The 55489-nt window shown below is 62.3% G+C and carries 57 protein-coding genes and 1 tRNA gene (1 of these 58 cut by a window edge); 37 read left to right on the forward strand and 21 right to left on the reverse strand.

Going from position 1 to position 55489, the window contains the following annotated elements; genetic code table 11:
- From VFB05_RS01135 to VFB05_RS01145, 3 genes are all read left to right on the forward strand, one after another.
- Positions 1 to 821 (forward strand): acyl-CoA dehydrogenase C-terminal domain-containing protein (locus tag VFB05_RS01135; RefSeq protein WP_325007863.1); only part of this gene is annotated, 821 nt, incomplete at its 5' end.
- A 64-nt stretch (positions 822 to 885) separates the two neighbouring features.
- Entirely contained in the window at positions 886 to 2094 is a 1209-nt protein-coding gene (locus VFB05_RS01140) for an acetyl-CoA C-acetyltransferase (protein WP_325007865.1), read from the forward strand.
- Between the two features lie 11 nt (positions 2095 to 2105).
- Positions 2106 to 4331: a 3-hydroxyacyl-CoA dehydrogenase NAD-binding domain-containing protein gene (locus tag VFB05_RS01145; protein ID WP_325007867.1), complete on the forward strand. Its 2226-nt coding sequence runs from the start codon at positions 2106 to 2108 to the stop codon at positions 4329 to 4331.
- 130 nt (positions 4332 to 4461) lie between these two features.
- On the opposite strand, the gene gstA is transcribed toward VFB05_RS01145, so the two are convergent.
- The gene (gstA, locus tag VFB05_RS01150) at positions 4462 to 5076 is read right to left on the reverse strand and encodes a glutathione transferase GstA (RefSeq protein WP_325007869.1); all 615 of its coding nucleotides are present in this window, start codon (positions 5074 to 5076) and stop codon (positions 4462 to 4464) included.
- Between the two features lie 132 nt (positions 5077 to 5208).
- Here gstA and VFB05_RS01155 point away from each other — a divergent pair, with 132 nt between their 5' ends.
- The 5 genes from VFB05_RS01155 to VFB05_RS01175 all read left to right on the forward strand — a co-directional run bounded on the left by VFB05_RS01155 (position 5209) and on the right by VFB05_RS01175 (position 9258).
- Positions 5209 to 5697, forward strand: a complete 489-nt coding sequence (locus VFB05_RS01155) for a helix-turn-helix domain-containing protein (RefSeq protein WP_325007871.1) — start codon at positions 5209 to 5211, stop codon at positions 5695 to 5697.
- A gap of 96 nt (positions 5698 to 5793) precedes the next feature.
- The gene (locus tag VFB05_RS01160) at positions 5794 to 7164 is read left to right on the forward strand and encodes a glutamate--cysteine ligase (protein WP_325007873.1); all 1371 of its coding nucleotides are present in this window, start codon (positions 5794 to 5796) and stop codon (positions 7162 to 7164) included.
- A 382-nt stretch (positions 7165 to 7546) separates the two neighbouring features.
- Positions 7547 to 8023, forward strand: a complete 477-nt coding sequence (locus tag VFB05_RS01165) for a PAN domain-containing protein (RefSeq protein WP_325008016.1) — start codon at positions 7547 to 7549, stop codon at positions 8021 to 8023.
- An 89-nt stretch (positions 8024 to 8112) separates the two neighbouring features.
- A complete protein-coding gene (locus VFB05_RS01170; protein WP_414643130.1) occupies positions 8113 to 8517 on the forward strand; it encodes a thioredoxin family protein in 405 nt (134 codons plus the stop codon).
- A gap of 24 nt (positions 8518 to 8541) precedes the next feature.
- Positions 8542 to 9258 (forward strand): cytochrome c biogenesis CcdA family protein, encoded by a 717-nt coding sequence (locus VFB05_RS01175; protein WP_325007878.1) that lies wholly within the window; start codon positions 8542 to 8544, stop codon positions 9256 to 9258.
- On the opposite strand, the gene VFB05_RS01180 is transcribed toward VFB05_RS01175, so the two are convergent.
- Positions 9255 to 9830 (reverse strand): nucleotidyltransferase family protein, encoded by a 576-nt coding sequence (locus VFB05_RS01180; protein ID WP_325007880.1) that lies wholly within the window; start codon positions 9828 to 9830, stop codon positions 9255 to 9257. The two genes, VFB05_RS01175 and VFB05_RS01180, sit on opposite strands and share 4 nt — an antisense overlap.
- A 49-nt stretch (positions 9831 to 9879) precedes the next feature.
- Between VFB05_RS01180 and VFB05_RS01185 the strand changes: the two genes are divergently transcribed.
- Complete coding sequence (locus VFB05_RS01185) at positions 9880 to 10089, forward strand: GDCCVxC domain-containing (seleno)protein (protein ID WP_325007882.1); 210 nt, start codon at positions 9880 to 9882, stop codon at positions 10087 to 10089.
- 63 nt (positions 10090 to 10152) lie between these two features.
- Here VFB05_RS01185 and VFB05_RS01190 read toward each other — a convergent pair whose 3' ends face one another.
- The 4 genes from VFB05_RS01190 to VFB05_RS01205 form a co-directional block, all read right to left on the reverse strand.
- Positions 10153 to 10482: an MmcQ/YjbR family DNA-binding protein gene (locus VFB05_RS01190; RefSeq protein ID WP_325007884.1), complete on the reverse strand. Its 330-nt coding sequence runs from the start codon at positions 10480 to 10482 to the stop codon at positions 10153 to 10155.
- An 8-nt stretch (positions 10483 to 10490) separates the two neighbouring features.
- Positions 10491 to 11261, reverse strand: coding sequence for a signal peptidase I (gene lepB, locus VFB05_RS01195; RefSeq protein ID WP_325007886.1), 771 nt, complete (start codon positions 11259 to 11261; stop codon positions 10491 to 10493).
- A complete protein-coding gene (tldD, locus tag VFB05_RS01200; RefSeq protein ID WP_325007888.1) occupies positions 11258 to 12679 on the reverse strand; it encodes a metalloprotease TldD in 1422 nt (473 codons plus the stop codon). The genes lepB and tldD overlap by 4 nt, the downstream gene beginning before the upstream one ends.
- A 175-nt stretch (positions 12680 to 12854) precedes the next feature.
- A complete protein-coding gene (locus VFB05_RS01205) occupies positions 12855 to 13394 on the reverse strand; it encodes an invasion associated locus B family protein (protein ID WP_414643126.1) in 540 nt (179 codons plus the stop codon).
- 464 nt (positions 13395 to 13858) lie between these two features.
- Between VFB05_RS01205 and coxB the strand changes: the two genes are divergently transcribed.
- The 8 genes from coxB (at position 13859) to VFB05_RS01245 (ending at position 20441) form a co-directional block, all read left to right on the forward strand.
- Positions 13859 to 14698 (forward strand): cytochrome c oxidase subunit II, encoded by an 840-nt coding sequence (coxB, locus tag VFB05_RS01210; protein WP_325007892.1) that lies wholly within the window; start codon positions 13859 to 13861, stop codon positions 14696 to 14698.
- A gap of 38 nt (positions 14699 to 14736) precedes the next feature.
- Positions 14737 to 16353 (forward strand): cytochrome c oxidase subunit I, encoded by a 1617-nt coding sequence (gene ctaD / locus VFB05_RS01215; protein ID WP_325007894.1) that lies wholly within the window; start codon positions 14737 to 14739, stop codon positions 16351 to 16353.
- Between the two features lie 55 nt (positions 16354 to 16408).
- Positions 16409 to 17347: a heme o synthase gene (locus VFB05_RS01220; RefSeq protein ID WP_325007896.1), complete on the forward strand. Its 939-nt coding sequence runs from the start codon at positions 16409 to 16411 to the stop codon at positions 17345 to 17347.
- A gap of 5 nt (positions 17348 to 17352) precedes the next feature.
- Positions 17353 to 17529, forward strand: a complete 177-nt coding sequence (locus VFB05_RS01225) for a CoxF protein (protein WP_325007898.1) — start codon at positions 17353 to 17355, stop codon at positions 17527 to 17529.
- A 5-nt stretch (positions 17530 to 17534) separates the two neighbouring features.
- Positions 17535 to 18191, forward strand: a complete 657-nt coding sequence (locus VFB05_RS01230) for a cytochrome c oxidase assembly protein (protein WP_325007900.1) — start codon at positions 17535 to 17537, stop codon at positions 18189 to 18191.
- Positions 18192 to 18293: 102 nt separating this feature from the next.
- Positions 18294 to 19187 (forward strand): cytochrome c oxidase subunit 3, encoded by an 894-nt coding sequence (locus tag VFB05_RS01235; protein ID WP_325007902.1) that lies wholly within the window; start codon positions 18294 to 18296, stop codon positions 19185 to 19187.
- A gap of 112 nt (positions 19188 to 19299) precedes the next feature.
- Positions 19300 to 19692 (forward strand): DUF983 domain-containing protein, encoded by a 393-nt coding sequence (locus VFB05_RS01240; RefSeq protein ID WP_325007904.1) that lies wholly within the window; start codon positions 19300 to 19302, stop codon positions 19690 to 19692.
- Positions 19689 to 20441: an SURF1 family protein gene (locus VFB05_RS01245; RefSeq protein WP_325007906.1), complete on the forward strand. Its 753-nt coding sequence runs from the start codon at positions 19689 to 19691 to the stop codon at positions 20439 to 20441. Before VFB05_RS01240 ends, VFB05_RS01245 begins: the two co-directional genes overlap by 4 nt.
- A gap of 22 nt (positions 20442 to 20463) precedes the next feature.
- Here VFB05_RS01245 and VFB05_RS01250 read toward each other — a convergent pair whose 3' ends face one another.
- From VFB05_RS01250 to VFB05_RS01260, 3 genes are all read right to left on the reverse strand, one after another.
- Positions 20464 to 20637 (reverse strand): hypothetical protein, encoded by a 174-nt coding sequence (locus VFB05_RS01250; protein WP_325007907.1) that lies wholly within the window; start codon positions 20635 to 20637, stop codon positions 20464 to 20466.
- Positions 20638 to 20686: 49 nt separating this feature from the next.
- Positions 20687 to 21343: an acyl-homoserine-lactone synthase gene (locus VFB05_RS01255; protein ID WP_325007909.1), complete on the reverse strand. Its 657-nt coding sequence runs from the start codon at positions 21341 to 21343 to the stop codon at positions 20687 to 20689.
- Between the two features lie 321 nt (positions 21344 to 21664).
- Complete coding sequence (locus VFB05_RS01260; protein ID WP_325007911.1) at positions 21665 to 22393, reverse strand: LuxR family transcriptional regulator; 729 nt, start codon at positions 22391 to 22393, stop codon at positions 21665 to 21667.
- Between the two features lie 322 nt (positions 22394 to 22715).
- Here VFB05_RS01260 and thrC point away from each other — a divergent pair, with 322 nt between their 5' ends.
- The 4 genes from thrC to VFB05_RS01280 all read left to right on the forward strand — a co-directional run bounded on the left by thrC (position 22716) and on the right by VFB05_RS01280 (position 26940).
- A complete protein-coding gene (gene thrC, locus VFB05_RS01265) occupies positions 22716 to 24128 on the forward strand; it encodes a threonine synthase (RefSeq protein WP_325008018.1) in 1413 nt (470 codons plus the stop codon).
- Positions 24129 to 24162: 34 nt separating this feature from the next.
- On the forward strand, positions 24163 to 25452 hold the full coding sequence (locus VFB05_RS01270) for a pitrilysin family protein (protein ID WP_325007913.1): 1290 nt from the start codon (positions 24163 to 24165) through the stop codon (positions 25450 to 25452).
- 65 nt (positions 25453 to 25517) lie between these two features.
- Entirely contained in the window at positions 25518 to 26102 is a 585-nt protein-coding gene (locus VFB05_RS01275; RefSeq protein ID WP_325007915.1) for a GNAT family protein, read from the forward strand.
- Positions 26103 to 26286: 184 nt separating this feature from the next.
- Positions 26287 to 26940: a hypothetical protein gene (locus VFB05_RS01280; protein ID WP_325007917.1), complete on the forward strand. Its 654-nt coding sequence runs from the start codon at positions 26287 to 26289 to the stop codon at positions 26938 to 26940.
- Positions 26941 to 27010: 70 nt separating this feature from the next.
- Here the strand turns inward: VFB05_RS01280 and VFB05_RS01285 are convergent, their stop codons facing one another.
- From VFB05_RS01285 to VFB05_RS01305, 5 genes are all read right to left on the reverse strand, one after another.
- A complete protein-coding gene (locus VFB05_RS01285) occupies positions 27011 to 27496 on the reverse strand; it encodes an ATP F0F1 synthase subunit B (RefSeq protein ID WP_325007919.1) in 486 nt (161 codons plus the stop codon).
- 5 nt (positions 27497 to 27501) lie between these two features.
- Positions 27502 to 28056, reverse strand: coding sequence for a F0F1 ATP synthase subunit B' (locus VFB05_RS01290; RefSeq protein WP_325007921.1), 555 nt, complete (start codon positions 28054 to 28056; stop codon positions 27502 to 27504).
- Between the two features lie 69 nt (positions 28057 to 28125).
- Positions 28126 to 28353, reverse strand: a complete 228-nt coding sequence (locus VFB05_RS01295; protein WP_009796340.1) for a F0F1 ATP synthase subunit C — start codon at positions 28351 to 28353, stop codon at positions 28126 to 28128.
- A 40-nt stretch (positions 28354 to 28393) separates the two neighbouring features.
- The gene (locus VFB05_RS01300; protein WP_325007942.1) at positions 28394 to 29137 is read right to left on the reverse strand and encodes a F0F1 ATP synthase subunit A; all 744 of its coding nucleotides are present in this window, start codon (positions 29135 to 29137) and stop codon (positions 28394 to 28396) included.
- Between the two features lie 66 nt (positions 29138 to 29203).
- Positions 29204 to 29572, reverse strand: coding sequence for an AtpZ/AtpI family protein (locus VFB05_RS01305; RefSeq protein WP_325007945.1), 369 nt, complete (start codon positions 29570 to 29572; stop codon positions 29204 to 29206).
- A gap of 286 nt (positions 29573 to 29858) precedes the next feature.
- Here VFB05_RS01305 and VFB05_RS01310 point away from each other — a divergent pair, with 286 nt between their 5' ends.
- The 3 genes from VFB05_RS01310 (at position 29859) to VFB05_RS01320 (ending at position 31754) form a co-directional block, all read left to right on the forward strand.
- Positions 29859 to 30482, forward strand: coding sequence for a 2-hydroxychromene-2-carboxylate isomerase (locus tag VFB05_RS01310; RefSeq protein ID WP_325007947.1), 624 nt, complete (start codon positions 29859 to 29861; stop codon positions 30480 to 30482).
- Positions 30483 to 30526: 44 nt separating this feature from the next.
- Entirely contained in the window at positions 30527 to 31057 is a 531-nt protein-coding gene (locus VFB05_RS01315) for a hypothetical protein (RefSeq protein ID WP_414643127.1), read from the forward strand.
- A 220-nt stretch (positions 31058 to 31277) separates the two neighbouring features.
- Positions 31278 to 31754, forward strand: a complete 477-nt coding sequence (locus tag VFB05_RS01320; protein ID WP_325007949.1) for a secondary thiamine-phosphate synthase enzyme YjbQ — start codon at positions 31278 to 31280, stop codon at positions 31752 to 31754.
- Positions 31755 to 31815: 61 nt separating this feature from the next.
- Here the strand turns inward: VFB05_RS01320 and VFB05_RS01325 are convergent, their stop codons facing one another.
- Positions 31816 to 33453: an MFS transporter gene (locus VFB05_RS01325; protein WP_325007951.1), complete on the reverse strand. Its 1638-nt coding sequence runs from the start codon at positions 33451 to 33453 to the stop codon at positions 31816 to 31818.
- 317 nt (positions 33454 to 33770) lie between these two features.
- On the opposite strand from VFB05_RS01325, the gene VFB05_RS01330 reads away from it, so the two are divergent.
- Positions 33771 to 34439 (forward strand): response regulator transcription factor, encoded by a 669-nt coding sequence (locus VFB05_RS01330; protein WP_325007953.1) that lies wholly within the window; start codon positions 33771 to 33773, stop codon positions 34437 to 34439.
- Positions 34440 to 34526: 87 nt separating this feature from the next.
- Here the strand turns inward: VFB05_RS01330 and VFB05_RS01335 are convergent, their stop codons facing one another.
- Both VFB05_RS01335 and hemA read right to left on the reverse strand, forming a co-directional pair.
- Positions 34527 to 38036, reverse strand: coding sequence for a PAS domain-containing hybrid sensor histidine kinase/response regulator (locus VFB05_RS01335; protein WP_325007955.1), 3510 nt, complete (start codon positions 38034 to 38036; stop codon positions 34527 to 34529).
- A 135-nt stretch (positions 38037 to 38171) separates the two neighbouring features.
- Entirely contained in the window at positions 38172 to 39401 is a 1230-nt protein-coding gene (hemA, locus tag VFB05_RS01340; RefSeq protein WP_325007957.1) for a 5-aminolevulinate synthase, read from the reverse strand.
- A gap of 303 nt (positions 39402 to 39704) precedes the next feature.
- On the opposite strand from hemA, the gene VFB05_RS01345 reads away from it, so the two are divergent.
- The 7 genes from VFB05_RS01345 to VFB05_RS01375 all read left to right on the forward strand — a co-directional run bounded on the left by VFB05_RS01345 (position 39705) and on the right by VFB05_RS01375 (position 46297).
- Entirely contained in the window at positions 39705 to 40595 is an 891-nt protein-coding gene (locus VFB05_RS01345; RefSeq protein ID WP_325007959.1) for a MurR/RpiR family transcriptional regulator, read from the forward strand.
- Positions 40592 to 41923 (forward strand): aspartate aminotransferase family protein, encoded by a 1332-nt coding sequence (locus VFB05_RS01350; protein ID WP_325007961.1) that lies wholly within the window; start codon positions 40592 to 40594, stop codon positions 41921 to 41923. The genes VFB05_RS01345 and VFB05_RS01350 overlap by 4 nt, the downstream gene beginning before the upstream one ends.
- Positions 41924 to 41955: 32 nt before the next feature.
- On the forward strand, positions 41956 to 42858 hold the full coding sequence (locus VFB05_RS01355; protein WP_325007963.1) for a transporter substrate-binding domain-containing protein: 903 nt from the start codon (positions 41956 to 41958) through the stop codon (positions 42856 to 42858).
- Positions 42859 to 42903: 45 nt separating this feature from the next.
- Positions 42904 to 43632 carry an amino acid ABC transporter permease gene (locus VFB05_RS01360; protein ID WP_325007965.1) on the forward strand — a complete coding sequence of 243 codons (729 nt, stop codon included), beginning with the start codon at positions 42904 to 42906 and terminating at the stop codon, positions 43630 to 43632.
- Entirely contained in the window at positions 43629 to 44315 is a 687-nt protein-coding gene (locus tag VFB05_RS01365; RefSeq protein ID WP_325007967.1) for an amino acid ABC transporter permease, read from the forward strand. Before VFB05_RS01360 ends, VFB05_RS01365 begins: the two co-directional genes overlap by 4 nt.
- Positions 44315 to 45043: an amino acid ABC transporter ATP-binding protein gene (locus VFB05_RS01370; protein ID WP_325007970.1), complete on the forward strand. Its 729-nt coding sequence runs from the start codon at positions 44315 to 44317 to the stop codon at positions 45041 to 45043. Before VFB05_RS01365 ends, VFB05_RS01370 begins: the two co-directional genes overlap by 1 nt.
- A gap of 153 nt (positions 45044 to 45196) precedes the next feature.
- Complete coding sequence (locus VFB05_RS01375) at positions 45197 to 46297, forward strand: amidohydrolase family protein (RefSeq protein ID WP_325007973.1); 1101 nt, start codon at positions 45197 to 45199, stop codon at positions 46295 to 46297.
- On the opposite strand, the gene VFB05_RS01380 is transcribed toward VFB05_RS01375, so the two are convergent.
- The 4 genes from VFB05_RS01380 to VFB05_RS01395 all read right to left on the reverse strand — a co-directional run bounded on the left by VFB05_RS01380 (position 46281) and on the right by VFB05_RS01395 (position 49787).
- A complete protein-coding gene (locus VFB05_RS01380) occupies positions 46281 to 47264 on the reverse strand; it encodes a TAXI family TRAP transporter solute-binding subunit (protein WP_325007975.1) in 984 nt (327 codons plus the stop codon). The two genes, VFB05_RS01375 and VFB05_RS01380, sit on opposite strands and share 17 nt — an antisense overlap.
- Positions 47261 to 48322 carry an MBL fold metallo-hydrolase gene (locus VFB05_RS01385; RefSeq protein WP_325007978.1) on the reverse strand — a complete coding sequence of 354 codons (1062 nt, stop codon included), beginning with the start codon at positions 48320 to 48322 and terminating at the stop codon, positions 47261 to 47263. Before VFB05_RS01385 ends, VFB05_RS01380 begins: the two co-directional genes overlap by 4 nt.
- A gap of 309 nt (positions 48323 to 48631) precedes the next feature.
- Positions 48632 to 49366, reverse strand: coding sequence for an outer membrane beta-barrel protein (locus VFB05_RS01390; RefSeq protein WP_325007980.1), 735 nt, complete (start codon positions 49364 to 49366; stop codon positions 48632 to 48634).
- 346 nt (positions 49367 to 49712) lie between these two features.
- A tRNA-Thr gene (locus tag VFB05_RS01395) sits at positions 49713 to 49787 on the reverse strand.
- A gap of 272 nt (positions 49788 to 50059) precedes the next feature.
- Here VFB05_RS01395 and VFB05_RS01400 point away from each other — a divergent pair.
- The 5 genes from VFB05_RS01400 to hisD all read left to right on the forward strand — a co-directional run.
- Positions 50060 to 50257 carry a hypothetical protein gene (locus VFB05_RS01400; RefSeq protein ID WP_325007982.1) on the forward strand — a complete coding sequence of 66 codons (198 nt, stop codon included), beginning with the start codon at positions 50060 to 50062 and terminating at the stop codon, positions 50255 to 50257.
- A 65-nt stretch (positions 50258 to 50322) separates the two neighbouring features.
- Positions 50323 to 52032, forward strand: a complete 1710-nt coding sequence (locus tag VFB05_RS01405; RefSeq protein WP_414643128.1) for an FAD-dependent oxidoreductase — start codon at positions 50323 to 50325, stop codon at positions 52030 to 52032.
- A 161-nt stretch (positions 52033 to 52193) separates the two neighbouring features.
- The gene (locus VFB05_RS01410) at positions 52194 to 52685 is read left to right on the forward strand and encodes a hypothetical protein (protein ID WP_325007984.1); all 492 of its coding nucleotides are present in this window, start codon (positions 52194 to 52196) and stop codon (positions 52683 to 52685) included.
- A 231-nt stretch (positions 52686 to 52916) separates the two neighbouring features.
- The gene (murA, locus tag VFB05_RS01415) at positions 52917 to 54206 is read left to right on the forward strand and encodes a UDP-N-acetylglucosamine 1-carboxyvinyltransferase (protein WP_325007986.1); all 1290 of its coding nucleotides are present in this window, start codon (positions 52917 to 52919) and stop codon (positions 54204 to 54206) included.
- Positions 54207 to 54349: 143 nt separating this feature from the next.
- Positions 54350 to 55489 carry the 5' portion of a histidinol dehydrogenase gene (hisD, locus tag VFB05_RS01420; RefSeq protein WP_325007988.1) on the forward strand. 156 nt of this gene lie beyond the right edge of the window, so only the first 1140 of its 1296 coding nucleotides appear in the window; its start codon is at positions 54350 to 54352; its stop codon lies off the right edge, out of view.

Raw genomic sequence — 55489 nt, forward strand, 5'->3', positions numbered from 1 at the left:
GCCGCGCGCTGTCCGGAGTGCAGGAAAAGGACAAGCCGGCCGATCCGATCATCGTGCACCCCGACGTGCGCCGCACGTTGCTCACCATCCGCGCCTTCAACGAAGCGGCGCGCGCCATGGTCGTGTGGACGTCGCTGAAGAGCGATGTCGCCCACCGCTCCAATGACGCGAAAGACCGCCAGGAAGCGGACGACCACATGGGGCTGATGACGCCGGTCCTCAAGGGCTATCTCACCGAGATCGGCTTTGCCAACGCGGTTCAGGCGCAGCAGATGTATGGTGGCCACGGCTATATCGCCGAGCAGGGCATGGAGCAGTTCGTGCGCGATGCGCGCATTGCCATGATCTACGAAGGCGCGAACGGTATTCAGGCGCTTGATCTCGTCGGGCGCAAATTGCCGCGCGACGGCGGCCGCGCGGTGATGGCGTTCTTCGGTGAAGTCGGCGCGTTTGCCAAGGAACATGGCGGCGACGAAGCGATGAAGCCCTTTGTCGCGCCGCTCTCGACCGCGCTCGGCCACCTTCAGCAGGCGACGACCTGGCTGATGCAGAACGCGATGATGAAGCCCGACAATGCCGGCGCCGCCGCGACCGACTACATGCATTTGTTCGGCCTCGTGACGCTCGGCTATATGTGGGCCAAAATGGCGAAAGTCGCTCAAACCAAGATTGCGGCTGACGGCACGACCGCCTATCTCTCGACCAAGCTTGTGACCGGCCGCTTCTTCATGGAACGGGTGTTGCCGGCTACCGCTACGCATCTGGCGCGCATCCAGAGCGGCAGCGCAACGATCATGGAACTGGCGGCGGAAGCATTCTGATTGACGGTGTTTCGCCAACCATCAATCCGAGATAAAATGACGATCATCATTTCGGGAGGGCATCATGCCTGAGGCTTATATCTACGATCACGTTCGCACGCCGCGCGGCCGCGGCAAGGCCGATGGCGCGCTGCATGAGGTGACGGCGCTCGCGCTCGCCACTGTGCCGCTGAAGGCTCTGAAGGAGCGCAACAACCTGCCGGAAGATGTTGTCGACGACGTCATCCTCGGCGTGGTCGATCCGGTCGGTGAGGCTGGCTCCGATATCGCGCGCTTTGCCTCGCTGCAAGCCGGCCTCGGCGAAGCCGTGCCGGGCATGCAGATCAGCCGCTTCTGCGCCTCGGGCCTCGATGCAGTGAATTTTGCGGCCGCCCAGATCATGAGCGGCCAGAATCAGTTGACGATCGGCGGTGGCGCGGAATCGATGAGCCGCGTCGGCATCGGCGCCTCCGGCGGCGCCTGGCCGATGGATCCTTCGATCGCGGTGCCTTCCTATTTCATGCCGCAAGGCATTTCGGCCGATCTGATCGCGACGAAGTACGGCTTCTCGCGCGATGACGTCGATGCCTATGCGGTGCAGAGCCAGCAACGCGCGGCGCAAGCCTGGGACGAGGGCCGCTTCAAAAAGTCGGTCGTGCCGGTCAAGGACGTCAACGGCCTTACCATTCTCGCCAAGGATGAACACATGCGCCCGACGACGACCATGCAGTCGCTGGCGCAACTCAAGCCGTCATTTGCTGATGTGGCCGCGATGGGCGGTTTCGACGGCGTCGCGATCCAGTCCCACCCTGAAGTCGAGCGTGTCAATTACGTGCATCATGCCGGCAATTCGTCGGGCATCGTCGACGGCGCCGGCGCGGTGCTGCTTGGCAGCAAGGAAGCCGGTAGCAAATACGGCCTGAAAGCGCGCGCGAAAATCCGTGCCTTCGCCAATATCGGCTCGGAGCCGGCGATGATGTTGACCGGCCCGGTCGACGTCACCGAAAAGCTGTTCGAACGCTCCGGCATGAACAAGTCCGACATCGACCTGTTCGAGCTGAACGAGGCGTTCGCGTCCGTGGTGTTGCGCTACATCCAGGCCTTCGACATCGACAATGCCAAGATCAACGTCAACGGCGGGGCGATTGCGCTCGGTCATCCGTTAGGGGCAACCGGTGCGATGATTCTCGGCACGGTGCTCGATGAACTCGAGCGCACCAACAAATCGACCGCGCTGGTGACGCTGTGCATTGGCGGCGGCATGGGCACTGCCACGATCATCGAGCGCGTGTAAGGGGATCACCAATGGCCTTCAAGAATTTCACGGTTGAGACCGACGCCGACGGCATTGCGCTTGTCACATGGAACATCCCCGGCCGTTCAATGAACGTGCTGGATCAGACTTCGACCGACGAGCTCGAGGAGATCGTCAAGCAGACCACGGCGGATGCCGCCGTGAAGGGCGTGGTCATTACCTCGAGCAAGGAAGCCTTCTGCGCCGGCGCGGACCTTTCGATGCTGGAGGGCATGAATCACGCCTATGCCAAGACGCTCAAGGAGCAGGGCGAGACGGCTGCGAACCAGATGCTGTTCGATCAAAGCCGGCGCTTCTCGCTGGTGCTGCGCGCGATCGAAACGTCAGGCAAGCCGTGGGCCGCCGCGATCAATGGCCTTGCGCTCGGCGGCGGCTTCGAGATCACACTCTCCTGCCACTATCGCGTCGCGGCCGAAAATCCGAAGACGCGGCTTGGCTTGCCTGAAGTGAAGGTCGGGCTGTTTCCGGGGGCCGGCGGCACGCAGCGCGTGCCGCGCCTGGTCCCCCCGCAGGATGCGATGGGCATCCTGCTCAAGGGTGATCCGGTCACGGTCGACAAAGCCAAGGCGCTCAATCTCATCCACGCCATCGTGCCGGCGTCCGATCTGATCAAGGCGGCCAAGGACTGGATCAAGGGTGGCGGCAAGGCGGTCGCGCCCTGGGACGAGAAGGGGTTCAAGCTACCGGGCGGTCCGGTCTATTCCAAGGCCGGCATGATGATGTTCCCGGCAGGCAATGCGATCTTCCGCCGCGAGACCTTCGACAATTATCCGGCCGCGCGCGCCATCATGAGTTGCGTCTATGAAGGCTTGCAGTTGCCGATCGATGCGGCGCTGCGTGTCGAGTCGCGTTACTTCACCAAGATCCTGCGTTCGAATGAAGCGGCGGCGATGATCCGCTCGCTGTTCATGTCGATGCAGGAGTTGAACAAGGGCGCGCGGCGTCCGCAAAACGTGCCGCCGACCAAGGTCAAGAAGCTCGCCGTGATCGGCGCCGGCTTCATGGGCGCGAGCGTCGGCTATGTCTCGGCGCGCGCCGGCATCAACGTGGTCCTGATCGATCGCGATCAGGCCAGCGCCGACAAGGGCAAGGCGCATGCGCAATCGGTCATCGACGACCTGATCAAGAAAGGGCGCGCTAAGGAGAGCGACCGCGACGCGATCCTGTCGCGGATCACGGCAACTCCCGACTACAACGCGATTTCGGATTGCGATCTCGTCATCGAGGCCGTGTTCGAGGATCGCAAGGTCAAGGCCGAGACCTATGCCAAGGCACAGCCGCTCCTGAAGGCGGGTGCGATCTTTGCCTCCAACACCTCGACGCTGCCGATCAATTCGCTGGCCGAAGAGTTCAAGGACCAGGGCAAGTTCATCGGCATTCATTTCTTCTCGCCGGTCGAGAAGATGATGCTGGTCGAGGTCATCCTTGGCAAGAACACTGGCGATGTCGCGTTGGCGACCGCGCTCGACTACACGCGCCAGATCGGCAAGACGCCGATCGTGGTCAACGACAGCAGAGGATTCTTCGCCAATCGCTGCGTGCTGCGTTTCACCGCCGAGGGGCTGGAAATGCTGATGGAGGGCGTGCCGCCGGCGATGATCGAGAACACCGCCAAGATGGCTGGCATGCCGGTCGGGCCGCTGTCACTGTCGGATGAAGTGGCGCTCGATCTTGTGCTGAAGATCATGAAGGCGACAGAGGCCGATCTCGGTCCGAACGCCATCGATCAGGCGCAGAAGAAGCTGCTGGTCGAATTGGTGGAAAAGCAAGGCCGCTTCGGCCGCAAGAACGGCAAGGGCTTTTACGACTATCCCGAGAAGGGCAAGGGCCAGAAGAGCCTGTGGCCGGACCTCGGCGCACTCCAGCCGAAGCATCTCGACCCCGATACGCTCGATGTCGAGGAGTTGAAACAGCGCTTCCTGGTGGTGCAGGCGGTGGAAGCCGCGCGGACCGTGGAAGATCACGTCATCGTCGATCCGCGCGAGGCCGATGTCGGCTCGATCCTCGGCTTCGGCTTTGCGCCGTTCACCGGCGGCACGCTGTCCTATATCGACTTCATGGGAACGAAGAAGTTCGTCGAGCTGTGCCACAAGTTGGAGGCCAAATACGGCTCGCGCTTCACGCCGCCAAAGCTTCTGGTCGAGATGGCGGCAAAGGGCGAGACGTTCTACGGCCGCTTCCCGCCGAAGAAGGTCGCAGTGCAGGCTGCGGAGTGACGCTTTACCTCCCCTTGAAAAGGGGAGGTCGCTTTGATCGGAGATCAGAGCGGGAGGGGATCAACTATCTCACGATGACCCCCACCCCGACCCTCCCCCTTTCAGGGGGAGGGAGAAGACAGTGGGCGCCTTACGCCGCCTTGACGAGGCCTTCCTTGACGAGCGCTTGCTGCACCTTCGGGCGCGCGGCGACGCGGTCCTTGTAGGCCAGCAGGTTGTTCAGCCCCGAAAGGTCGAACTTCATCCCGTCGGCCCAGCGCAGCATCACATAGAGATAGCCGTCGGCCACCGTGAACTGCTTGCCCATGAGGTAGTCGTGGCCGGCCAGCTGGCTGTCGACATATTTGAACTTGCTCGTCGCGCGGTCCTTGAAAACGCCTTTGGCTTCGTCGGACAGCATCGGGTTGAACATCGGGCCGATGTTCTTGTGCAACTCGCTGTTGATGTAGGTCAGCCATTCCAGCAACTTGTAGCGCTCGGCGCTGTCGCGGGCTGGCGCAAGGTTCTTGGCAGCCACCTTGTCGGCGATCCTTTGCACGATGACCGGGCCTTCGGTGATGAGTTCGCCATCATCCGTCACAAGAGCCGGCACCTGGCCCTTCGGGTTAACCTTCAAGAAATCGTCACCATTCTCGAGCTTCTTGGCGCGCAGGTCGACCTTGACAAGATCGTAGGGCAGTCCAGCTTCCAGAAGCGCGATATGGGGGGAGAGCGAACAGGCTCCGGGCGCATAATACAATTTCATTAGGGTTTCCTCCGGTAGGTGGTGCTAAACGGTCGCACCATGACTAAATGCATTTGCATGGAGTAGTCAACATTGATGCATGTGCATCAAGTGCGCTAGTGTAGATATGACGTCTAGGTGTAGGCCGGGATTATGAAGCGCAAACCGTCGACGGAAGCGACCGCGTGCTGGATTCGTCTGATGCGGGTCCAGAGCCGGGTGTTGAACGCTGTTGAGCAGGACTTGAAGAAGGCCGGTTTCCCGCCGCTCGCCTGGTACGACGCTTTGCTGGAATTGTCGCGCGCGCCAGCCGGCGAGCTTCGGCCGGTCGAACTTGAGAAGCAGATGCTGCTGCCGCAATATTCCACCTCGCGGCTGATCGAGCGCCTGGTCGACGAGGGCCTTGCCGTTCGCCGCGAATGCAAGATCGACAAACGCGGCCAGTTCGTCGAGATCACGGACGCCGGGCGCGAACTGCAAAAGAAAATGTGGAGCGCTTATTCCGCAGGCATTGAAAAGCATGTCGGCTCGAAATTGTCGGACGCCGATGCGGTCAAGCTTTGCGGCCTGCTCGACCGGCTCGGCTGTTCCTGCGGGGAGACCGCATCGCTCGTCGCAAAAGACGGTGCGGCCGCCCGATGATATCCTGCATTCCCTACGTCACCGCGAGCGTCACGGTCCGCGGAAGTTTTTGCCACCGCGCGCGTTTGGTCGCAGCGCCTCTTATCCGGAACTTGCATGGCGCGTGACCAGATCGATATGACGCCCCTTCAGTCGCGCGACGAACTCGTCGCCTGGCTCGAAGCCGGCGTGAAGCCTGTTTCCGAGTTCCGCATCGGGACCGAGCATGAAAAGACGCCGTTCACGCTGAACGGCCATCAGCCGGTGCCTTATGAAGGTGCGCGTGGCATCGGCGCGCTGCTTGATGGCATGAAGCTCCTGCTCGGCTGGGAGCCGATCATGGAGCGCGGCAATATTATCGGACTTTACGACGTCACCGGCGGCGGGGCGATCTCGCTCGAGCCAGGCGGACAGTTCGAATTGTCCGGCGCGCCGCTGGAGACGGTGCATCAGACCCAAAGCGAGTTGATGGCGCATCTTGCACAAGTGCGCGAGATCGCGGCGCCTTTGGGAATTGGCTTTCTCGGCCTCGGCATGACGCCCTCCTGGTCGCGGGCGCAGATTCCGGTCATGCCGAAGGGCCGCTACAAGATCATGTCCAACTACATGCCGAAGGTCGGCCGTTACGGCATCGACATGATGTTCCGGACCTGCACGGTGCAGACCAATCTCGATTTCTCCTCCGAAGCCGACATGGTCAAGAAACTGCGAGTGTCGCTGGCCTTGCAATCGGTCGCGACCGCACTGTTCGCGAACTCGCCCTTTACCGAAGGCAAGCCGAACGGCTTTCTGTCGTTCCGCTCGGAAATCTGGCGTGACACCGACAATGCGCGCTCCGGCATGCTGCCCTGGGCGTTCGAGGACGGCATGGGGTTCGAGCGCTGGGTCGACTATGCGCTCGATGTTCCCATGTATTTCGTCAAGCGCGGCGAAGACTATATCGACGTGTCCGGCTCTTCGTTCCGCGATTTCTTTGCAGGAAAGAATCCGGCGCTTCCCGGCGAGCGGCCGATGCTGTCCGACTGGGCCAATCACCTGTCGACGATATTTCCCGAAGTGCGCTTGAAGCGTTATCTCGAAATGCGCGGGGCCGACGGCGTGCCGTGGGGCCGCCTGCCGGCTCTGCCGGCGTTCTGGGTCGGATTGCTTTATGACGACACCAGCCTCAATGCCGCCTGGGACATCGTCAAAGGTTGGACCGCCTACGAGCGGCAATCGCTGCGCGATGATGTTCCACGTCTCGGCTTCAAGGCCAGGGTCAAGGATCGCTATATTTTCGAAATCGCCAAGGAATGTCTGGCGCTGGCGCATTCGGGATTGCGCCGTCGAGGCCGTGTCGATCATTACGGGCGGGATGAGACGCGCTATCTGGAGCCGCTGGATCGCATCGTCGATGCCGGACAGACCCCGGCCGAGGAAATGCTCGCCAAATTCAATGGCCCGTGGGCCGGCTCGGTCGCGCCCGCCTACGACGAATACGCCTTTTAGATCAGGCGCAGCCTTTCAATTTGGATCAGGCCCAGCCGGATAACGGCTTGCGGCCGTTCATCAGCCGTACAGGTTCATGGCGATCAAATGGCGAGTGCCTGCTTTTGCGGGTAACTCCAATCGGTTGAAGGCATCGCGTATGTTGGGAGGCCGCCTGCTGCTAGTGCCCACCTTCCGAAGTTCGTGCGCCGCCGCAGCATCCACCTTCACGAACTTCGGAAGATCATGGGCACTGGCAATCTTATCCATTCCAGCATCGCTTTATCGATCCGAAGTCCCTGATCGAATTCGCCGCTTGTGGCGCAGGGACTTCAGATCGGCGGTGCTGGCGTGTTTGGGGACACTTGTTCTCCTTGCTGCCATCACCTCTCGGCAACCGGCGATGGCGCAGGCCAATTTTGATCGGCCGGGCGGTGACTATCTGAGTTCGCCGGTGCCCTCGGGCGATCCGGCCGAGTGTGCCTTGCTGTGCGAGCGGGACCGGCGCTGCCGCGCCTGGAGTTTCAACTATCCGAATGAAGTGTCCCACACCGCGGTCTGCTGGCTCAAGAACAGCGTGCCGGCCCGCGTGGCGGATGATTGCTGTGTGTCGGGCGTGCGCGGCGCCGGTGTGCTCGAACTGCGCAATGGCGGAATCGAGACTTCGATCGATCGCGCCGGCGGCGACTTTCGGACTTTCGAACTCAAGCGCGGCGAGCGCGACGAGATCTGCAAGGCGGCTTGTTTAGCCGACAACAAATGCCGGGCCTGGACCTATGCGCGCGCGGGCTATGTCGGCCGGGAACCTCACTGTTTTTTGAAGAAGGAGATCAAGCCGCCGCGGCGCAGACCGGGCTTTATCTCCGGGGTCGTCAGGTAACGTTCGAGCTCAGTTCTGCGTAATTGCGCTATCGCCCCGAAGCGACCGCGGACGGGCTGACGGGCGGAACGCTAACCATGGAGCTGACGATGATGTTGACGCGCAGGTTTTTGAATGGGGCACTGATCGCAGGCGCTTTGGCAGTTGCCGCGCTACTTTCGCCCTCCTGGGCCAATTCGGCCGTGCCGTTCTCAACCGAGGCCTTCAAGGCGGCGCAAGCGTCCGGCGCTCCCATTCTGGTTGAAATCCACGCCGACTGGTGCCCGACCTGCAAAGCGCAGAACCCGATACTGGACAAGCTGACCTCGGCCGAGAAATTCAAGAACCTGAAGATCTTCCGGGTCGATTTCGATGCCCAGAAGCCGGTGGTCAAGGAATTCGGCGCGCAGATGCAGTCGACGCTGATCGTCTTCAAGGGAGCCGCCGAGAAGGGACGTTCCGTCGGCGATACCAAGGAAGCCTCGATCTCGGCTCTGCTCGACAAGAGCCTCTGACGTCCAGGTTACGGCCGCATCCAAATGACCGCGCTTGCGCTGGCCTTTGTCGCCGGGATCCTGTCGATCCTGTCGCCTTGCGTGTTGCCGCTGGTGCCGATCGTGCTCGGCGCGGCGGTGACCGCCCATCCGCTCGGCGCCGTCGCTCTGGCGGGCGGGCTGGCGTTATCCTTTACCGGGCTTGGTCTGCTGCTCGCTCTGGTCGGATTTGGACTCGGCATCGATGCCGGCACGTTTCGCCTTGCCGCGGCTGTCATCATGGTCGTGCTCGGTGCAATCCTCGTCGTGCCGTCGTGGCAGGCGCGGCTCGCCGGAGCCGGCAGTCCCGTTTCCGCCTGGGCCGACCGGCATTTCGGCGGCTTTGCCGCCTCAGGTCTCGCCGGACAATTCGCTATAGGTCTTCTGCTCGGCGCGGTCTGGTCGCCTTGCGTCGGCCCGACGCTGGGAGCGGCGTCGCTTCTGGCCTCGCAAGGCCAGGATCTGCCGAGAGTCTCGTTGACGATGGTGATGTTCGGCATCGGCGCGGGCCTGCCGCTGGTACTTCTCGGGCTTTTGTCGCGCTCGACCTTGATGCGCGCTCGCACCAAGCTGATGTCGGCGGGCCAGCTCGGCAAGGGCCTGTTGGGCGCGGCCTTTATCCTGATCGGGGTTGCGATCATCTCAGGCGCCGACAAGCGGATCGAGGCCGCGCTGGTCACGGCTTCGCCGCAATGGCTCACGGAATTGACGACGTCGTTTTAATCTGTGCCGTCGGCAGACAGGATGGTCAGCTCCGGCCATGCTGTCTTCCAGCGCGTCGCCTTTGCGGCGTAGCTGGCCGCGGAAAAATTTGGACCGGGATTGGGGCGGACAATCATGCCGGCGATATCGGAAAAGCCGTTCGGTGCGTGGACGTCGTGGCCGGAATGATGGCGGCGAAGTCCGACTTGCGTGGTTTTGGTCAGGAAGCGGTCGATGCCATCGGCCGAGCAGGTGAGGGCCGGATAGGGAAGACCATGTTTTTCCGGGTACCAGAGATGAACGCGCGCCTGGTTGCGAACCTCGACCCTGGCCCCGAGGCGAGCAAGCCGTTTCGCCAACTGCCGGATGACCTTGTTCTCGGCCCGCCACGACGTATCGGAGTCGAAGTAGAAAACATCGTAATCGTTGATGCCGTGGTTGATGGCGCGGCCGGTCAGAACGTTCCAAACCGTTTGCACCAGACATCCGGAGACGAGCCACGCATCCGGCAGCGCGAGGCGGAACAATTCGTCGACAATGGCTTCGTTAACCGGATTGCGAAGTGCAGCGGCGAAAAATGCGTCGCGGTCCATCGGTGGGCAGCCTGAGGTTCGACCGGTATCAAATAGTTGAGGTTACGCCATGCAACTTGAATCGACGCTGACATGCCCGAAATGCGGCTTTCAGGCCACCGAGCAAATGCCGGTCGATGCCTGTCAGTTTTTCTATGAGTGCAAGGGCTGCGGCGAACGGCTGAAACCGAAAGCAGGCGATTGCTGCGTGTTCTGTTCCTACGGCTCGGTCCCGTGCCCGCCGGTTCAACAGCATGGCAAGGGATCGTGCTGCAATTGAGGTGCAACGTCGATCGAAAAAGCCCGGCGCCATATCGGCGCGGAGCTATTCGTTGACAGGCAGTCAGCCTCGGGCAAGCGCGGCCTTTGACGCCAGCGTCTGCCATTGCCGCCGCAATAGCGGCTCGATTGTCGCCCGCGTGGCTCTGGATAACCGGGCCAGGACGATCGGATAATCCTTATAGTGATCTGTGAAGTAGAACACCTTCGGATCACGCTCTACGAGCATGTCGCGTTCCTCTGGCGGCACGCCGGGGATCACCATGCTGCCGCCGTCTTCCTTGAGCCGCGCCAACATTTTCTTGCGGACCTTGAGCGCAGTCGTGCCGTAGGACGTGCCTTGCTCGACTTCCGGCCAGGTCAGCGCAAACGTCGTGACCTCGTCGAAAGTCATCGGGCGGTCTAATGCACCGAGGTGAAGAACCGCGCGAGGCGGAAGCCGGACAGCCAGGTCCAGACCGGCTGTTCGCGGATGCCGAGATCCCACGATCCGATTACCGCATCGGCACGGCCGACCAGATCGTCGATCGGCAGCATTCCGACGCCACCGTCGCGCAGCGGCACGCGGCTGTCGGCGGAATTGTCGCGGTTGTCGCCCATGACGAACAGATAGCCCGGCGGCACCGTCACTTCCTGCGTGTTGTCGAGCCGGCCATTGTCCCTGATCTTGAAGATCGCGTGGCTGACGCCGCCCGGCAGCGTCTCGATGTAGCGCCGCGCCGGCTCATATTCGCCGCGCTCGTCCTCGACCTGGCCGATGCCGTCGGCTTTCAGCGACGCCGCACGGTCGTTGATGAAGAGCTGACCCTGACGCATCTGGATGCGATCGCCGGGAAGGCCAACGACGCGCTTGACCCACGCCTGCGAGCGATCGCCGGGCCAGCGAAACACCACGACGTCGCCGCGTTTGGGGTCGCTGCCGAACACGCGGCCCGTTTCGGGCAGATTGATCTGGATCGGCAGCGAGGCCGTGCCGTAGCCATAGGGGAATTTCGACGCAAGCAGAGCATCGCCGATCAACAGCGTCGGCTCCATCGAGCCTGACGGGACATAGAACGGCTCGGCGATAGCGCCCTTCGCCAGAAATACCAGACCCAGCGCCGCCGCGAACTGAAGAAGCTGAGCTCCCCAACCCCGCGCACGGGTCGCGATCGTTTGCCGTTCCATCGTCATGAACCGGTACCTCCAACCGTAATACGTTCCATCCGCAGCGTCGGCTGGCCGACGCCAACCGGAACGCCCTGACCGTTCTTGCCGCAGGTGCCGATCCCGGTGTCGAGCGCGAGATCGTTGCCGATCATGGTGATGCGATGCAGATCGGTCGGTCCGTTGCCGATCAGCATCGCGCCTTTCAATGGCGCGCCCACCTTGCCGTTCTCGATCCGGTAAGCCTCCGTACACTGGAAGACATACTTGCCGGAGGTGATATCGACCTGGCCGCCGCCGAAATTGGCGGCAAAGATGCCGTTCTTGACCGAGGCCAGAATTTCAGCCGGGTCTCGCCCGCCGGACAGCATGTAAGTGTTGGTCATGCGCGGCATCGGCACATGGGCATAGCCCTGACGGCGGCCATTGCCGGTCGGCTTCATGTTCATCAGCCGCGCATTCTGGCGGTCCTGCATGTAGCCGACGAGGATGCCATCCTCGATCAGCACGGTGCGGTTGGTCGGCGTGCCTTCGTCGTCGATCGAGAGCGAGCCGCGGCGCGAGGCCATTGTGCCGTCATCGACCACGGTAACGCCCTTGGCGGCGACCTGCTGGCCCATCAGGCCGGCAAAGGCGCTCGTTTTCTTGCGGTTGAAGTCGCCCTCAAGCCCATGGCCGACGGCTTCGTGCAGCATCACGCCGGGCCAGCCGGCCCCTAACACGACATCCATCTCGCCGGCAGGGGCCGGAACTGATTCCAGATTGACCAGCGCCTCGCGGATCGCGCCATCGGCCGCCTCGCGCCACGCTTTGGTGTCGATGAAGCGCGCATAGCCTTCGCGGCCGCCATAGCCGCGGCTGCCGCTTTCCTGGCGGTCGCCCTGGCCCGCGACGACGGAGATATTCACCCGCACCAGCGGGCGGATGTCGCGATAGCTTTCGCCATCGGGCCGCAGGATTTCCACCACCTGCCAGGTGGCACCGAGACTGACTGTGACCTGCCGCACCTTCGGCTCTTTTGCGCGGACATAGGCGTCGATTTCGGCGAGCAATTTGACCTTGGTCTCGAAACCGGGCGCGTCCAGCGGATTTTCATCGCCATAGAGGCGCACATTGGTGTGCGGCGGGGCTGCGGCAAACGTTCCGCTATAGCCGCCGCGCACGGCGGCGACGGCGTCCGCGGCGCGGATCAAGGCCGGTAGCGAGACGTCAGAGGAATGCGCGTAGCCGACCGCGTCGTCTTTGACGGCGCGCAGGCCAAAGCCTTGGCTGGTATCGTAAGTCGCCTGTTTCAGCCGGCCATTGTCGAACATCAAGGCTTCGGTCTGGCTGTATTCCAGGAACAACTCGCCGTCGTCGGCGCCATTCAACCCGCGTGTGATCTGTTGCCGGACCGAATCACGATCGAGGTTGGCGCGGTCGATAAGCGAGGTTGGGGCTGTCATGCGTACTCCAATTTCGGCGTCGTCCAGTAAAGCAAAAACCTGCGGAGCGGTCGCCTTACATCACCGTAATCCGGATCTTCTCCGATGCGCATGACTCAAGCGAACTACTCCAAAATAGGGGCCTTGGTCTGCGAAAGGGAGGGGCAAGGCATGCCACAAAGCGAGGCACAATGCCTCACGGCAATTTGTCATAGCCCTCGCCGAGCCCGTTCAGGCTGAGCGGGAAGCCGATGCCCTCTTCCGGCGTCTCGAAGATGATAAAGGTCGCGGTTTTGGCGCTCCTGAGCTGGCCCAGAAGTTTGTCGTCCATGACAACTTCCGCGACGCAGCCGTTGGGCAGGCAGCGAACGAAGCCGGCGCGGCCGACATCGACATTGTCGAGCTTCAACCCAAGGCCGGAGGGCAGCAGCACCCCGAGCGGCGCAACCACCCGCATCAGCTTGCTCTTTTGATCGGCGGTCTTGAGCACAATGACGGTGAGACCGGCGTTGGAGCGGTCCTCGGCTACCACGCTCTGGATCAGCGCGCATTGCTCGCTTTGCGCGCCGGGCGGGGTGTCACAGCGGATTTGCCAGTCGCCATGGACCGAACGCACCGCGCCTTGCGCGTTCGCCGGCGCCACGAGGCCAAACCAGCAAAGAACGGCCATGCCTGCCGCTATGCCGCCGATCGATCGGAGGCCTGCGGAACTGGCCGGGTATTTCGAAGGCCCCATCAGGGTCGATCCCTTGCTATGTCTTCAGTCTATTCGTTGCCAAATTGACCGCGACGCGACTGATACGGCAAATGACGGCGCCATGAAGGCTGACCCATGCGCCACGGGAAACCTATCCACCAACGAATCAGGTCCCCTCAGGCGCAACGATCCTGTGCCTACATCCGCCAATCCGGGTGTCAAGCCGTGGCCGGTCTCAAATGGCGAGTTTAGGCCGATTTCTCGCGAAAATGCGGCATCCGGATAATAGCCGGTGATGCGCGGCCTTAGGCCGTACTACTGCATTGCGATGCCCTGAGAATTATGGTTTGAGAGGCTGGATTTTTGACGCATTCCAGTGAACTGGCCCCGTGCGCTTCTTGGGTGCACGCCCAGGCCGTTCGTCGGGCGTCGGGTTTGTCGCGCCATTCTTCGCCATCCGGCGGAATGCGCGAGGGGATTTGCTTTAAGGGAGCGCGAGCGACATGACGATGTCGAAGGGCCAAATTGGCCGTCGGTTGCTGGGTTTGGTGGTCGCCGGGGTGACGGCTTTAGCCAGCGGGACGGCATCCGCCGAATTGGGCCAGCCGGCACCGTGGGAATTCAAGCTGCAGGGGTCGGCAACCGAGGTGATGGACTTCATCACCGCCTTTCATAACGGCCTTCTGGTGGTGATCACGCTCATCACGCTGTTCGTGCTGGCGCTGCTCGTGATCGTCGTCGTCAAGTTCAACGCCAAGGCCAACCCGGTTCCCTCCCGGACGACGCACAACACCCTGATCGAGGTGGCGTGGACGCTCATTCCGGTGCTGATCCTGGTCGGCATCGCCATTCCGTCGTTCAAGCTGCTGTTCCTGGAACTCGATATTCCGAAGGCGGATCTGACCATCAAGGCCACCGGCAAGCAGTGGTACTGGTCCTACGCCTATCCCGATAACGGCAAGTTCGAGTTTGATTCGCTGCTGGCGCAGGACAAGCAGCCGCGGCTGCTCGGCGTCGACAACGAGATGGTCGTGCCGGTGAACAAGGTGATCCGCGTCCAGACTACCGGCGCCGACGTGATCCATTCCTTCGCGGTGCCGGCCTTCGGCATCAAGATCGACGCCATTCCCGGCCGCCTCAACGAAACCTGGTTCAGGGCTAACAAGACCGGCATGTTCTACGGACAGTGCTCGGAATTGTGCGGCAAGGACCACGCCTTCATGCCGATCGCTGTCAGGGTCGTCAGCGATCAGGAATTCGCGGCGTGGGTTGAGGACGCCAAGAAGAAGTTTGCATCCAATCCGGCGAATTCGTTCGCCTCGATTGGAACGGCGGCGCAGTGAGCCGGTCTCAAGAAGGATTGCAAGGCAGGGTTTGAAAAATGGCAAGCACCGCAGCGACACACGATCACGCTCATGACGATCATGCCCACGACCATCCGACCGGCTGGAAGCGTTGGGTATATTCGACCAACCACAAGGACATCGGCACGATGTACCTGGTGTTTGCGATCATCGCCGGCATCATCGGCGCTGCAATGTCGATCGCGATCCGCGCCGAGCTGATGTATCCGGGCGTGCAGATCTTCCACGAGACCCACATCTACAACGTCTTCGTGACCTCGCACGGCCTGATCATGATCTTCTTCATGGTGATGCCGGCGATGATCGGCGGTTTCGGCAACTGGTTCGTTCCGCTGATGATCGGTGCGCCCGACATGGCGTTCCCGCGCATGAACAACATCTCGTTCTGGCTGTTGCCGGCCTCGTTCTCGCTGCTGTTGCTGTCGACCTTCGTCGAGGGTGAACCCGGCGCCAACGGCGTCGGCGCGGGCTGGACCATGTATGCGCCGCTGTCGACCTCGGGTCATCCCGGTCCGGCGGTCGATTTCGCGATCCTGTCGCTGCATCTTGCCGGTGCGTCGTCGATTCTCGGCGCCATCAACTTCATCACCACGATCTTCAACATGCGCGCGCCGGGCATGACCCTGCACAAGATGCCGCTGTTCGTTTGGTCGATCCTGGTGACGGTGTTCCTGCTGCTGCTGTCGCTGCCGGTTCTGGCGGGCGCCATCACCATGCTGCTGACCGATCGCAACTTCGGCACCACCTTCTTCTCGGCCGAGGGCGGCGGCGATCCGGTGCTGTTCCAGCATCTGTTCTGGTTCTTCGGCCACCCCGAAGTGTACATCCTGATTTTGCCGGGCTTCGGCATGGTCAGCCAGATCGTGTCGACCTTCTCGCGCAAGCCGGTGTTCGGCTATCTCGGCATGGCCTATGCGATGGTCGCGATCGGCGGCATCGGCTTCGTCGTGTGGGCTCACCACATGTACACGGTCGGCATGTCGTCGGCGACGCAGGCCTATTTCGTCGCCGCCACCATGGTGATCGCGGTGCCGACCGGCGTGAAGATCTTCTCCTGGATCGCCACGATGTGGGGCGGCTCGATCGAGTTCAAGACGCCGATGCTGTGGGCGATCGGCTTCATCTTCCTGTTCACCGTCGGCGGCGTTACCGGCGTCGTGCTGGCGAATGCCGGTGTCGACCGCGTGCTGCAGGACACCTACTACGTCGTGGCGCACTTCCACTACGTGCTGTCACTGGGCGCGGTGTTCGCGATCTTTGCCGGCTGGTACTACTGGTTCCCGAAAATGTCGGGCTACATGTACAACGAGACCATCGGCAAGGCGCACTTCTGGTTCACCTTCATCGGCGTCAACCTGGTATTTTTCCCGCAGCACTTCCTCGGCCTGTCGGGGATGCCGCGCCGCTATGTCGACTATCCCGACGCCTTCGCCGGCTGGAACTTCGTTTCTTCGATCGGTTCCTACATCTCCGGCTTCGGCGTGCTGATCTTCATCTACGGCGTGATCGACGCCTTCGTGCGCAAGCAGCAGGCCGCCGACAATCCGTGGGGAGCCGGCGCGACCACGCTGGAATGGACGCTGTCGTCGCCGCCGCCGTTCCATCAGTTCGAGACGTTGCCACGCGTACAGTAACGGGCCACGCGGCGTGATGAGCGCCGCGTGACCTCCTTTCGAGGAAGCGAGAGCCTTGTCGGTCGTCGATCACTCAACCATCGAACTATCCCCGCGGATTTCCGAGGCCGACGTCGCTGACTACGTCGCGCTTCTGAAGCCGCGGGTGATGTCGCTGGTGGTTTTCACCGCGCTGGTCGGGCTGATGATCGCGCCGGTGCATGTGCATCCGGTGCTGGCTTTCACGTCCATCCTCTGCATCGCGGTCGGCGCGGGCGCGTCCGGCGCGCTGAACATGTGGTACGAGAGCGACATCGACGCGTTGATGTCGCGCACCGCCAACCGTCCGATCCCGCGCGGCCGGATCACCCCGGGCGAAGCCGCCGCTTTCGGCATGACGCTCGCTTTCTTCTCGGTGATGACGCTCGGCATCCTCGTCAACTGGGTCGCTGGCGCGCTGCTCGCTTTCACCATCTTCTTCTACGTCGTGATCTACACCATCGCGTTGAAGCGCTGGACGGCGCAGAACATCGTGATCGGCGGCGCCGCTGGCGCGCTTCCGCCCGTCGTGGCCTGGGCGGCTGCCACCGGTTCGCTCTCGGTCGAACCGCTATTGTTGTTCCTGATCATCTTCTTCTGGACGCCGCCGCATTTCTGGGCGCTCGCGCTGTTCCGCAGCGACGACTACGCCCGCGCCGGCGTCCCGATGTTGCCGGTCACCGCCGGTCCCGATGCGACGCGACTACAGATCCTGCTCTACACCATCGTGCTGGTCGCGGTGGCGTTCGCGCCCTGGCCGCTCGGCTATTTCGATGCGATCTATGGCGTGACTTCGCTCCTGCTTGGCGCCGGAATGCTGGCGCTTTCGATCAACGTCTACCGCCTGCGTGAGGGGCGCGAAGCCAACCGCGCCACGCGCCAGCTGTTCGCGTTCTCGATCTTTTATCTGTTTGCGCTGTTTGCGACCCTTTTGATCGAGGTCGTGGTCTGCGCCGTTCTACCTGCGATCTGGTAAGGCGCATGGCGATAACGATGGCCGATAACGACAAACCAGACGGAATCGTCCTCACCGAGGCACAAAAGAAAAGCCGCCGCCAGCGCTCGATCGCGATCGCGCTCGCGCTCGGCGTTCTGGTCGTGCTGTTTTTCGCGGTCACCATCGTCAAGGGGCCGGCCGTTCTCGTACGGCCGTTGTAAAGGGCATGACAAACCATCAGGACCACCACCAGGCCTCCGCAGACAAGAAGGCGGCATCGCGCCGCCGTGGCCTGACCCGCGACGCCGTGGTGGGCGCAATCTGCGGCTTCGTCGCGGTGTTAATGGTCGGCGCTGCCTATGCGGCGGTGCCGTTCTATAACTGGTTCTGCCGCGCCACCGGGTTCAACGGCACGACGCAGGTGGCGACCTCGGCGCCGACTGGAGCACCGCTTGATCGCAAGGTCGCGGTTCGCTTTGATTCCAATGTCGCGGGCGGACTGCCGTGGAAGTTCGAGCCGGAGCAGAACGAGATCGAGATCCGGATCGGCGAGGTCACGACCGTCTTCTACAAGGTGACCAATCAGTCCGCGCGCACGACGACCGGGCAGGCAGCCTACAACGTCGCGCCGCTGACGGTTGGCGCGTATTTCGAGAAGATCAACTGCTTCTGCTTCACTGAACAGACGATGGCGCCGGGCGAAACGCGCGACATGCCGGTCGTGTTCTACGTCGACCCGTCGATTGTCAAAGACAGCGACAACGACACGCTGAACACCATCACCCTGTCCTATACGTTCTACCCCGTCAAAGAGCCCGCGATTAAGCCGCTGGCCGCTGGCGAGGCGGAAAAGCCCGGGGCAAAGGAAAAAGGTAACCTTTAATAAGAGTGCGCGTGCGGCGGAATAATTCCGGTCAATCGCGAAAGTTTGAATTCAAACGTTGAGACGAAGCGGCCGGACAGGCCCTAACGGAGAGACCGAAAAATGGCTACGGCGCAAGTCAAGCATCACGACTACCACCTCGTCGATCCGAGCCCGTGGCCGATCGTCGGCTCCGTTTCGGCCTTCATCATGGCCGTCGGCGCCATCACCTGGATGCACCATATGACCGGTGCGGCGCCGATCGTCTTCTTCGTCGGCGTCGTCGGTGTGCTCTATACGATGGCGAGCTGGTGGATGGATGTGATCCGCGAGGCGCAATACAAGGGCGACCACACCCGCGTCGTGCAGATCAGCCACCGCTACGGCATGATCCTGTTCATCGCCTCCGAGGTGATGTTCTTCGTCGCCTGGTTCTGGGCCTTCTTCAATTCGGCTCTGTTCCCGGCGGACGCGGTTCACGCCGCCCGCGATGCCATTTTCGGATGCGGCGCCGGCACCCAGATGGGCGCGTGCGCCGTTCCCGGCACCTGGCCGCCCAAGGGCATCGAGGCATTCGACCCCTGGCACCTGCCGCTGCTCAACACGCTGCTGCTGCTGACGTCGGGCACCACGGTGACCTGGGCGCACCATGCGCTGCTCGAGAACGACCGTCAGGGCCTGAAATACGGGTTGATTCTCACCGTTGTGCTCGGCGCCTGCTTCACCTGCGTGCAGGCCTATGAGTACAGCCACGCGCTGTTCGGTTTCTCCGGCAATATCTACGGCGCAACCTTCTTCATGGCGACTGGCTTCCACGGCTTCCACGTGCTGGTCGGCACGATCTTCCTGATCGTCTGCCTCATCCGCGCCTATGCCGGACATTTCTCGCCGACCCAGCACTTGGGCTTCGAATTTGCCGCCTGGTACTGGCATTTCGTCGACGTGGTGTGGCTGTTCCTGTTCGCCTGCATCTACGTCTGGGGCACCGGCGGCGGCCGATTGGTCGGCGCCGAGTAACCTGGCCGTCAACTGTTCTTACAAGGGGCGGCCGCAGGGTCGCCCCTTTTTGTATAAGCCGCGGGGATAACATTCCGGGCACCGCTTTGGTCGTCATGGTAGGTTGAAGCTCATGAACGCATCTGCCGAGACACCGACCCTGTATCAGAGCGTGATGCGCGGTCTCGCCTGCAAATGCCCGCGCTGCGGCCACGGGAAGTTGTTTACCGGCTTCCTCACGCTGAGGCCGAGGTGTGAAGCCTGCCAGCTCGACTACACCTTCATCGATACCGGTGATGGCCCTGCCGTCTTCATCATCATGCTCGCAGGCGCGATCGTCGTCGCCTGCGCTCTGATTGTCGAGGTCAAGTATCAGCCGCCGTTCTGGCTGCATGCGGTACTTTGGCTGCCGCTCATCCTCGTGACCACGCTGTTGCCGTTGCGATCGATGAAGTCGCTGCTGATCGCGCTGCAATTCCACCACAAGGCAGCACCTGGCCGCTTGATCGATCGCGAACAGAAATGAGTGAGGTGGCAGGACGGCGGCAGCTTGGCTTCGGCCTGTTCACGCTCGCCATGATTGCGGCCTTTATCGGCCTCGGCGTCTGGCAGCTCGAGCGGCGCGTCGAAAAGCATGCGCTGATTGCGGCGCTGACGGAGCGGCTGGCGGCCGAGCCCGTGCCGCTACCGCCGCCGTCGGAGTGGGGCAAGCTCACGCCGCAAAGGGATGAATTCCGCCGCGTCCATTTTAATGCGACCTATGCGAGCGAACCCGACGCCATGGTGTTCAGTTCCGGATCGGCCGTCCGCGACGATATTTCGGGGCCGGGCACCTGGGCCTTCATGCCTGCGCGGCTTTCCGGCGGTGAAACCGTCGTCGTCAATACTGGCTTCGTGCAGAACACGATGCAGGATCGCACCGTGCAGGATCGCGCGGTGTCACGTCTCGTGACTGCCCAGCCCGCCGACCTCACCGGCTATATCCGCTTTCCTGAAAAAGCGGGCATGCTGACGCCCGCCGCCAGTCCCGCAAAGCGACTCTGGTTTACGCGCGATCCGCTCGAAATGTCGCAAGTGCTCGGCTGGGGTAAAGTCGCGCCGTTCTATATCGATCTGGAGCATCCGGTGCCGCCAGGCGGCGTTCCTCTGCCAGGTCCGCTTGACGTCCATCTCAAGGACGATCACATGCAATACGCCATCACCTGGTTTGCGCTCGCGGGCGCGGTGGTGATTGCATTCCTTGTCTGGTTACGCGGGAAACGCCGCGCGGCATGAGAGATCTGATGGACGAGGTCAGTCAAGACAACTGTCTGTTGCCGCGGCCGACGACCACCAGCCGCTCGGTTTGAACGGCCTCCAGCCGCGCCATCATCAGGATGCCGACCACGAACGACAGCCCGAGATCTTCGGCCTGTTCGATCGCGTCATCGATCTTTTCAACCAGTACCCTCGTCCTGTTGTCGCGCACCATGAAAATCTCCTTTGCTTGTTGCCGGGCTCGCGCGGGCGGCCGCGTTGTGTCAGGCGGCCGGGATCGGTTCTCTGATTGCGGGTCGCTCGATGACGGGAAGGCCCTGCCAGACCAGCGTCGATCCGGGCACCGAGCGGCGGAGACAAATTTCCGTCCATGCCAGTTGGTTGACGTCGACCATCACGGCGACCGTCGACATCCGGTCGATCTCGATGGGAAGGCCGAGCGGGCGCGCGACCCAGCCCTGATCGAGCAGGCGTGGCAGCCACCAGCTTTCGAGCACGATCGTGAAGGCCGAAAGTCCGATGGACAGGCCGTACTCCATGGCGGCGGCCTGGATGATGGCCTCGGCGCGTGGCCCGGCATGTTCGCCGCGCCGCGTTTTCACGACAAAGATTCGTGACAGCTCATAGACGTCCGGACGTCGAATGGGGCCGTCGAGAGAAAGTTTTGGGAACAACTCGCTGAGCAGCGTCGGCGCCGTCGTTGGCACGAGCCGCATGCCCGCGATGATGGAGCGGCCCTCCAGGCCCAGAAGATAAACCGTCTCGTCGGTGTCGAACTGGTCGATCTCGCGCTTGTCGGGACGATCGAGCACGGCCCATTTGCGCTCGACGACATAAATCTGGTGCCGAAGTCGAAAATAGTCGTCGATAATTTCCGAATACAAATGCCTGTTGTCGCGGCGGATGACGTGAACGTCCATTGCACTCTCCCCAGCGGCGCGCAATTGCGCGGTCGGGAGAGTATTTTTTGCCGGTCAGCCGGCTACTGTCCGAAAGGACAGGTTAGCGTCAGTGTCTTGGTTCTGACATTCGCGCCATCTCGCGGCGCGCACTTTGACAAACGCCGGGAGTCGTCACACTAGTGGAGCGGATTTGACATTCGCTTCCACCTGGCCATCTGCTCGAAAAGCGAATGTCAAACCCGAAGCTCCACTAGAATCCGATATTTGCTAGTGGTCCTTTGATTCTAACATTTGCAAAAGTGTCTGCTGAGAAGGGATGCAAATGTTAGAATCGGACCACTAGAGCTTGATCAGCCCCCAGGCGAGCGCCTTCGCAACCGCCGATGTCCGGTTGACGGCGTTGAGCTTGCGCGATGCTTCGACCAAGTGGAATTTCACCGTGCGCTCGGAGATCTTCAGGATCACAGAAATTTCCCACGAGGTCTTGCCGCCGGCGACCCAGCGCAGAACCTCACGCTCGCGGGCCGTCAGCACGTCGCGCTTGCCCCGCCGAGGCTTTGCCAGCGAACGAAGGCGATTATGCGCGTAGACCCCGATCAGCTGAAGGGCGCTCTTGGCCAGCGGATCAAGATGCAGATATTCGGTCGCAAGGCTGATCACCGCGCCGCCTTCGTCGTAGTGCAGCGGAATGCAATAGCCGTCCTTGAGGTGGAACTCGGTGGCGCGAGTCATCACCAGATGGGCCGCCGGATCGTTGTCCTTGTCGTAGCGCGCCTCGGACCATTCGAACGGTTGAACTGTCGAGGCGCCGTATCGCGGCACCGGATCGAGCGCGCTGAAATTTTCGCGGGTATAGAGTTCGAACCATTCGGCCGGCCAGCCATTGGCGAGAGTCAATTCGGGGAGCGACGTTCCCGGCGCAGGGAGGCCCGCCATGATGTAGGCGTGAAATCCGCACGCCTTGATCTCGGATTCGAACAATTTGACAACGCCGGGCGAACTCAGCCGTTCGACCGCATCCACAAAGTCGAGAGCTCGCCTCCCCCATTGCCGGGCTGCGTTTGCCATCCGAACCCCTCGAGTCCCAGCGGGAGATTGCAACCACACCGAGCTTGCGTCAATTACGGATAGGCTTTCGCTTTCGGTTCACGCATTTTCCGGCGGAACAACGCAGACGATGGTTCGGCATCCTGACGCGGGGTCCGCCAAAGCGGGCTTATTTGCGGCCGCGCCATGCTGCATTTTCGCATCCCATGGCGGCAAGGGGAGGGACGAAGCGGTTTCCACTTCCTGTCAAAACGCCTATGGTGGCGCCGCTTTGCCACAGGCAAGGTGATTTTTGTATAAAAGTCAAAGGTTTGAGCGCGAACTTCGAAAAGTGGGCACTGGTTTGACGCGATATATTTCGACGCGGGGGGAAGCTCCCGTTCTGGGTTTTTGTGACGTGATGCTGGCCGGGCTCGCCCGCGACGGCGGCCTCTACGTGCCTGAAGTCTGGCCGCAGTTCGCGAGCGAAACCATCGCGGGATTTTTCGGACGGCCCTATTGGGAGGTCGCGGTCGACGTGATCAGGCCCTTTGTCGGCGGGGAGATTTCCGATGCCGATCTCGGCCGCATGGCCAATGAGGCTTACGCCACGTTCCGCCATCCTGCGGTGGTGCCGCTCGACCAAGCCGGGCCCAATCAATTCCTGCTCGAACTGTTTCACGGTCCGACGCTGGCGTTCAAGGACGTCGCGATGCAGTTGCTCTCGCGGCTGATGGACCACGTGCTGGCGAAGCGCTCCGAGCGCACCACGATCGTGGTGGCGACATCCGGCGATACCGGCGGCGCCGCGGTCGATGCCTTTGCCGGTCTCGACAATGTCGACCTCATCGTTCTTTTTCCGCACGGCCGCATCTCGGAGGTGCAACGGCGAATGATGACCACGGTCGGCGCCGGCAATGTGCATGCGCTCGCCGTCGAAGGCACCTTCGACGATTGCCAGGCGATCGTGAAGGAATTGTTCAACGATCACGCCTTCCGCGATGCGGTGGCGCTGTCGGGCGTCAACTCGATCAACTGGGCGCGCATCGTCGCGCAGGTGGTGTATTACTTCACGTCTGCCGTGGCGCTCGGCGCGCCGGCGCGCGCCGTCGATTTCACCGTGCCGACCGGCAATTTCGGCGACATCTTTGCTGGCTTCGTTGCCAAGCGCATGGGGCTGCCGATCCGCTGGCTGACGATTGCCTCCAACGTCAACGACATCCTGCCGCGCACGCTGAAGACCGGAATCTACGAAACCCGCGAGGTCCATGCCTCGACCTCGCCGTCGATGGATATCCAGGTGTCGTCGAATTTCGAGCGCCTGCTGTTTGAAGCGAGCCATCGCGACGCCGCCCTCGTCCGCCGGTTGATGGCTTCGTTGAAGCAATCCGGGCGCTTCGTCCTGCCGGACGCGGTTCTGGCGGCGGTGCGCAGCGAATTTGACGCGGGCCGCGCCGATGAAACCGAGACCAGTGCCGTCATTCGCGCGGCCTGGCGTGAAGCCGGCGACCTGGTCGATCCGCACACGGCGGTGGCACTGGCGGTTGCCGATCGCGACAGTTCGGATTCCGGCGTGCCCAATATCGTTCTGTCGACCGCGCACGCCGCCAAGTTTCCCGATGCGGTCGAAGCGGCCTGCGGCGTACGGCCGGAACTGCCGCCATGGCTGGAAGGTTTGATGACGAGGCCTGAGCGTATCGTGGTGATGAAAAACGACACGTCGGAAGTGGCGCGGTTTGTCCGCTCAGTCAGCCGGGCCGCAAAGCTGACGTCGTAACCGATGCTGGATTCATTTGCAGGAGGAGCGCCGGATGAGCGTTGAAGTCACCAAGCTGCCGTCTGGCCTCACCGTCATCACCGATACCATGCCGCACCTTCAGACGGCCGCGCTCGGCGTTTGGGCGGGGGTCGGCGGCCGCGACGAAAAGCCCAACGAGCACGGCATCTCGCATCTCCTGGAGCACATGGCGTTCAAGGGGACAACGCGGCGCACCTCACGCGAGATCGTCGAGGAGATCGAGGCGGTCGGCGGCGACCTCAACGCCGGCACTTCGACGGAAACCACCGCCTATTACGCGCGCGTCATGAAGGCCGACGTACCGCTCGCGCTCGACGTGCTCTCTGACATTCTTACCAATCCTTCGTTCGTGCCCGACGAGCTCGAGCGCGAGAAGAGTGTGATCGTGCAGGAGATCGGCGCCGCGCAGGATACGCCTGACGATGTCGTGTTCGAGCACCTCAACGAGCTGTGCTATCCGGATCAGCCGATGGGCCGCTCGCTGCTCGGCACGGCAAAGACGTTGAAGTCGTTTAACCGTGACATGCTGCGCGGTTATCTCTCGACGCATTATCGCGGGCCGGACATGGTGGTTGCCGCCGCCGGCGCCGTCGACCACAAGCGCGTGGTGGACGATGTGACACAGCGATTTGCCGGTTTCGACGCCACGCCCGCGCCGAAGCCGGAGCCGGCAATGTTCGGCAAAGGCGGCTCGCGCGTGGTGCATCGCGAACTGGAGCAGGCACATCTGACGCTCGCGCTCGAGGGTGTCCCGCAAACCGACCTGTCGCTGTTTTCGCTTCAGGTCTTCACCAACATTCTCGGTGGCGGGATGTCATCGCGCCTGTTTCAGGAAGTGCGCGAGAAACGCGGGCTCTGCTATTCGATCTACGCTTTCCATGCGCCCTACATGGATACCGGATTTTTCGGCCTCTATACCGGGACCGATCCCGGCGATGCGCCGGAGATGATGGAAGTGATTGTCGATGTCATCAATGAGGCCGTCGAAACGTTGACGGAAGCCGAGATTGCCCGTGCCAAGGCGCAGATGAAGGCAGGGCTGTTGATGGCGCTGGAAAGCTGCAGCTCGCGCGCGGAACAATTGGCGCGGCATATCCTCGCCTATGGGCGGCCGCTGGCGGTTGACGAACTGGTGGCGCGGATCGATGCGGTGAGCGTGGAAACGACGCAAAATGCGGCGCGCGCGCTGCTGTCGCGCAGCCGGCCGGCGGTCGTCGCGCTGGGTAGCGGCAGGGGACTAGACACGGCGGTCGCTTTCGCGGAAGGATTGACGAAATCCAAAGCGAAAGAGCGCCTTCATTAAGGACCGTTGCGCGATAACGGGAACGTCCGATTATGAATCCTGTTTGAGACATCGGGGGAGTTTTCATGGCCCTGTTTCGGTTGCCCTCGGGACCCGCCGCGCTTGTTCCGCGCGGTCACGGACTTCTCTTGCGTGCGCCGCAGATGGCGGATTTTCTGCAATGGGCGCATTTGCGGGAAATCAGCCGCGGCTATCTGACGCCATGGGAGCCGATCTGGCCGTCTGACGACCTGACCCGATCGGGTTTCCGGCGGCGGCTGCGTCGCTATGTCGAAGATATCGCCGCCGACCGGTCATATCCGTTCCTGGTCTTTCGTGAGGCCGACGGCGTCATGATCGGGGGGATTACCCTCGCCAACGTCCGCCGCGGCATCGTCCAGGCCGGCACGATCGGCTATTGGGTCGGACAACCCCACGCACATCGCGGTTACATGACGACGGCCCTGCGCGTGCTATTGCCGTCGCTGTTCGGTGAGCTCAATCTGCATCGCATCGAAGCCGCCTGCATCCCCACCAATACGCCGTCGATCCGGGTGCTGGAGAAGTGCGGCTTCACCCGCGAGGGCCTTGCGCGGCGGTATCTCTGCATCAATGGCGTCTGGCAGGATCACCTGCTGTACGGCCTGCTGCACGAGGATTTTCGTGGCTAGCTTTTGTTTCCGAGCGTGGCTGACCTTGCTTCCAGCGCAACTAACCCTGTTTCCAAATTGTGACAGACGCCTTGGGTTTGCCGCCATTGCGCTGCTATAAGCGCCGGGCCGTCGGAAGGTGACGGTATTTATTGGAGATTTTCGACAAATGCGGCAGGGGCGGACCAGGCAGGCGAGAGTGGACGTGACAAGCCACAAGCGCGCCCTGCTGGCCTTTGCGGCCGCGGCAGCCTTGCTGACGGGGTGCGGTGGCACCACCATCAACAACCCCTTCTCAACCGCGCCGCCGCCCGTGGAGGAACTCCCGACCATCAGCGACAGGTTCGACCAGTTGTTCGGCGGTGGCGGCAAAGTCTCCGAAACGTCGGCCGACGGCACCGAGGCGGATTGTCCGCTGGTGAAGATTCGCGCGGGCGCGTCCACTTACGGCGTGGCGCCGCCCGGCAAGCAACCGGTGGCCAGCGAGTTGAACTATCAGGCGACCATTACGCGGACCGCGCGAGATTGCCGCCGCGTCAACGGCGGCCAGATCGCGGCGCGAATCGGCATTCAGGGCCGCGTCATTGCCGGCCCAGCCGGCGCGCCAGCGACCGTCGAAGTCCCGGTTCGTGTTGCGGTCGTGCAGACCGGTGTTCAGGAGAGGGTGCTGACCACAAAGGTGTACCGCACCACGGTATCGATGACGGGAGACGGCGGCGCATTCAGCCTGGTTGGCGAGGACTTGCTCTTCAACATGCCCCAGCAGCTTACCAGCGATAACTATGTCTTCTATGTCGGCTTCGACCCGCAGGCGATTGCGCCGGCGGCGCCGTCAGGCGCGCGCGCCCGGCGGAGATAGCACCGACGCTTACCGAGAACAAAAAAAGCCGGCGCAAGCGCCGGCTTTTTTTGCGAATGACTACAGACAGTCAGTTCAGCTTCTGGCGAACCTCGGTAATGCCCTTGGCCAGGAGGTCGTCGGCGACCGGGCCCTTCACCGTCTGCGACAGGATGGTGGAAGCCGCCGCGACCGCGGCATTGGCAGCGGCAGCGCGCACATCGGCGAGCGCCTGCGCTTCGGCGAGCGCAATCTTGTTCTCGGCAGCCTTGGTCCGCCGGGCCACGAAATCTTCCATCTTGGCCTTGGCCTCGGATGCGATGCGCTCGGCATCCACCTTCGCCGCGGCGATGATGTCCTGGGCCTCCCGCTCGGCGCTGGCGCGACGGGCCTTGTACTGGTCAAGCAGATCGGCTGCTTCCTGCTTGAGGCGGCTGGCATCGTCGAGCTCGGCCTTGATGCGCTCGCTGCGATGATCGAGCGCCGTCAGCACGGTGCGGTGAACACCGATATAGGCGAAGATGCCCATCAGGATGACAAAGCCAACGGCGACCCAGAATTCCGGTTCGGCGAACATCGAACTTATCCTTTCAAGGACGCGTCAACGGCCTGCCCGACCGACGTGCCGTCGGGTGCGACGCCGGTCAACCGTTGTACGATGGCGGTTGCAGCTTCGGTGGCGATGCCGCGCACGTTGGCCATCGCCGTCTCGCGGGTGGAGGCGATGGTCTTTTCCGCACCCGCCAGCTTTTGCGACAGCTGCTCCTCGAGCGTCTTGCGTTCGGCCTCGGACGCCGCGTTCAGCTTCTCGCGGGTCTCCGCACCGATCGCCTGCGCGCGGGAGCGCGCCGCGGCCAGCTCGCTCTCGTAGGCCTTGAGCGCGCTGTCGGATTGATCCTTCAGCTTCTGGGCTTCCGCGAGATCTCTGTCGATCTTGTTCTGGCGCGCATCGATCGTGCCGCCGACGCGCGGCAGCGCGAACTTCGAGACGATCAGATACAGCGCGACGAACGCGATAACCAGCGACACCAGCTGCGAGGCGAAGGTGTTCTTCTCGAACGGCGGAAATTCCTTGTGGCCGCCGTCGGCCTCGGTGTGGGCGGTGGTGCCCTTCGGCTCGCCATGACTATCAGCCACGAACCTTCTCCTGTTCGGCTAACCGAGATTTCCCGCCTCGTCAGAAGAAGAGGCGGGACCGGCGAGGAATCAGAGTGCGAACAGCAACAACAGCGCGATCAGCAGCGAGAAAATGCCGAGCGCTTCAGTCACCGCGAAGCCGAAAATCAGGTTGCCGAACTGGCCCTGGGCGGCCGAGGGGTTACGCACCGCGGCGGCGAGGTAGTTGCCGAAAATGATGCCCACGCCGGCGCCGGCGCCACCCATGCCGATGCAGGCAATACCTGCGCCAATGTACTTCGCGGCAATCGGATCCATGAAACGAACTCCTTCTTGAGGTTTGGTTGAGGGGCCTTCTCTAGTGGCCCGGATGGATAGCGTCGTTGATGTAGATGACGGTGAGAATGGTGAAGACGTAGGCCTGCAGGAACGCGACCAGGATTTCCAGCGCGCTCAGCGCCATCACCATGCCGAGCGGCAAAATGGCGCCGAAATATCCGGCGATGCCGATACCTGCGAGCATCGGAATGAAGCCAGCGAACACGGCGAGCGCGATGTGGCCGGCCAGCATGTTGGCGAACAGACGCACCGAATGCGAGATCGGCCGCAGGAAAAACGAGAAAATCTCGATGAAGACGACCAGCGGCAGAATGAAGATCGGAATGCCCGAAGGCACGAACAGCTTGAGGAATTTCAGGCCGTTCTTGTAGAAGCCGTAGATCAGGACGGTGAAGAACACCAGAAATGCGAGTGCGGCCGTGACGATGATGTGGCTTGCGATCGTGAAGCTGTAGGGGATGACGCCGATCATGTTGGAAATGGTGAGCAACATGAAGATGGTGAACACCAGCGGGAAGAACTTCATGCCGTCCTTGCCGGCATTCGACCTGATGGTGTTGGCGACGAATTCGTAGGCGATTTCGGCAACCGATTGCAGGCGTCCCGGCACCAGATTGCGGCCGGGGCCGAGCATCAATAGCGCCGTCAGGGCCACCGAGCCGAACATGAAGGCGGAGGAGTTGGTGAAGGCAATCTCCTGACCGCCGATATGGCCGATCGTGAAGAGCTTCTCGATGTGGAATTGTTCGATCGGATCGATCATCCGCGCAGCATCTCTAGGCTATCGCCGGCCATGCCGGCATTTGAAATCACGTCGTTCGCCACTTCCTTAACGGCGGGTCTTGTCCGGGGCAACACCTGCCGAGCGGATCACGTTCAGAACGCCGGCCGAAAAGCCAACCAGCACGAACACGATTAGCCCGAAAGGTGACGTCGAAAGCAGACGGTCGAAACCCCAGCCCAACAGGGCTCCGAGGCCAACGCCGGCGATCAGCTCCGATGAGAGGCGGAAACCCATTGCCATGGCTGACGCCCTGGCATTGCTGTCTCCACCAGCGTCGGATTGGTCAGTTCTGATGTTTCGGCTGTCCCGAAGTGCGGACAACCGGTGCTCCAGACTTCCGAGCCTTGCGGAAAGTGCGGCCTCGTCGGAGGACGACTTGCTTTCTTCTTCGCGGTCATTCGTGCCTTGCGCCATGCTTGCTAAGACCCGAAACGATTGCAGAGAATGAAAACGCGCCCCGTCACCCCTTCAAAAGCCGCGCGGACCATACTGACCGCTTGAAATCAAGTCAAGATTGCGTCACAGGTGTCTATCTTATTGATATTACGTTTGTATTTGTCTTATCCCAAGCTGGATCGGACACCCGGTCGCCGCACTGCAATAGATCGCTGCAATATCGCCTATAAATCGCCTCTGGAAACCGCCTTGCATCGCCGTTTTGGGTGTAAGGATTCGGAAAAATCTTTGCTCGAGAAGCTTCATGCCGCGTCAGGTCGACTACTACTTTTCGATTTCCTCACCCTGGGCCTACATCGGACACAGATTGTTTCGCGATGTGGTCGCGACCTACGGCCTTGCGGTCAATCACAAGCCGGTCGTGCTGGTTGAGCTGTTTTCTGAAACAGGCGGGCTGCCACTGGTCAAGCGTCACCCGGTACGGCAGCGTTACCGGATGCTTGAATTGCAGCGCTGGCGCGACAAGCGCGGGTTGAATTTCCATTTCCAGCCGAAGCACGTGCCGCTGAACGCGCGTCTTGCCGATGGCGTGGTGATCGCGGCGATCGAGGCTGGCCATGATCCCGATCGATTCCTGCGCCGCGCCCTTATGGGCGTGTGGGAAGACGACCTCGATCTCGCCGATATTTCAACGCTGGTTCGTCTGGCTGACGAAAGCGGGCTACCGGGCAAGGCGTTGGTGGAGCGCTCCGGTGCGGACGAGATCAGCCAGAAATACGAACAGAACAGGCAGGATGCCCTGGCGACCGACGTGTTCGGATCGCCCGCCTATGTGCTGGACGGCGAGGTATTCTGGGGTCAGGATCGGATCGAATTGCTGGTGGACGCATTGAAATCAGGCCGCGCGCCCTATCGTTCGCAGCCCTAAGGGCAGTGGCGGATCAAGAGCCGATACACACTGCGGAGCATGCCATGACCGGAGCGACATACCTGACATCAGCCGTTGTCCTCGTGTCGGTCGTTGCCGCAACAGGCGCAGCTCGGGCCGAATCGATGCCCGACAAGGAAAACGGCCGCTATGCGCTGTCGCAGGTCGCTGACGGGGTGGTCCGGCTCGACACACGCACTGGCGCGGTCTCGACCTGCAACAACAGCGGTGCCGGCTGGGCCTGCTACGCCATACCCGATGAGCGCGCGGCTTATGATGCCGAGATCGGCCGGTTGCAGACGGAAAATGAAAGGTCCAAGGCCGAAATCGAAAGACTGAAGACCGAGCTGGCGTCGCGTGCGCCGACGGCCGGCGACAAGACTGACGAGGCGCAGCCCAAAGCGGACGTGCCGAAGAGCGCTGAGCCAAAATCGGCCGAGAACCCGCGCAAGATCGAAATCCCGCTGCCGAGCGACCGCGACATGGATCGGGTGATGTCGTTCCTGGAGCAGGCGTGGCGGCGGCTGGTCGAGATGGCCAACCGGATGCAGAAAGACGTCAGCGGCAAGATCTGACGAGAACGTCGTCAATCTCAGAAGTCGCCTCTGCGACCCGTCTTCGCCAAGGCTTCGCCGGGGTTGTCAAGTCGGGCTCGCCGAAGCGCTGGCGAAGGCGGCACGCAGGGATCCCCTACGCCGCGATCCCTCGATTAAACGTCTGGTGCGCATATCTTCGTAGCAACTGGCATTGGTGGTTATGGTCCCCGCGTTCGCGGGGACGACAGGTAGGTTGTTCATGACATCGTCCAAGTCCGTGCGCAGTTCGCATTCTGTGGTCGGCTCAAATGCTCTCGTGAGTTCGCTGCTGACCGTGCAGACTTCGGGCCGCGGCTTTCTCGATCTGACGGCCGAGGTCGCGCGATTCGTCGATGACGCCGGCGCGGTCGAAGGCCAGGTGACGCTCTTTATCCGTCATACCTCGGCCTCGCTGACCATCCAGGAGAACGCCGATCCCACCGTGCTGAGGGACTTGACCTCCGCGCTTGATCACCTTGCGCCGGAGGATTTCGGATGGCGCCACGACACCGAAGGTCCCGACGATATGCCGGCGCACGTCAAGACCATGCTGACCGCGACGTCGCTGCAAATTCCCGTCATGAAGCGCAGGCTGATGCTCGGGACATGGCAGGCGATCTATCTGATCGAGCATCGGGCGCGTCCGCACGCCCGTGAGATCGTTTTGCAGTTCGTCGGCGCGACGGGCGCGAAATAGTAAAGCAAAACCGGCCGCGGATCGCTGTCCGCGGCCGGCTTTTGTCCCCTTCAGGATGAGATCAGTTGGTCCGGATATCGACGTCCTTGGTCTCGGGCAGGAACAGGAAGCCGATCACGAGACTCATCAGCGCGATCGCGACCGGATACCAAAGGCCGGAATAGATGTTTCCGGTGTAGGCGACGATGGCGAACACGGTCGCCGGCAGGAAGCCGCCGAACCAGCCGTTGCCGATGTGGTAGGGCAACGACATGCCGCTGTAGCGGATACGGCTCGGGAACAGTTCAACCAGCCATGCCGCGATCGGCGCATAGACCAGCGTCACGTAGACCACCAGCACCCACAGCAGGACAATCGTCATCACCCAGTTGATCTCGTCAGGGTTGGCCGATGCCGGATAGCCATGGGCTTTGATGGCGGCGGCCAGCGTCTTGGCGAAATCCTGCGCGGTCGCAGCCAACGTCTGGTCGCCGATCTTCACCTGCGCCGGTGTTCCCTTCGGCGCGTCCTGGCTCTTGTAGTTCACCGACAGATTGACCAGCGCGGACGTCGCGATGTCACAGCCGCTGGTGAACTTTTCAGTACCCGTCGCCTTGAACTGGATGTGGCATTCGGACGGATCGGCGATCACGGTGACCGGCGCGGAGGCAAGGGCCGCTTCAAGCCTCGGATTGGCGAAGTGCGTAATGCCCTTGAAGATCGGGAAATACGTCAGCGCCGCGAGTAGGAAGCCTGCAAGGATGATCGGCTTGCGGCCGATCCTGTCGGACAGCCAGCCGAAGATCACGAAGAACGGCGTGCCGAGTGTAAGCGCAATCACGATCATGATCTGCGCGCTCACGCCGGGCACCTTGAGCGTCTGGGTCAGGAAGAACAGGGCATAGAACTGTCCGCCATACCACACAACGGCTTCGCCGGCGGTCGCGCCGAGCAGCGCAAGGATCGCGATCTTGGCATTGGCCCATTCACCGAAGGCTTCGCTCAGCGGGCGCTTCGAGGTCTTGCCCTCTTCCTTCATCTTCTGGAAGACCGGGGATTCGTTCAGGCTCAGGCGGATCCACACCGAAACTGCCAGCAGGATGCCGGAGAGCAGGAACGGAATGCGCCAGCCCCAATCGCCGAACGACTCTTCGCCCATCCAGGTCCGAATGCCCAGAATGAGCAGCAGGGCGAGGAACAGGCCGAGCGTTGCGGTGGTCTGAATCCAGGAAGTGTAATAGCCGCGCTTGCCCTGTGGCGCATGTTCGGCGACGTAAGTCGCCGCGCCGCCATATTCGCCGCCAAGCGCGAGGCCCTGGATCAGCCGCAGCAGGATCAGCACGACCGGCGCTGCGATGCCCCAACTCGCATAGCCGGGCAGAAGGCCGATGAAGAAGGTGCCGACGCCCATCAGGGTCATCGTGATCAGGAAGGTATACTTGCGCCCGATCATGTCGCCAAGCCGGCCGAAGATCAGGGCGCCGAAGGGACGCACGGCAAAACCCGCCGCGAACGCGAGCAGAGTGAAGATGAAGGCGACGTTCGGCGGCACGTTGGAGAAGAAGAATTTGGCGAGGAAGGCGCCGAGCGTTCCGTAGATATAGAAATCGTACCACTCGAACACGGTACCCAGCGAAGAGGCGAAGATGACCTTTCGCTCCTCGGCGGTCATTCTACCGCTGCGGATGTCGTCGCCACCCGCGGTTGCTGCCATCGCCATCGTTCGCACTCCCCGAATTGCTGTTGCAAAGGCTCCCTGCCATGCGCCATTTGGCCACAGGGTTGCCGGCAAGGTAACATCGAGGTGAACTGACGCACAGTACGACTTTCGGCCCGCTTTGGAACGCGCAAGTATGTCGAAACGTCTTGAAATGTTGGCCAGTCCAGCGTTGCTGTTGCGACGCACAAGTGATGGAATTAACCGCTATTCCGCGTGGCGGTACTGATGTCTTGCATGCGGTCACAGGCCGCAGGACAATTGAACCGCAAAACCGGCTATTCCGGAGTCGTTCCTTCGTAACCTATTGCAAGCTATCGATGACAGCCGCTGCTACGACCCATCTTGTGATTGCCGACGACCATCCACTGTTCCGCGACGCGCTGCGTCAGGCGGTAGCAAGCGTCGTTGCGTCGGCCAGGATCGACGAGGCCGGCAGCTTTGAAGAGCTGACCGCGCTGCTCGATCGTGATTCCGATGTCGATCTTGTGCTGCTCGATCTGACGATGCCGGGGATCTCCGGCTTCTCCGGACTAATTTACCTGCGTGCGCAGTTCCCGGCGATTCCGGTCGTGATCGTCTCGGCAAGCGACGATGGCGGTACGATCAGGCAGTCGCTGGATTTCGGCGCCTCCGGGTTCATTCCGAAACGATTTGGCGTCGACACGCTGCGCGACGCGATCATGAAAGTGCTGGATGGCGATGTCTGGGTTCCGGCGGACACCGATTTGTCGTCGGCGACCGATCCGGAACTGGCGCGTCTGCGCGACCGCCTGGTGACGCTGACCCCGCAGCAGGTGCGCGTGCTGATGATGCTGTCCGAAGGCCTGCTCAACAAGCAGATCGCCTACGAGCTCGGCGTGTCGGAGGCGACCATCAAGGCGCATGTCTCGGCGATCCTGCAAAAGCTTGGCGTCGAGAGCCGGACGCAAGCCGTGATCGCGGCGGCCAAGATCGCCGGCAACCAATGGCGGCAACAAGTGGAGTAGATTTGACATTCGCTGCTCACCCGGCCGCAGACGCGGAATGCGAATTTTAGAATCGGACCACCAGGCGCGCCGCAGCAGCAATAATTCCTATTCCGCCGCGACCATCTGCTGGGCGCGCCACTGACCGAGCAGCGCGCGCAAGGAGGCCGGCTTCACCGGCTTGTTCAGCACCGCGATATTCTCGTCCCGCGCGGCGGCGCGGACATGCGGGCTGCGATCGGCAGTGATGAGGATGGCCGGGATGGCCTCGCCAAATTTCTTCCGGATGTCGCGGATCGCCGCAATGCCGTTGCCGCGATCGAGATGGTAATCGACCAATAGACCTGTGACCGGCTTGCCTGCGGCCTCGATGGCTTCGATGGCGGATTCGGGATCGGGCACTGCGATCACCTCGGCGTCCCAGCCGCGAAGCAGCGTCTTCATGCCGTCGAGGATCGCGGCATCGTTTTCGATGCAGGTGATCAGGGCGCCCGACATCGGCGTCCGCGACAACGGTGTTGCGCTGGTGACCGCCGCCGTGTGGTTGACCGCTTTCGCGGTCGGCACAGTCACCGAAAACGATGAGCCGCCGCTGGCGACGGAATCAAGCGAGATGCCGTGGCCGAGCACACGGGCGAGCCGTTCGACAATCGACAGGCCTAGTCCCAGGCCGCGAGCAATCCGCGCGCCCTGTTCGAGCCGGTGGAATTCCTTGAAAATTTCTCCGCGCTTGAGAACGGGAATGCCGACGCCGGTATCGTAGATGCAGATCCGCAAGGATTCGCCACGGCGTCGGCAGCCGACGAGCACCCGCCCGCGCGGGGTATATTTGATCGCGTTGGAGATCAGGTTCTGCAACAGCCGCCGCAACAGCAGGCGATCGGACTGCACAGGCAGCGAGGAGGACACGAAGGTCAGCTGCAATCCCTTGGCGCGCGCGATCGGCGCGAACTCGATTTCCAGCGAGCGCATCAGGTCGCCGATCTTGAAGTTCGTCACCGATGTCGTCATGGCGCCGGCGTCCAGCCGCGAGATGTCGAGCAGTGCGCCGAGAATTTCCTCGATTGCCTCGAGCGATTCGTCGATGTTCTCGACAAGCCTTGAGTCCTCGCCGCCGCTCTTGCGCTCGACAAGGCTCGTCACGTAAAGGCGCGCCGCATTGAGCGGCTGAAGAATGTCGTGGCTCGCGGCCGCCAGGAAGCGCGTCTTGGAGATGCTGGCGTCCTCGGCGGTGCTCTTCGCCAGCGCCAGTTCCGAGTTCAGCCGCGTCAGCTCCTCGGTGCGGTCGCGGACGCGCTTTTCCAGCGTGGCGTTGGCGCGCTCCAGCGCTTCGGCCGCCTCGAAGGATGGCGTGACGTCCGAAAAGGTGATGACGAGACCGCCGCCCGGCATGCGGTTGGAGCGAACCTCCACCACCATGTGCCGGTCGGTCAGGCGCTCGAGATAGGGCTCGCCTTCGGCGGTATAGGCCCTGAGCCGCCTCTCAACCAGGAGCTCCTGATCGCCGAACTCCGATGGTGTGATCGCCGTCATGTATTCGAGGATTTCCCGCAACGGAATCCCGATCTGAATGAGATGCGGCGTCAGACCCAGAATGTCGCCGAACTGGCGGTTGGAGCAGATCAATTGCAGGTCGGCGTCGAACACGGCGATGCCCTGGCGCACGTGATTGAGCGCGGTCTGCAGGATCTCGCGGTTGAAATGCAGCGCGGCGTGGGAGTCGTCGAGCAGTTTCAGCGCGGCCTTGGCGGAGACGGTGCGCTTGCGCAAAAGCAGCGACATCACGAGGCGCGAGGAAGCAGCCCCGATCGACGACGCGATCAGGTGCTCCGCATGCTGAAGCAACTCGAAATCGGCCGGCGCCGACGGCTCGAGAACGACATTGCGCACGGCCGCAAAGGCGTCAAAGGAATCCTGCGCGCGGTCGGGTCCGAGATATTGCGCGACCGTACTCTGGATGTCCTGCACCGTGACCGTGGTCCGCCAGCGGCGGAACGTCGGCGTCATCGGGGCCAGCACGCTCGGGGCAAACAGATCGGCTTGCATCCGTTCGATCGAGGACGGCTGACGCGAGAGCGACAGCAGCACATAGGTCAAGATGTTGAACGAGAGCGACCAGAGCACGCCATGGATGAGCTGCGGCAGGTCGGAACCGAACAGCGCCTGTGGCCGCAGCGGGGTGATGCCGAGCGGGCCGCTTTGCAGAAAAGCAAGGCCCGCCGGCGTGCCGTCGAGGAAGCTCGGCAGAAACAGCGTGTAAGCCCAGACCACAAAGCCGACCAGCATGCCGCCCATGGCGCCGCGCGCGGTCGCGCGCTGCCAGAACAGTCCCCCGAAAAAGGCCGGCGCAAGCTGCGCGATCGCCGCAAACGACAATAGCCCGATCGCCACCAGCTGGGCGTTGCCGAGTGCGCGATAGTAGAAATAGGCCATCGCCATGATCGCGAAGATCGCAAAGCGGCGGGTCCCCAGGAGGAAGCCGCCGAAATCCGGCTGGACGTCGCCCAGTTCGCGCCGACGGTGCAGCACCAGCGGCATGATGATGTCGTTCGAGACCATGACGGAAAGCGCGACGCATTCCACGATCACCATCGCGGTCGCAGCCGACAGGCCGCCGACAAACACGGCAACGCTCAAGAGCGACGCGTCGCCCTCCACCGGCAGCGCCAGCACATACATGTCGGGATCGACCTGCCCGAACGGGAAGGTGATGAGGCCCGCAAGCGCGATTGGAATCACGAAAAGGTTGATCGCCACGAGATAAAGTGGAAACAGCCAGCGCGCGCGGCTGACTTCGGATGGCGTCGAATTCTCGACCACGCTGACGTGGAACTGGCGCGGCAGCAGCATGACGGCGCAGAACGACAGCAGGATCATGGTCAGAAAATTGCCGGCCGACGGCACGTATTCGATCGCCCGCACGGCTTCTGGCGTCTTCATCGCGCGCTCGACCAGTTCGTGCGGCGAGAACATCCAGAAGGTGACGAAGGCGCCGGCGGCGATAAAGGCGACGAGCTTGACGATGGATTCGGATGCGATCGCCAGCATCAATCCATGTTGATGCTCGGTCGCGTCGGTGTGGCGGGTTCCGAACAGCACGGCAAAGGCCGCCATTGTCAACGTCGCGATCAGCGCGATATCGCCGACTACCGGGATGGCAGTGAAGGCCTGTTCGTCGATCAGGATCGTCTCCAGCGAGGAGGAGACGGCCTTGAGCTGCAGCGCGATATAGGGAACCGAGCCGATGATGGCGATCAGCGCGACTGTCGCGGCGACCGCCTGGCTCTTGCCGTAGCGTGCGGCAATGAAATCCGCGATCGAGGTGATGTTTTGCGTCTTGGCGAGCTGGATCACCCGGCGGAGCAGCGGCGTGCAGAGGCCGATCATCAGGACTGGGCCGATATAGATCGCCAGAAAGTCGACGCTGGTACGCGTGGCGAAGCCGACCGAGCCGAAGAAGGTCCACGAGGTGCAATAGATCGCCATCGACAGCGGATAGATCAGCGCGCTGGCGCGGCCGCGCTGCGCCGACGACAGGCGGTCGCCATAGCTCGCCACGAGGAACAGGAGGCCGATGTAGCCGAAGGCGGCTGCGATCACGCCCCAGTCGTGCAGCATTGCTGCTCACTCCCTAAGGTCTTGGTTCCGCGCGGACGCGGTCATTCAGGGGAGAACTATAGCCGGAATGGGCCGACAACGCACGATGCGTGCCGCGTCCGGGCCGGCCAGGGATGCCAATCGGGCCGATTAAGGTTATTCCGCCGCCAGCGACTTTTGCTTCAGCGGCAAAGCGAGCTGGTCCCAGACCTGCAACAGGGCCTCAGCCAGCTGGTCGATCAGTGCGTCCTCGTGATAGGGCGAGGGCGTGATCCGCAGGCGCTCGGTGCCCTTGGCGACCGTCGGATAGTTGATCGGCTGGATGTAGATGCCGTGTTCTTCCAGCAGCAGGTCGGACGCCTGCTTGCACTTTTCCGGATCGCCGACAAACAGCGGAACGATGTGGGTGTCGCTCGACATCACGGGCAGACCGGCGGCAGTCAGGATCGCCTTGGTGCGAGCGGCGCGTTCCTGATGGCGTTCGCGCTCCCAGTTGGACGTCTTCAGATGGCGGATGGCCGCCGTGGCGGCCGAGCAGATCGCCGGCGGCAGCGCGGTGGTGAAGATGAAGCCGGGCGCGTAGGAGCGAACCGCGTCGATGATTTGCTCTGAGGCGGCGATATAGCCGCCGAGGCAGCCGAACGCTTTGGCGAGCGTGCCCTCCAGAATGTCGATGCGGTGCATGACGCCGTCGCGCTCGGCAATGCCGCCGCCGCGCGGGCCATACATGCCGACCGCATGGACCTCGTCGACATAGGTCATGGCGCCGTATTTCTCGGCGAGATCGCAGACTTTCGCCAGCGGCGCGATATCGCCGTCCATCGAATAAAGGCTCTCACAGACGATCAGCTTCGGCCGGTCGGGCCCTGCGGCGCGCAGCAGTTCCTCCAGATGCGCCATGTCGCTGTGGCGGAAGATCTGCCGCTCACAGCCGGCCTGGCGAACACCTTCAATCATCGAATTGTGGTTAAGCACGTCGGAGAGAATGAGGCAGTTCGGAATGAGTTTGGCGATGGTCGCGATGCCGGTCTGGTTGGAGACGTAGCCCGACGTGAACAGCAGCGCCGCTTCCTTGCCGTGGAGGTCGGCGAGTTCCTGCTCGAGCTGCACCAGCGGATGATGGGTTCCGGCGATGTTGCGGGTGCCACCGGCGCCGGTGCCGACGCGGGTTGCAGTCTCGACCATTGCGCCAACCACCTTCGGGTGCTGGCCCATGCCGAGATAATCGTTGGAGCACCAGATCACGACGTTGCGCGTGCCTTTCGGCGAATGCCACACCGCATGCGGGAAACGGCCGGCGACGCGTTCCAGATCGGCGAACACCCGGTAGCGCCGCTCATCGTGAAGGCGATTGAGGGCGGTGCGGAAAAACTGGCTGTAATCCATCGCGATAAACCTGGAACCTGAGCGTGCGGGTGGAATGGGCGCCACCTTTTTAGAGGGTTTCCATAATCCCTGTCGAGCCGTAATCGAACCCCACCTTTGGCCCGAAGGCTTTGATTTCGGTCAAGTTTCGGTGCGCGCCGCGTTCGGCTCTGCCATGCAGACGCGTAAAGTACGGGCTTTCCTCAAGCTTTTCTAAAATCGCGCTTCGGGCGCAGTGCGGCCCATGCTCGATCCAATTGAATTGAATTTCCGCCATTTGAAACAATTGTTGCAAAATGGTGCGGCCGAGGCCTAGGATTACCAATGGACCGTGGCCCGCTGACCGAACGCATCATCCAGTCGTTCGACGATATGCCCGCGCAATTGCAGGCAGGCGCGCGCTACGTGCTCGACCGCCCCCACGACGTGGCCTTGCTGTCGATGCGCGAGCAGGCGCGTCAGGCCGGCGTACAGCCCGCGACCATGACGCGGCTGGCCAAGCGTCTCGGCATGGACGGCTATGAAGAGGTGCGCGAGCTCTATGCCGCCGCCGTCCGCGAAGGCGATCTCGGCTTTGCCGGCAAGGCGGGCGTCCAGGTCATCAGTCAGAAATTGAAGGGCGACAAGGCGCTGGCCGCCGACATGCTGACGTCGATCGGTCATCAGATTCAGCAATTGGCGATGCCAAGCGGGCTGGAGCGGCTGGTGAATGCCGCAAGAGCGCTGGCTTCGGCGCGCCGAATCTACTGCCTCGGCTTAAGATCGAGCCATTCCATCGCCTGGCATCTGCACTATGTGCTCACGCTGGTCGGCGATCGCTCCGTCCATATCGAGGGCATCGGCGCCACCGGCTCCGATGCGCTGGCGCGCGCGACGCCCAAGGATGTGCTGCTGGTCGCGAGCGTGATGCCCTACACGCGCCTGACCATCGAACTCGCCGAATATGCGGTCGCGCAGGGCATCGCGGTGATCGCGGTGACCGACAGCGAAGTCGCGCCGCTGGCGCAGATCGCCGAGCACACCGTCATCGTTCCGACCGAGAGCCCGTCCTTTTTTCACGCGATGTCGCCGGCTTTTGCGGTTGCCGAAGTGCTCGGCGCCATCATTGCCGGCCGCGGCGGCGACGCTGCGCTCGCCTCGCTGCGGCATTCGGATGGACATCACGCTGCCCTCAACACCCACCTCCAATCCAGAAACAACAAGAAGCCGTCATGACCCACATACTTCATCGCTCAGCCAACGCCAAAATGCCCGTCGCCGTCTCCGGCAAGGGCATCGAATTGTTTGACCAGAACGGCAAGAGCTACATCGACGCCTCCGGCGGCGCGGCGGTGTCGTGCCTCGGCCATGGCCATCCCGACGTGATATCGGCGCTTCACAAACAGCTCGACAAGCTCGCTTATGCCCATACCGGTTTCTTCACCACCGAAGTTGCCGAACAGCTTGCCGACCGCCTGGTCGAGACCGCGCCCAAAGGCATCGACCACGTCTATCTCGTCAGCGGCGGGTCGGAGGCGATCGAGGCTGCGCTGAAAATGGCGCGGCAATATTTCGTCGAGAAGGGCGAGCCGCAGCGGCGGCACATCATTGCGCGCCGCCAGAGCTATCACGGCAACACGCTCGGGGCGCTGGCGACCGGCGGCAATGAATGGCGCCGCGCGCAATTCCGTCCGCTGTTGATCGAAACGCACCATATCGATCCCTGCTATGCCTATCGCTTTCAGAAGCCGGGCGAGAGCGACGCCGACTACGCCGCGCGCGCCGCGCAAGCGCTGGAAGACAAGATCATCGAGCTCGGTTCCGATCAGGTCATCGCCTTCGTCGCGGAGACTGTGGTCGGGGCGACTTGCGGCGCGGTGCCCCCGGTCGCCGATTATTTCAAGCGCATCCGCGCGATCTGCGACCGCTACGGCGTGCTGCTCATTCTCGATGAAGTCATGTGCGGCATGGGCCGCACCGGCACGCTGCATGCGTGTGAACAGGACGGCGCTGCGCCGGACTTGATGGCGATCGCCAAGGGGCTGGGCGGCGGCTATCAGCCGATCGGCGCCACGCTTCTCAGCAACAAGATTTTCGAAGCTTTTTCGAAGGGCTCAGGCTTCTTCCAGCATGGCCACACCTATATGGGCCATCCGATGGCGGCCGCGGCGGGGCTCGCCGTGCAGGATGTCATCCACCGCGACAGACTGCTGGACAATGTGATGGCCATGGGCAGCCATCTGCAACGGCGGTTGGAGGAACGTTTTGCCAACCACCACCATGTCGGCGACATCCGCGGGCGTGGCCTGTTCCGTGGGGTCGAGCTCGTCTCCGAAGTCGATACGAAGAAACCATTCGCCTCAGGATTGAAGCTCAACGCGCTGGTGAAGCGCGAGGCCATGGCGCGCGGCCTCTGCGTCTATCCGATGGGCGGCACCATCGACGGCGTCAACGGCGATCATGTTCTGATCGCGCCGCCCTTCATCATCAACAAGGAACAGGTCGACACGGTTGTCGAGCGTCTCGGCGATGCGGTCGATGCCGCGATCGCCGCGGTGAAATGAGAGTAACGCGTTTTGGAAGAGGGGAGTACATCATGAAGAGACTAGTCATCGGCCTTGCGACGCTGTGTTTGCTGGCGATTGCGCCAGTAGCGGCATCGGCGCAGAGCCTCAGCCCGACATTGCAGAAGATCAAGGACGCCGGCACGATCACGATCGGCCATCGCGACTCCTCGGTGCCGTTCTCCTATCTTGACAATAACCAGAAGCCGATAGGCTTCTCGCTCGAGCTGTGCGATCTCGTCGTGGCGAAGGTCAAGGCGAAATTGAACAAGCCCGACCTCAAGGTCGCCTACCAGGCGGTGAACTCGTCGAACCGCATTCCGCTGGTCAAGAATGGCACCGTTGACATCGAGTGCGGCTCGACCGCCAACACCATCGCGCGCCAGCAGGAGGTCGCTTACTCCGTGATCTTCTATGCGCCGCAATTCAAATGGCTTGCGCTGAAATCGTCGGGCCTCACGACGACCGACGATCTCAAGGGCAAAGCCGTGGTCGTCACGCAAGGCACCAACACCGCGCAGTTCGTCGCCAAGCTCAACACCGAGAAGAATCTCGGCATGAAGATCCTGCAAGGCAAGGACCACGCCGAATCCTTCCTGCTGGTCGAGACCGGCCGCGCCAGCGCGTTCATGGAAGACGACATCCTGCTCGCGGGTCTGAAAGCAAATGCGTCCTCGCCGGACAATTTCGTTTTCCTGAGCGACGCCTATCCGAGCGATCCCTATGGCGTGATGATGGCCAAGGGCGATGCCGAGTTCAAAAAGCTGGTCGATGACGCGCTGACTGAGGCCATGAAATCCGGCCTCTACGACAAGCTCTATGCCAAGTGGTTCGAGAGCCCGATTCCGCCGAAGAACATCAATCTGAAGTTCCCGCAATCGGAGGGATTGAAGGCGCTGATCAAGAACCCGAGCGACAAGGCGATCGGGCAGTGAGGAAAGGTCAGCCAGCCGCGTCGTGATGTGAGGGGGTAGTCGCCGATGTCCTTGTTGTTCGAGACCACCCCCGACGGCGTCAGCCGGTATATCGACTGGATCTGGAGCGGTCTTGCCTGGACGCTGTCGCTCGCGTTCGGCGCCTGGACGATTGCGCTTGTCGTCGGCACCCTGGTTGGTGTCGCGCGCACACTGCCGGGCGGAATCTGGCCAAGGCTCGGGCGGATCTATGTCGAGACCTTCCGCAACATTCCGCTCCTGGTGCAGATGTTCTTCTGGTACTTCGTGCTGCCGGAAATCCTGCCGCAGCGGATCGGCCTCGCGATCAAGCAGATGGACCCGCCCTGGGGCAGCTTCGTTCCGGCGCTGGTTTGCCTCGGCCTTTTCACCGCGGCGCGGATCGCCGAACAGGTCCGCGCCGGCGTGCAGGCGCTGCCGAGAGGCCAGACCGCGGCTGCATCCGCGCTCGGCTTCAGCCGTGGCGGCATGTACCGGCTGATCCTGCTGCCGCAGGCGTTTCGCATCATCCTGCCGACACTGACCAACGAGTTCATGACGATCTTCAAGAACACGTCGGTGGCATTGACCATCGGGCTCGTCGAACTGACGGCGACCGCGCGCGAAATCAACGAGAACACCTTCCGCACCTTTGAAGCCTATGGCGTGGTCACGCTGGTCTATCTCGTGATCGCGATGCTGGCGTGGTCGTTGATGTACTGGATCGAGCGATCGGTGCAGCTGCCGAGTCTCGTCAGCGGGAGTGCGCGGAAATGAAGGTCGATCTTTCCGCGATCACTTCCGTTGCGCCGTTCCTGCTGTCGGGACTTCTGTTCACGGTCCAGATCACGGTGGTCGGGGTTGCCGGCGGCATCGTGTTCGGCAGCCTGCTGGCGGTGGCGCGGTTGTCGAACAATCGCCTGCTGTCCACCTTCGCGACCACCTATATCAACCTGATGCGCTCGATCCCGCTGATCATGGTGATCTTCTGGGTCTTCTTTCTGGTGCCGTGGGCAATCGGCTGGCTGACCAATGGCGGCCGGCCCGTGGCGGTCGGCGCGTCGCTGACGATTTACGTGACTTTTGTCTTGTTCGAGGCGGCCTACTATGCCGAGATCGTGCGCGCCGGCTTTCGTTCGATCTCGGCGGGGCAATATTCGGCCTGCGAGGCGCTCGGGCTCTCCAAATTCCATGCCTACGTCTACATTCTCTTTCCGCAGGCGATCCGCAACGTGCTGCCGATCCTATTGACGCAGACTATCATCCTGTTTCAGGACACCTCGCTGGTCTACGTCATTTCGGCGACTGACCTGCTCGGCGCGGCGACCAAGATTGCCCAGCGCGACGGCAGCCTCGTCGAAATGTACCTGACTGTCGGCGTCATCTATTTCCTGTTTTGTTACACCGCCTCGCAACTCGTCAAACGGCTGCAAGGCCGCCTCGCTTATGGAGCTCGCTGATGATCTCGATCAGCCAAGTCTCGAAATCCTACGGCACGTTTCAGGTTCTTAAGAACTGCAACGCGGAAGTCGCCCGCGGCGAAGTGGTGGTGATCTGCGGGCCGTCCGGCTCCGGCAAGAGCACGCTGATCAAGACGGTGAATGGACTGGAAACCATCGACGCCGGCGAGATCAAGGTCGGCGATTTTCGCCTCGCGCCCGGCGTCACTCATATGGCGGCGCTGCGCCGCTCGGTCGGGATGGTGTTCCAGAGCTTTGAGCTGTTCCCGCATCTGAGCGTGCTGAGCAATGTGACGATCGCGCAAACCAAGGTGTTGCGGCGGCCGAAGGCAGTCGCGGAAGAAAAGGCGCGCGCGCTGCTCGCGCGTGTCGGGCTTTCCGCCCATATCACCAAGTATCCGGCGCAGCTCTCCGGCGGTCAGCAGCAGCGGGTCGCGATCGCCCGTGCGCTCGCGCTCGATCCGGAAGTGATGCTGTTCGACGAGCCGACCTCGGCGCTTGACCCCGAAATGGTCAATGAGGTGCTGGACGTGATGACGTCGCTGGCAAAGCAGGGCATGACCATGATCTGCGTCACCCACGAGATGGGCTTTGCCCGCAACGTCGCCAACCGGGTGCTGTTCATGGATGGCGGCGAAATCGTCGAGACGGCGGAAGCCGCGCAATTCTTCAATGCGCCGGAGTCAGAGCGCGCCAAGGCTTTCCTCGCCCGAATTCTCAAGCACTGATAGCCAGGCCTTGATGACCTGATCGAACGCAGCGCCTTGCCGGCGCCCTTTGGTCTATTCTACGATCCCGCTCAACCGCCGGTGATGGCGGATAAACAGGCGAGCACGACCCCAAGATCGTGCCGCCCAAAAAGAGACAAGGGAGCGACGATCATGACAACGCGCCGCGAATTTCTCAAAACCGGCACGCTTGCCGCCACCGGCATCTTCTTCTGCGGCTGCGGCCTGTTGCAGGGCGCGCACGCGCAAGCGCCGGAGCGGCGCAAGCTTCCTGTCGCGGTCAAAGGCAAGCGGGTCAAGACCATCGACGTGCATGCGCATTGCCATTTCCACGAGGCCGGCGCGCTGCTGGGCGAAGAGGGCCACAGGCGCCAGGCCGGCCCGATCAACGGTGCGGAAGAGACTTTCATCGAGCTCAAGCAACGCCTTGCTGCAATGGACGCGCAGGCCGTCGACATGGAGGTGCTGTCGATCAATCCGTTCTGGTACGACAAGGAGCGCGATTTGGCGGCGCAAATCGTCAAGATCCAGAACGAGAAGCTCGCCGAGTTCTGCGCCTCGCATTCCGATCGCTTCGCGGCGTTCGCTTCGCTCACCTTGCAGGCGCCTGATCTGGCCGTGCAGGAACTTCAGACCGCGATCAAGAGGCAGGGATTGAAAGGCGCCGCGATCGGCGGCTCCGTCAACGAGGTCGATTTTTCCGATCCAAAATTCCATCCCGTGTGGGCCAAGGCGGAAGAACTGGGCGTACCCTTGTTCATCCATCCGCGTGGCATACCGGAGCTCAGGGCGAACCGGCTTGCGGGCAACGGCTGGCTCGACAACACCATCGGCAATCCGCTCGACACGACGATTGCATTGTCGCATCTGATCTTCGAGGGCACGCTCGATCGCTTTCCCGGCCTGAAGATCATTGCGGCCCATGGCGGCGGCTATCTCGGCTCCTATGCCGACCGTTCCGATCATGCCTGCATGGTCGGACCGAAGGGATGCAATCCCGACATCAAGCTGAAGAAGAAGCCGTCGGAGTATCTGAAGCAGATCTATTTCGATTCGCTCGTCTTCACGCCCGAGGCGATCCGGCATCTGGCGACGCAGGTCGGCGCGAGCCAGATCGTACTCGGCAGCGATTACCCTTATCCCTGGCAGCTCAGCCCGGTGGACCACATCTTTGCCTGCACGTCGCTCACTGATGACGAAAAGGCCGGCGTCCTGGGGCGGACCGCAGCGAAGCTTCTTAATTTGGAAGTTTGACGTCAGGCCCGCTTGGAATCTTCAATGTGCCCGCGACACCGGCCTCGCGATAAAACCGCATCGCTCCCGGATGAATCGGCAGGATCGCTTTCCCGATATTGGACGCGCGTGTGGCTGATGCGGTCGGATAAATCTCGGATGTGGGATCATCCGCTGATAGTACAGCCTTGGTGATTGCATAGGCGACGTCGGCCGGAAGGTCCTTGTTGGCGACCACGAAATTCCAGGCCGAAAAACTTTTGATCTCGCCGGTCTGCCCCTTGTAGGTGCCGGCGGGGATCGTCGTCGCCGATAGCGCCGGCAGTTTGGCGAGCACCGCTGCAACGTCCGCGTCGGACAAACCGAACACGACTGCGTCGGCGTGATTGGCCACTTCGACCAGCGAGGGGATCGGCACCACCGCGCCCTGCCACAGCGCGTCGATTTCGCCATTGAGAACCTGCTGCGAGAGCGCGGCCGGATCGCCGTTGACGATGATGGGCTTGATATGTGCGACGTCGGCGGCCGCCCGAAAAAATCCTTCGGCCGGGCCGCGCGCGGGTCCGACGCCGACTTTCTTGCCGTCGAGGTCGGCGAGCGACTTCAGCCCGCTTGTGCGCAAAGCGGTGATCTGAAAGGACGTCTCGTACATCGGAAACAGCGCGCGCAGGTTCTCGTGCTTGTGGCCGGCGGCGAAGCCGGTGCCGTTGATGGCGTCGTAGGCCGACGCCATGAAGGCCGTGCCGATTGTCATGGGCGATGCATCGACCGCCGTCAGGTTGTCGTTGGAGCCGCCGCTTTTCTTGACGTCGATGTGAAGGCCTTTGGCGGCGAGATATTTCGCCACGCCCTGGCCATAGGGCAGGAAGGCATTGCCATCGCCAGCGGTCATGAAGGTTACGGTATCTTCCGCGATCGTCGGCGTCGCGATGAGCGCGGCCAGAGCAAAGAGAAGGCCGCCAAGGAGATGACGCCGCGTGCGGGTCATGTCGTCCGGTAGCGGAGCATGCCGTCGGCCTCTTCGGCCGTCAGGCGGCCTTCGACCAGCATGTAGTTGACATGCGCGACCAGTTCGCCCGCGGCAAACCCCATTTGGTGCTCGTCAAGCACGTGCTTGTGAAACACGACAGGCACGAGCTCTCTGGATGTCTGCGGCGTCTCGCGGCACGCGGCCGCGATCAACTGACAGCGCTCTTCATGGTGGTCGGCGAGTTGCTTGATCCGCGTCTTCAGGCCGTAGAACGGCACGCCGTGGCCGGGCAGCACCAGGAGATCGTAAGGAAGCGTGGTGGTCAGGCTTGCGAGCGAAGCGAGATATTCGCCGAGCGAATTCTGCTCGGGCTCGACCGCCCAGACGCTGACGTTGGGCGAGATCCTGCTCAACACCTGGTCCGCGGACAGAAACAGCTTGTCAGCCGCGCAATAGAGCATCACCTGGTCGAGCGCATGGCCGCCGCCGGTGATGACCTTGAAGCGGCGGGTGCCGATCGAAATCTCGTCGCCATGGGAGATGCGGCGATAGGAAGCGGGCAAGGTCGAGACCCGCTTCAGATAGTCCTGGCCGCGTCCGAGCAGTCTGTCGGTCAGGTTTTCGTCCATGCCATGGCGCCGGAAGAACAGCCGCTGCGCCTGCTTGCGTTCCTCGGTGCCACGGTTCTGGTGATAGACCGACTGCAGATATTCGACCTGCGACATGAAAAGCGGGCAGCCGAACCGCTCGACCACCCACCCCGCAAGGCCGACATGATCGGGATGCGAATGGGTGACGATCAGACGGCTGATCGCAACGCCTTTGAGCGGCCCTTCGAACAGGGCCGTCCAGGCCGCGATCGATTCCTCATTGCCGAATCCGGAATCCACCATCGCCCAGCCGTCGCCGTCGGCGAGCAGATAGATGTTCACGTGGTTAAGGCGGAACGGCAGTTTCAAGCGGACCCAGAGCAGCCCGGGCATCACCTCCACGACCTGATCATGGCCGGGGTGGTTTTCCCAGGGGTAACGCAACGCCTCGGCTGAGGACTGAACAGCGTCTTTCTTTGAATGCATGGTCACGGGTCTTGGCTTAGCCGCACTCGCGGCGGCGCGCTAGTGTGGCGGTTCAGAAGTCCGCATCATTGTTGCCGCGGGTAAGTCATGCGGACTTCTGAACCAAAGCCACACTAGATCAATAAATTAGCTAGTGTCCTTTCGATTCCGAAGTTCGAAACGTGGCTCCGAAAAATGCTACGAACTTCGGAATCGGGACACTAGCCGAAAAAATAGATGCGGACTGGTGGACTTTGGCCCTTCACGGCCCGCAAAAGCAAAAAGGCCGGCGCGAGGCCGGCCTTTTCGTTACCGTGTGATCGCCGAAGCTTAGTACTTCGCGACCACCGGACCTCCCCAGTTGAAGCGGTAGTTGATGCCGGCCTTCACGACATGGTCGTCGGTGCGGAAGCTGCCGAACGGAGCCAGCGCAGCCGGCGTCGTGAAGCTGGAATTGCCGAAGTTGTAGTACTGGTACTCGATCTTGCCCGACCAGTTCTGGGTGAACATGTATTCGAGACCAGCGCCGACGGTCCAACCGTTGCTGTGATCGCCCGTCAGACCGAACGCCAGCGGCGCGCCTGCGCCGTTCACCAGCGAATCGTTGTTGTCGGCGAAGGCATAACCGCCCTTCACGTAGAGCAGGCCCGGACCCCAGGTGTAGCCGACGCGGCCCGTGACGGAGCCGATGCCACGCTGGTTGTTGGTGAAGACGTTGCCATTCGGGAAGACGATGCTGCCGTTGTTGCCGGCAATCCAGGAGTACTCGGCTTCCGCGCCGATCACCCAGTTCGGGGCGAACTGATAGTCAGCGCCGCCCTGCACACCGCCGAGGAAGCGGCCGTTGTCGTTGTTACCGGTGGTCAGGCCGCCGAAATTGGTATTGCCCGCGAACACGCCGCCGAGGTGGCCGCCGATGTAGAAGCCGGTCCAGTTATAGAGCGGAGCGACATAGGCCGGCGCCTTGGTATAGGGGGCGGTCCGGGCCGAAAGGTCGGCAGCCAGTGCTGGCACGGTCGCGCCGAGGGCGACGAGAGCCACAGTTGCAAGTAGAAGCTTTTTCATTTTGGTTCTCCAGAGAGTAGTCCGTTGTCAGATCGCGCGCCTTCTGCGCCCGTCCATGGCGCGCACTTAGACAGCTTTTGAGTAAAAAGCTGTCACTGATCAGCCACACTCGTGGAGAACCCAACATATTGGGGAACAACACAAATTCGTGCTTAATGACGGACTAATGAAGTCTTAAAGACGCCTTAATTTGAAAGCCCCTCGCGTAGCGAATCCGCAACGGCCGGAACTTCCGCGTGCGAATCTGAAGCTGAGGAGATGAGAGGGTCTTTAAGGGAAAGTTATGAGCGATCGGCGGCGAACGGGACCGGTCGCGTTGCGCGCCGGCTTCGGATGCCGCGATAACTGGTGCTGCCGGACAGGATTGAACTGTCGACCTCTCCATTACCAATGGAGTGCTCTACCACTGAGCTACGGCAGCGTGCGCCAGTGCGGCGAATTCGTCGGAACTGGGCACTGAATCTAAAGAATCGGCCCAAAGGGGCTCCACAAGGCGGGCGATCCTTGCCACAAGGTCAGCGGGCGCGCAAGCGCGGGAAATCGCTGCCGTCGGCCGAAATCGCCGCATTTGGTGCGCATATCGGCATGGCCCTAAGGGCTAGCGCTTTGTTCAAGCAGCGAATACGGACGATTGCCGCCAGAACGGGCCAAACGCAAGTTGGCGGCGCGGGCACGCAGGCAAGCAGGTCGACCATGAACGATGACAGCAACGCAGGCGGTCGGCCGACCGGGCAAATCGCAAAGGACAAGCGCCAGGATCGCCTGAAGCTGGCCTTGCGGGAAAATCTCAAGCGGCGAAAATCGCAAGCCCGCGAGCGGGCGGGTTTCATGTCCGCGTCGCCGGCTTCTGATGAGGTCCGCGAGGGCGACGAGAAAAGCCCGGATAAATAGCCGGTTGGCTGCCTTGCGTCGGCAGGGAATATCTCGCGTCAGGTTTTCCGGATGAGGTTGTGGGTATGTCAGAAGAAATCATCATGGGACAGGAAACCAACGGCAACGCCAGCCTTGCCAGTGCCTTCCCTCGCTACGAGCAGACATTCCCGACATTGACGGCGCAGGAAATCGGCCGCATGCGCCGCTTTGGCGAAGACCGCCATTACAAACACGGCGAAGCTCTGTTCCTGACCGGCAAGGTAGGACCCGGCATGTTCGTCGTGCTGTCCGGCAACGTCGCCATCACCAACCGCGATGGGTTTGGCCGCGTCACGCCGATCATCGATCAGGGACCGGGCCAGTTCCTGGCCGAGATCGGGCAATTGTCCGAGCGTCCGGCGCTCGTCGACGGCCATGCCGAAGGTGACGTCGACACGCTGCTTATTCCGCCCGAGCGGCTGCGTGCGCTGATGGTGGCCGAAGCCGATCTCGGCGAGCGCATCATGCGCGCGCTGATCCTGCGCCGTGTGAGTCTGATCCAGGGTGGCGCCGGCGGACCGGTGCTGATCGGCGCGGGAAACTCGGCTGGCGTCATTCGCCTTCAGGGCTTCCTTACCCGCAACGGCCAGCCGCACCATCTGCTCTGCCCGCATGTTGACGCGGACGCTGCCGAGGTGATCGCGCGCTATCAGCCTTTGCCGGAAGAATTGCCGCTGGTCGTCACGCCGGACGGCGCGGTGTTGCGCAATCCGCGCGAAGCCGAACTGGCCCGCGCCATCGGCATGGTGCGCGCGGTGGCAAAGGACAAGATCTATGACGTCGCCGTCGTCGGCTCGGGCCCCGCGGGGCTTGCGACCGCGGTCTACGCCGCGTCGGAAGGATTGGCGGTCGCCGTCTGCGACACGCGGGCCTTCGGCGGACAGGCTGGCGCCAGCGCGCGCATCGAGAATTATCTCGGCTTCCCGACCGGCATTGCCGGGCTTGCGCTGATGGCACGCGCCTTCAACCAGGCCCAGAAATTCGGCGCGGACGTCATGATCCCCGCCGAAGTGAAGTCGCTCGATTGCTCGCGCGCCGACGGCGCGTTCGGTCTCGCGCTCGACAACGGCGAAGTCGTGCGGGCGCGCTCGATCGTGATTGCAAGCGGCGCGCGCTATCGGAGGCCCGAGATCGCGAGTCTTGCGGAGTTCGAGGGGCGCGGCGTCTGGTATTGGGCCTCGCCGATCGAGGCCCGCTTGTGTACCGGGCAGGAGGTCGTTCTGGTCGGCGGCGGCAATTCGGCCGGCCAGGCCGCGGTGTTCCTGTCGGGTCATGCCCGCAAGGTGAACATGGTGATCCGCGGCGGCGGCCTTGGCGCCAGCATGTCGCGCTATTTGATCGAGCGCATCGAGGCGTCGGCGAATATCGAATTGATCTTCAACGCCGAGGTGATCGGACTTGAGGGTGGCAAGGAAGCTTCGCTCGAATCCGTGCGCTGGAAGAGCCGTCTCTCGCCGGAAGAGATGCGCTTTGCCGCCCGCAATCTTTTCCTGTTCGTCGGCGCCGATCCGGCGACAGGCTGGCTCGAGGGCTGCGGCGTGACGGTCGACCGCGCCGGCTTTGTTGTCACCGGCGCGCAAAACGGCGGATCTCATCCGACCTCGATGCTGGAGACGTCGGTGCCCGGTGTTTTTGCCGTCGGCGACGTGCGTTCGGGATCGGTGAAGCGCGTGGGCGGCGCAATCGGCGAAGGCGCCCAGGTCGTTGCCGCGCTGCATGGCTATCTCAACGATTCCGCGAGACCATCCTTGTAAGGAGACCGTCGCTGTAAGCCAGCGCAACTCGCCGCCGCCGTGACGGCGTTGCAAATTTTCACGGCGCAATCATTGCCGCACCGTCATCGCTGCGCTTCCTTGTCATAGCAATTTCACCGGATCGGACGTAGCATTGCTCCGTTCAGGACAGGGGGATCGCCATGACACTTGGTTTGAGCTTGCACGCCGTCACAATACTGCATGTCGTGATCAGCCTGATCGGGGTCGTTTCCGGTCTCGTCGTATTGTTCGGGCTGCTCAAGTCGGAATTGAAGGCGGGCATGACCGCGCTCTTTCTGGTCTCCACGATCCTCACCAACGCCACCGGCTTCATGTTTCCGTTCGAGAAGCTTTTGCCCTCGCACATCATCGCGCTTCTCTCGCTGGTCCTGCTCCTGATCGCCTGCATTGCGCTCTACGGCTGGAAACTTTCCGGCGCCTGGCGCTCGATCTACCTGATCACGGCGATTGCCTCGCTCTACCTCAATGTCTTCGTGCTGGTGATTCAGAGCTTCCTGAAGATCGGGGTGTTGCATGAGCTGGCGCCGAGCGTGCCGCCCAGCGAACCGCCGTTCGCGGTCACCCAGGGCGTCGTGCTCGTGCTCTTTGTCATCGCCGGCATTGCGGCGTTGCGGCGCTTCCGCCCGGCCTGATCTGCGTCCGAACCTGCCGCGGGCGTGCCACAGCCCGCCCCTGGAAGGCGTGGATTGTCAGGCGTTTCCCATCAATTCGCCGCAAAGCTGAAGCCGTTTGTGTCGAATGGGTTCGGGGTGGCCCCGGGGGCTTTGGCTTGGTCGATTTGCTTTAGCCGATTGTCTCTTGGGTAATTGCTTTGGGTGACGCATTCGCCCTATACCCCCGGCATTGAACGGCTAAGGATTATTATGGATCGCATTCGTATTGTCGGTGGTCACGCGCTCAACGGCACCATTCAGATTTCCGGCGCCAAGAATGCCGCGTTGCCCCTGATGATCGCCGGTCTTTTGACCGACGAAACGCTGATCCTCGACAATGTGCCGCGGCTTGCCGACGTCGCGCAGTTGCAGCGCATTCTCGGCAACCACGGCGTCGACATCATGTCGGCCGGAAAACGGCCGGGCGATCGCCAATATCAGGGCCAGACCCTGCACATCTCCGCGGCTGACATCATCGATACGACCGCGCCTTATGAGTTGGTATCGCGCATGCGCGCGAGCTTCTGGGTGATCGCGCCGCTGGTGGCGCGGATGCACGAGGCGAAAGTCTCGCTGCCGGGCGGCTGCGCCATCGGCACGCGGCCGGTCGACCTCCTGATCATGGCGCTGGAAAAGCTCGGCGCCGACATCGCGATCGATGCCGGCTATGTCGTTGCGAAAGCGCCCGGCGGACTTAAAGGCGCCGAGATCGATTTCCCCAAGGTGACGGTCTCGGGCACGCATGTCGCGCTGATGGCGGCGACGCTGGCGAAAGGGACAACTGTCATCACCAACGCCGCCTGCGAGCCGGAAATTCTCGACGTCGCCGATTGCCTCAACAAGATGGGCGCGCGGGTCACAGGCGCCGGCACGCCGCGCATCGTCATCGAAGGCGTGACCAGGCTGCACGGCGCGCGGCACACCGTGCTGCCGGATCGCATCGAAACCGGCACCTATGCGATGGCGGTGGCGATGACCGGCGGCGACGTTCAATTGAGCGGTGCCCGGCCGGAGCTCCTGCAAGCGGCCCTTGACGTGCTGACGGAGGCGGGCGCGGTCGTGAGCGCCAACGACGAAGGCATTCGCGTCGCCCGCAACGGCGCCGGCATCAATCCGGTGAAGGTTTCGACCGCGCCGTTTCCGGGTTTCCCGACCGATCTTCAGGCCCAGCTGATGGCGCTGATGACCCGCGCCAAGGGCTCCTCTCTCATCACCGAGACGATTTTCGAAAACCGCTTCATGCACGTGCAGGAACTGGCGCGGTTCGGCGCGCGCATCCAGCTCGACGGCGAAACCGCAACGGTCCATGGCATCGGCGAGTTGCGCGGTGCGCCGGTGATGGCAACAGACCTGCGCGCCTCGGTGTCGCTGGTCATTGCGGGCCTTGCCGCCGAGGGTGAGACCATGGTCAACCGCGTTTACCATCTCGACCGCGGCTTTGAGCGGCTGGAGGAAAAGCTCTCCGCCTGCGGCGCCCGCATCGAGCGCATCAGCGATTAGCTCACCAGGAACCCGGAGCATTCCACCGGCGGCGGGCAACCGCGCTGCCTGGAAATCCGTGAGGATTGACGGCGATTTGGCCTCGCGCCATGGAGCAGAAGCCTTTAATTAGGTCTTTCAAAGACGTTCGCCGGAAAGCCGTCATGCCCGTTTTGCTCGATACTTCCAGCGCCGATTTTGCGGCGAAATTCACGGCGTTCCTGGCGATGAAGCGCGAGGTGGCGGCCGATGTCGAGGCGGCCTGCCGGCGCATTGTCGACGATGTCGCAGCTCGCGGCGACGCCGCCCTGATCGAGGCCACCAGCCGGTTCGACCGGCTCGAGCTTGATGCCTCGCGCCTTCGCGTCAGCGTGGGTGAAATCGATCAGGCGGTGAAGGCCTGCGACCGCGAGACGGTCGCGGCCCTTGAGCTCGCGCGCGACCGCATCGAAAGCTTTCATCGCCGGCAACTGCCGAAAGACGAACGGTTTACCGACGCGCTCGGCGTCGAGCTCGGCTGGCGCTGGAGCGCGATCGAGGCGGTCGGCCTTTACGTGCCCGGTGGAACCGCAGCCTATCCGTCGTCGGTGTTGATGAATGCGGTGCCGGCAAAGGTCGCCGGTGTGGACCGCGTCGTGATGGTGGTGCCGTCTCCGGACGGCAAGCTCAACCCGCTGGTGCTGGCGGCGGCGCGCCTGGCCGGAGTTTCGGAAATTTACCGCGTCGGCGGCGCGCAGGCCGTGGCGGCGCTGGCCTACGGCACCGCAACGATTGCGCCGGTCGCCAAGATCGTCGGCCCCGGCAATGCCTATGTCGCCGCCGCCAAGCGGCTGGTGTTCGGCAAGGTCGGCATCGACATGATCGCGGGGCCGTCCGAAGTGCTGGTTATCGCCGACAAATCCGCCAATGCCGGCTGGATTGCCGCCGACCTTTTGGCGCAGGCCGAACACGATGCCAACGCGCAATCGATCCTGATCACTGATGATGCCACGCTTGCCGGCGATGTCGCGCGCGCGGTCGAGGCCCAGCTTTCGACGCTGCCGCGGGCAGACATTGCGCGCGCCTCGTGGCGGGATTTCGGCGGCATCATCAAGGTGAAGGGAATCGAAGAGTCGATCCGCCTGGCGGATGCGCTCGCCGCCGAGCATCTGGAGATCATGACGACGGATCCGGAAGGCCTGGCGGCAAAGATCCGCAACGCCGGCGCGGTGTTTCTCGGACCGCATACGCCTGAAGCGATCGGCGACTATGTCGGCGGCTCCAACCACGTGCTGCCGACGGCGCGCTCGGCGCGATTTTCGTCA

Origin of the sequence: Bradyrhizobium sp. (assembly GCF_035652035.1) — a bacterium.
Taxonomy (GTDB): Bacteria; Pseudomonadota; Alphaproteobacteria; order Rhizobiales; family Xanthobacteraceae; genus Bradyrhizobium.

Excerpts from the sequence above, each read along its gene's own strand:
- VFB05_RS01140 (WP_325007865.1), top strand. The coding sequence starts at position 886 with ATGCCTGAGGCTTATATCTACGATCACGTTCGCACGCCGCGCGGCCGC.
- VFB05_RS01145 (WP_325007867.1), top strand. The coding sequence starts at position 2,106 with ATGGCCTTCAAGAATTTCACGGTTGAGACCGACGCCGACGGCATTGCG.
- gstA (WP_325007869.1), bottom strand. The coding sequence starts at position 5,076 with ATGAAATTGTATTATGCGCCCGGAGCCTGTTCGCTCTCCCCCCATATC.
- VFB05_RS01155 (WP_325007871.1), top strand. The coding sequence starts at position 5,209 with ATGAAGCGCAAACCGTCGACGGAAGCGACCGCGTGCTGGATTCGTCTG.
- VFB05_RS01160 (WP_325007873.1), top strand. The coding sequence starts at position 5,794 with ATGGCGCGTGACCAGATCGATATGACGCCCCTTCAGTCGCGCGACGAA.
- VFB05_RS01165 (WP_325008016.1), top strand. The coding sequence starts at position 7,547 with ATGGCGCAGGCCAATTTTGATCGGCCGGGCGGTGACTATCTGAGTTCG.
- VFB05_RS01170 (WP_414643130.1), top strand. The coding sequence starts at position 8,113 with ATGATGTTGACGCGCAGGTTTTTGAATGGGGCACTGATCGCAGGCGCT.
- VFB05_RS01175 (WP_325007878.1), top strand. The coding sequence starts at position 8,542 with ATGACCGCGCTTGCGCTGGCCTTTGTCGCCGGGATCCTGTCGATCCTG.
- VFB05_RS01180 (WP_325007880.1), bottom strand. The coding sequence starts at position 9,830 with ATGGACCGCGACGCATTTTTCGCCGCTGCACTTCGCAATCCGGTTAAC.
- VFB05_RS01185 (WP_325007882.1), top strand. The coding sequence starts at position 9,880 with ATGCAACTTGAATCGACGCTGACATGCCCGAAATGCGGCTTTCAGGCC.
- VFB05_RS01190 (WP_325007884.1), bottom strand. The coding sequence starts at position 10,482 with ATGACTTTCGACGAGGTCACGACGTTTGCGCTGACCTGGCCGGAAGTC.
- lepB (WP_325007886.1), bottom strand. The coding sequence starts at position 11,261 with ATGACGATGGAACGGCAAACGATCGCGACCCGTGCGCGGGGTTGGGGA.
- tldD (WP_325007888.1), bottom strand. The coding sequence starts at position 12,679 with ATGACAGCCCCAACCTCGCTTATCGACCGCGCCAACCTCGATCGTGAT.
- VFB05_RS01205 (WP_414643126.1), bottom strand. The coding sequence starts at position 13,394 with ATGGGGCCTTCGAAATACCCGGCCAGTTCCGCAGGCCTCCGATCGATC.
- coxB (WP_325007892.1), top strand. The coding sequence starts at position 13,859 with ATGACGATGTCGAAGGGCCAAATTGGCCGTCGGTTGCTGGGTTTGGTG.
- ctaD (WP_325007894.1), top strand. The coding sequence starts at position 14,737 with ATGGCAAGCACCGCAGCGACACACGATCACGCTCATGACGATCATGCC.
- VFB05_RS01225 (WP_325007898.1), top strand. The coding sequence starts at position 17,353 with ATGGCGATAACGATGGCCGATAACGACAAACCAGACGGAATCGTCCTC.
- VFB05_RS01230 (WP_325007900.1), top strand. The coding sequence starts at position 17,535 with ATGACAAACCATCAGGACCACCACCAGGCCTCCGCAGACAAGAAGGCG.
- VFB05_RS01235 (WP_325007902.1), top strand. The coding sequence starts at position 18,294 with ATGGCTACGGCGCAAGTCAAGCATCACGACTACCACCTCGTCGATCCG.
- VFB05_RS01240 (WP_325007904.1), top strand. The coding sequence starts at position 19,300 with ATGAACGCATCTGCCGAGACACCGACCCTGTATCAGAGCGTGATGCGC.
- VFB05_RS01245 (WP_325007906.1), top strand. The coding sequence starts at position 19,689 with ATGAGTGAGGTGGCAGGACGGCGGCAGCTTGGCTTCGGCCTGTTCACG.
- VFB05_RS01250 (WP_325007907.1), bottom strand. The coding sequence starts at position 20,637 with ATGGTGCGCGACAACAGGACGAGGGTACTGGTTGAAAAGATCGATGAC.
- VFB05_RS01255 (WP_325007909.1), bottom strand. The coding sequence starts at position 21,343 with ATGGACGTTCACGTCATCCGCCGCGACAACAGGCATTTGTATTCGGAA.
- VFB05_RS01260 (WP_325007911.1), bottom strand. The coding sequence starts at position 22,393 with ATGGCAAACGCAGCCCGGCAATGGGGGAGGCGAGCTCTCGACTTTGTG.
- VFB05_RS01270 (WP_325007913.1), top strand. The coding sequence starts at position 24,163 with ATGAGCGTTGAAGTCACCAAGCTGCCGTCTGGCCTCACCGTCATCACC.
- VFB05_RS01275 (WP_325007915.1), top strand. The coding sequence starts at position 25,518 with ATGGCCCTGTTTCGGTTGCCCTCGGGACCCGCCGCGCTTGTTCCGCGC.
- VFB05_RS01285 (WP_325007919.1), bottom strand. The coding sequence starts at position 27,496 with ATGTTCGCCGAACCGGAATTCTGGGTCGCCGTTGGCTTTGTCATCCTG.
- VFB05_RS01295 (WP_009796340.1), bottom strand. The coding sequence starts at position 28,353 with ATGGATCCGATTGCCGCGAAGTACATTGGCGCAGGTATTGCCTGCATC.
- VFB05_RS01300 (WP_325007942.1), bottom strand. The coding sequence starts at position 29,137 with ATGATCGATCCGATCGAACAATTCCACATCGAGAAGCTCTTCACGATC.
- VFB05_RS01305 (WP_325007945.1), bottom strand. The coding sequence starts at position 29,572 with ATGGCGCAAGGCACGAATGACCGCGAAGAAGAAAGCAAGTCGTCCTCC.
- VFB05_RS01310 (WP_325007947.1), top strand. The coding sequence starts at position 29,859 with ATGCCGCGTCAGGTCGACTACTACTTTTCGATTTCCTCACCCTGGGCC.
- VFB05_RS01315 (WP_414643127.1), top strand. The coding sequence starts at position 30,527 with ATGACCGGAGCGACATACCTGACATCAGCCGTTGTCCTCGTGTCGGTC.
- VFB05_RS01320 (WP_325007949.1), top strand. The coding sequence starts at position 31,278 with ATGACATCGTCCAAGTCCGTGCGCAGTTCGCATTCTGTGGTCGGCTCA.
- VFB05_RS01325 (WP_325007951.1), bottom strand. The coding sequence starts at position 33,453 with ATGGCGATGGCAGCAACCGCGGGTGGCGACGACATCCGCAGCGGTAGA.
- VFB05_RS01330 (WP_325007953.1), top strand. The coding sequence starts at position 33,771 with ATGACAGCCGCTGCTACGACCCATCTTGTGATTGCCGACGACCATCCA.
- VFB05_RS01335 (WP_325007955.1), bottom strand. The coding sequence starts at position 38,036 with ATGCTGCACGACTGGGGCGTGATCGCAGCCGCCTTCGGCTACATCGGC.
- hemA (WP_325007957.1), bottom strand. The coding sequence starts at position 39,401 with ATGGATTACAGCCAGTTTTTCCGCACCGCCCTCAATCGCCTTCACGAT.
- VFB05_RS01345 (WP_325007959.1), top strand. The coding sequence starts at position 39,705 with ATGGACCGTGGCCCGCTGACCGAACGCATCATCCAGTCGTTCGACGAT.
- VFB05_RS01350 (WP_325007961.1), top strand. The coding sequence starts at position 40,592 with ATGACCCACATACTTCATCGCTCAGCCAACGCCAAAATGCCCGTCGCC.
- VFB05_RS01355 (WP_325007963.1), top strand. The coding sequence starts at position 41,956 with ATGAAGAGACTAGTCATCGGCCTTGCGACGCTGTGTTTGCTGGCGATT.
- VFB05_RS01360 (WP_325007965.1), top strand. The coding sequence starts at position 42,904 with ATGTCCTTGTTGTTCGAGACCACCCCCGACGGCGTCAGCCGGTATATC.
- VFB05_RS01365 (WP_325007967.1), top strand. The coding sequence starts at position 43,629 with ATGAAGGTCGATCTTTCCGCGATCACTTCCGTTGCGCCGTTCCTGCTG.
- VFB05_RS01370 (WP_325007970.1), top strand. The coding sequence starts at position 44,315 with ATGATCTCGATCAGCCAAGTCTCGAAATCCTACGGCACGTTTCAGGTT.
- VFB05_RS01375 (WP_325007973.1), top strand. The coding sequence starts at position 45,197 with ATGACAACGCGCCGCGAATTTCTCAAAACCGGCACGCTTGCCGCCACC.
- VFB05_RS01380 (WP_325007975.1), bottom strand. The coding sequence starts at position 47,264 with ATGACCCGCACGCGGCGTCATCTCCTTGGCGGCCTTCTCTTTGCTCTG.
- VFB05_RS01385 (WP_325007978.1), bottom strand. The coding sequence starts at position 48,322 with ATGCATTCAAAGAAAGACGCTGTTCAGTCCTCAGCCGAGGCGTTGCGT.
- VFB05_RS01390 (WP_325007980.1), bottom strand. The coding sequence starts at position 49,366 with ATGAAAAAGCTTCTACTTGCAACTGTGGCTCTCGTCGCCCTCGGCGCG.
- VFB05_RS01400 (WP_325007982.1), top strand. The coding sequence starts at position 50,060 with ATGAACGATGACAGCAACGCAGGCGGTCGGCCGACCGGGCAAATCGCA.
- VFB05_RS01405 (WP_414643128.1), top strand. The coding sequence starts at position 50,323 with ATGTCAGAAGAAATCATCATGGGACAGGAAACCAACGGCAACGCCAGC.
- VFB05_RS01410 (WP_325007984.1), top strand. The coding sequence starts at position 52,194 with ATGACACTTGGTTTGAGCTTGCACGCCGTCACAATACTGCATGTCGTG.
- murA (WP_325007986.1), top strand. The coding sequence starts at position 52,917 with ATGGATCGCATTCGTATTGTCGGTGGTCACGCGCTCAACGGCACCATT.